The sequence below is a fragment of the Trichococcus paludicola genome (genome assembly GCF_003052295.1).
Taxonomy (GTDB): domain Bacteria; phylum Bacillota; class Bacilli; order Lactobacillales; family Aerococcaceae; genus Trichococcus; species Trichococcus paludicola.
In genome coordinates this window covers 173,014-230,684 of record NZ_QBLC01000004.1, presented here as the reverse complement: position 1 = coordinate 230,684, position 57,671 = coordinate 173,014, and the positions used below count along the sequence as shown (strand labels likewise).

Here is a 57,671-nt window from a genome sequence, read left to right as displayed (position 1 = left end):
GCGGTTTATGATACGTTGCTCCAGGTAGTCAATGAGCACCTGCCTTTGCTGCATCGCTATGTGGACTTGCGCAAGGAGTTGTTGGGTGTAGAGGAGTTGCATATGTACGATATGTATACGCCTCTGACAGGGGAAGCCCCGATCAAATACAGCATCGAGGCGGCGACGGAAGAAACCTTGAAAGGACTTCAGCCGCTTGGAGCTGAGTATCTGACTATCCTCCAGGAAGCATTCGGTAATCGATGGATCGACTGGCTTGAGAATGAAGGCAAACGTAGCGGGGCTTATTCTTCAGGCGCATACGACACGAATCCGTATATCCTGATGAATTGGCAAGATTCATTAAATCAACTGTATACCTTGGTCCATGAATTGGGTCATAGTGTGCACAGCTATCTGACAAGAAAGAATCAGCCATATGTATACGGCGATTATTCGATCTTCCTGGCCGAAATCGCTTCGACAACGAACGAAAATATTTTGACTGATTATTTGCTGAAGACCCAGACTGATCCAAAGGTCCGTATCTATATTTTGAATCATTACCTGGATGGCTTCAAAGGAACGATTTTCCGCCAAACCCAATTTGCTGAATTCGAGCACTACATCCACCAGCAAGCTTTGGCAGGTGTGCCGTTGACGCAAGATTTCATGACTTCTTATTATGCAGAGCTGAATGCCAAATATTATGGTCCGACCGTCGAGAAGGACCCTGAGATCGGCATCGAATGGACCCGCATTCCGCATTTCTACTATAATTATTACGTTTACCAATACGCTACCGGCTTTTCGGCTGCAACGGCGTTGGCAAAACGCATCGTTGAGGGAGAAGAAGGCGCGTTGGAGAAGTACCTTTCCTATCTGAAATCAGGGAACAGCGACTATCCGATTGAAGTGATGAAAAAAGCTGGCGTGGATATGACCCAGTCCGCTTACATCGAGGATGCCATGAAAGTGTTCGAGGAACGTCTGGATGAACTGGAACAATTGATTGCAGCGCAACAAGCGTAATAAACAATAAAAGCTTCGCGGTCCGTTGAGGACCACGAAGCTTTTTGCTTATCAGTGGGTGATGCGTTGGTAGTTTTTTCCGATTGTCGTGATGTTCGTTTTTTTCAGGTTGGCATGCTTTTGTCCACACTCGACCGAGCAGTCCTTGATCACTTCATGGAGTACTTCGGCAGTGATGTTGTCCTCCAACAAAAGGCCGTATTGATAATTAAGATTGTCAAAGATGACAAGTGACGGATTCGTTTTGATGTTCATCTCCTGGGCGATGTGCTGATCTGCTTCGTAGCTGCTTTTTACGAAAGGCGATTCTTTATCCTCAAAGAACATGTCGACGTCCAGATTGGCTTTGGCAGCCACCACCGCCAATAATTCTTTGGAGTAGGTGGTCTTGCCGTCCGCAAGTGATTTCTGCAGATGAAGCAAAAAGTTGCGGCCGCGTTTTTTTCCTTGCATCAAGGCAGCTTTATATGCCAATGAGGCATCATAGATTGAACTGTATATTTGGTTGCGTAAGGTTAGGTCTTTTTCCGGCAAATTTAATCTCTTCATATACTGTGTGACGGTATTGAAATTATGGAACGTGATGAAGCGGAAGTGGACTTTAGGTCCATCCAACGAACTCATGAATTTCAGGACTTCTTGTTCCGTACGGTAGCATTTGTGGCCGATCGGATTCACGAATAGATAAAGTTCAAAAATCTGTTGAGGAGAAGAGATAGAATCAGCGGTATTCTGTTTTGACCTATACATTTTATCCCTCCCTCTTTCCTATTTTGCTTACTTTAAGTTTACCAAAAAAAAGCCTAAACAAGTAGCAATAAGGCTTTTCGAAGGGCTGCCTTTGGAGATAGGCTCTGATTCTTCCGTGAAACCTTCATTTTTTCTTGTTCAGTATCTTCTGTTTTATTCTCAAGGTGTATTTTACGAGACAATTAACAATTTTGCAACTAAATCGACTGATTTTTTTCATCTTGTATGGCCTAGAATCCGATTCAAATAGAAGGAATTCACGTTTTTGTCTGTTTTCTCGGAAGGTAATAAGCAAAAAGACCCATTCTCCGCTTGGATTTCCGCAGAATGGACCTGTCTGTATGGGCTGTTGCTGGCTACCGGCTATTGGTGTGTCGTCGAATTGGGATAGGCCAGCATGCGTTCAATTTTCTGTTTCGCTTTACGGACTTTGATGTCGTGAAGCTTCAGGAAATTTTGGAATGCAAGAGCTCCTTCGTCCAAAGATTCGGACTCGAATTCTAATTCGTAATCCATTTGATCTTGGTAGAAGCTTTTGTCCAAGAAGTAGGTCCCTTTGTCACCGGGAAAATCATAGCGGATGGTAGAGAGCTGGCCGATGATCCCAAGGTCTCCTGTCTCAATGCCTAACTCCTTCAGTTTTTCGGCTACATTTCCTGACGCTTTGATCTGGTGGGAATCGACCAATGCTCTTGCTTCTTCAAGGGTCAAAGCGTCGGTCGTTTCCAATTTTTCATTTTCCTGAATCGGCGTCTTCAAAGTGATTTCACCTTTATCTTCATACATGCGGATGCGCAGTCCGCTGTTCAGGCCTTTGAGTTTATAGTCAGGTGTATCGAAATAGACGTTGGTTTGTTTGATGGGGTCTGTTTCATCAAGGTTGAAGGCAGTAAGCAACGCTTCGTATTCTTCTTTATTCAATAGGTTTTTGAATTCTTTTTCGATATTTTGGCTCATCGTCATTATTTCCTTTCGGTTATGAGGTTCATTTTGATTGCAACAGCTGTTCAAAAAATCCGAACCTTCGTTACAGTCCGTTCATCAGCATATATACTAGCAGGCGATGCGAAATCTTATTCTTATTGTATCATAAGTTTTGCGGAGTTGATTATTCGGAGCTGCTAGTGCACATAGCATACCGTGTATATTTGAAGAAAAAATGAATTCGGTCCTTTTCGACAAGAATTGTATAGAATCATAAATAATTGTGATAAAATAAAGTAGCATATACTATATGATAGGGTGTCGTTCTATGGAAAATAAGGAAGTTGAAAACTGGGATTCATTTTTAGCGCCGTACGAACAAGCGGTAGAGGAATTAAAAGTTAAGCTGAAGGGGATCCGTAAGCAATACCGCGATGAGAATGCGCACGCGCCCATTGAATTCATCACGGGCCGCGTCAAAACGAAGGAAAGCATATTGGAAAAGGCGGAAGTCCGGGACATTGACTTGACCAGACTGGAACAAGATGTGCAGGATATTGCCGGCTTGCGGATCATGTGCCAATTTGTAGAGGATATACACGAAGTTGTGCGCCTTTTGCGCGCAAGAAAAGACTTTAAGATCATCATAGAACGGGATTATGTTACACATAAAAAAGAGAGCGGTTATCGCTCATACCATATGGTGATCGAATATCCGGTCCAACGCATTTTCGAAGAGAAGAAAATACTTGTCGAAATTCAGATCAGGACACTTGCCATGAATTTCTGGGCAACGATCGAACATTCATTGAACTACAAATATCGGGGCGAATATCCGGAAGAATTGCATGACCGCCTAATACGCGCGGCGGAAGCAGCCTTCCGACTTGACGAAGAGATGTCGGAAATACGCGAAGAAATCAAAGATGCACAGCGCTATTTTTCCGATAAAAAAGAATAAAGAAGACAAGGTTGGTCGAGAGGAGTTCAAATATGAAAATTGCACTGGTCCATAACCAGACGCCAGAGACTTTATCGGTCGCGGCGAAATTCAAAGAGATGTGCCTCTCTGAAAAAATCGAAATTGTCACGGACCATCCGGATCTTGTGGTGTCGATTGGGGGCGACGGTACCTTGCTGTCAGCTTTCCATAAGTACGAAGACCAATTGAGCCAAGTGCGTTTTGTGGGGATCCATACCGGGCACCTGGGCTTTTATACAGATTGGCGGACCTATGAACTGGCGGAGCTTATCGAAAGCCTAAAGCATGATAAAGGGGAAAGCGTGAGCTATCCCTTGCTCGATGTCCGCGTCAAGTATGCGGATGAGGAGGAAGAAACCCGCTATATCGCTTTGAATGAGGCGAGTCTGAAGAAAATGGATGGAACGATGGTTTGCGATATCTATGTGAAGGATGAGCTGTTCGAGACATTCCGGGGCGATGGTCTTTGTGTTTCCACGCCTACAGGTTCGACAGGTTTCAGTAAATCGCTTGGCGGAGCTGTTATCCATCCCCGAACGGAAGCTATCCAGCTGACGGAGATGGCTTCAGTGAATAACCGCATCTATCGGACGCTGAGCTCACCCATGATCATCGCGAAAGACGAATGGATCGTAATCTATCCGCACAAGGAAGACCGCTTGATTTTGTCTGTAGATCATTTGACCTTCAAGAAAAGAAGCATCGAACGACTGGTGTATCGGATTGCCCAAGAGCGTGTGCATTTTGCACGTTATCGTCACACGCATTTCTGGGATCGGGTCGAAGATGCATTCATCGGCGTAAAGAAAAACGACAGGAATGAACGGACAAAGGAGCAGTGAATATGGCGACTAAAAAGTGGCTGCTGAAGACAAGTTTGAAGGAACAGCACGTCGAAAAGCTAAAAGAACTCTATCCGGATTACGAAATGATTACCAATGACGCGGAAACCGAAGCGTTCAGTGATGTCGAGTGGACTGTCGGCTGGAACGACAGATTGACGGATCTATTGGAGGAAGGACAGTTGCCTTCATTAAGATGGGTCCAAGCGATTTCGGCGGGCGTGAACAGCCTTCCCTTGGCAACCTTTGAAAGACAGGGAATCTATTTGACGAATGCGAGCGGCATCCACAGCGAACCGATTGCTGAATATGTCATCGGCGTGCTGCTTTCGCATATGCGCGGATTGCGGACTGCGATCCTGAATCAGCCGCAACGGAAATGGGAACAGACCACGGAACTCCAGGAGCTGAAAGGCAAGACGATGATGATCGTAGGGGCAGGCCAAATCGGCAATCGCCTGGGGGAATTGGCTAAAGCGTTCGGAATGAAGGTCATCGCTGTCAATCGCAGCGGCAAGGACATACCAAGGTTGGATGTGACGGTCAAAATGGATAACATTGGCACGGTCATCGACTTTGCGGATGTTGTCGTGGACATCCTCCCCCAAACGGATGAAACCTACCGTGTTTTTGATGATGCTCTTTTCTCGCGCATGAAAAAAGGCGTTCTCTTTGTGAACGTTGGGCGCGGCGTCACAGTGGACACTGCCAGCCTCATCAAGGCATTGGACGATGGAACAGTGGCTTATGCGGCTTTGGATGTGTTCGATGAGGAACCGTTGCCTGCTGCCAGCCCTTTGTGGAATCATGAAAAGGTACTGATTACACCGCATTTTTCCGGTGTGGTTGAGCATTTCCGGGACAATCTGTTCGAAGTTGTCTTAGAAAATGCAGCGAGTTTTAAAAAAGACGGCAAACCAAGCCGCAACCTGATCGATTTTGAAAAAAAGTATTAACAAATAAAGTAGGGCTGCGCCAGCGAGTCAGATGGTGCAGCCCTTTTTGCGGACAATTTTTTTTTGCTTGATGACGGGGCATGAGTTGTAGAATACCCTCGTTTTGGTTAGAATAGGAATGTATGTTGCCGACCAGACGCCTGAAGGTCTCAAGACCATCGGGTTGATTGGGCAACCTGTTCCAAGTCTGAAATAGCTTGTAACAAACCAAGGCGGAGGGCCCGCACACAGAGATTCGGTATAGAGTAGGGGTAGTGTAAAGTGATTTTTAGCTGGATATATGAAAAAGAAGAGACGACACTGATGAAGACTTTTTTACGTTCCAAGGGCGTATCAAAAAGTCTGTTGGCCACCATCAAATTCGATGGAGGCTGTATCTGGCTGAACGGCAAGGAAAGAACGGTATTGGCGACCTTGGAAAAAGGCGATAAAGTGATGATCCGCATACCGGATGAAGGGGAACATGAAACGACTGTCGGGGTGGACATGCCATTGGATATTTTGTTTGAGGACGAGCACTTTTTGGTTGTGAACAAACCGTTTGGTGCTGCTTCCATCCCATCGAAGGTGCACCCGCGTCTTTCCATGGCGAATCGCGTGAAAGGCTACTATCAACAGCAGGGCTATGTGGACCAAGTTATTCATATTGTCACGCGTCTGGATCGTGATACGACCGGCGTCATGCTTTTTGCAAGGCATGGGTACGCGCATGCTCTGATGGACACGCTATTGCGCAACAAGGAAGTCGACAAAACCTATCGTGCGGTCTTATCCGAACCCGTGCTGGCGGAAACGCATGGATTCATCGATGCCCCCATCGGCAGGACAGAGGATTCTATCATAACGCGAATGGTGCGGGAAGACGGAAAACAAGCGTTGACGGAATATTGGTTGGATAAGTCCTATCCGGATGGGCAGACTGTTAAAATCAAGTTGCATACGGGCAGGACCCATCAAATTCGGGTACATTTCACCTCAATCGGTGCGCCTTTGCTTGGGGATGACCTTTATGGAGGGAAAGCTGACCCTGATATGTTGCGGCAAGCCCTGCATTGCGAGTCATTGGCATTTGTGCATCCGATCAGCGGAGAACCTTTAAAGATTGAAGCACCATTGCCGGATGATTTCATCAAGTGGGAAAGCAGACAGATCAATAAGGAGGCTGATATCCGTGTTGGAACCACAATATGAATTTGAACTAGACGAAGCGTTGGCGAAAATCCGCGAATCGCTCCAGGGAGAGGATATGGAAAGATTCCGTTCCGATTTTTTGGACTATCACCTCTACGATCAAGCCCAGATCTACCTGGCTTTGTCCCCTGAAGAGCGCATAACGGTGTACAATTATCTCTCCGCTAATGAGATGGCGGACATGTTCGAAATCATCGAAGAAGATGTGGAGTCGATCGAAGAGTATCTTTTGGAGATGAACAATCAATACGCAGCCGATATGTTGGCAAACATGTATGCCGATAATGCGGTGGATATGCTGAAGCAACTGAAGGATGAACGGATTTGGCTTTATCTGCGTTTGATGCCCATAGAGGCGGCGAAAGAGATTCGGGCCTTATTGAGTTATGAAGATGAGACTGCCGGGGCCATCATGACGCCTGAATTTGTCTCTATCGTAGCCAATCAGACGGTCCGATCCGCGATGGCCATCCTTAAGAGTAAGGCCCCGGATGCTGAGACAATTTACTATATCTACGTCGTCAATGTGGATAATGTGCTGGTCGGTGTCATTTCCTTGAGAGATCTGATCGTGAACGATGAAGATATGATGATCAGCGACATCATGAGTGAGCGTATCGTATCGGTGAACGTAAAAGAAGGGCAAGAAGATGTTGCCCATAAAATCAGGGACTATGACTTCCTGGCTGTGCCGGTAGTCGACGAAAACAATGTATTGCTGGGGATCATCACCGTCGATGACATCATCGACGTCATCGATGAGGAAGCTGTCAGTGACTTCTCCGGTTTGGCCGGGGTCGACGTTGAGGAGCAATCAGAAAACCCCTTTGTGGCTGCATCCAAGCGGTTGCCGTGGTTGATTACGCTATTGTTCTTGGGTATGGGTACGTCCACTTTGATCAGCCAATATGAGGGTTTGATTTCGGAAGCATCAATCCTTTCAGTGTTTGTCACCTTGATCACCGGAACATCCGGTAATGCGGGGACACAATCGCTTGCCGTTGCCGTGCGAAAGATCGGCATGCAGGATGATGAGGAGAAAAATTTGTTCCGTACCATTTTATCCGAGTTGGCGACCGGATTGATTTCCGGGTTGGTGACTGGGGTCACGATTGCGCTTGTCATCGGTGTTTGGAAACATAACTTCATCTTGGGTGGGATCATCGGCATTTCCATGTTGGTTGCCATCACGGTGGCGAATCTGGCCGGTAGCTTGATTCCGGTATTGATGGATCGTCTTGGCTTTGATCCTGCTGTCGCAAGCGGACCGTTCATCTCGACATTCAGCGATTTGACTTCCGTTTTGATCTATTTCAACATCGCGAAACATTTCATCACCACACTCATGTAGGTGCAACAAAACAGGCAATGGACAAGCAGCCGCTTCGGCTGTGTCCTTTGCCTGTTTTGTTGCGAAGAGCTGTCACGCTATACTCAAACGCGTTCTGATTCGCAGACACCACTACCGTTTCGCTTAGTGTTAGTCCTCTTAGTGCTCGATTTCTACCCGCGATTTGTTATGGCTCTTGCGATTTTAATCGCATCAGGGTGCATCATTTTGCTTGTTACACAATTTGAAGTAAGGCCCTCTGATGTCGCACTGTGACATCAGAGTACTTGGTCGTTTACGATCACAGTGCATCTTTCTACTCTATCATTTTATCCATGTCGTGGTGTTGTATTCCGGCTTCTTCGTATTCTTCGCCGCAGATGCTGTAGCCGGCTTTTTCGTAAAAACCGATGGCGTGGTTTTGGGCTCCGAGGAACAGACGCTTACCGCCGAGCTCGCGGACGTGCCTTTCGATTTCCTGCATCAGGATGCTGCCGTATTTCTTTTCCCTTACGGCTTTGCGGATGGCGACACGCTGCACCTTGTGTTTGCCGTTTTCCATCGGGTAGATGCGGGCGGTGGCGACAGGGATGGCTTCTTCGTATCCGACGAGATGCAAGGTTTTATCTTCCAAATTATCAATTTCAATGGAGACCGGGACCTGTTGCTCCTCCACGAATACTTCTTTGCGGATGGCCAAGGCATCCCGATAGGTTTTTGATTGTAAATCTTGTGTCCATTCAAAATGCAACAATACGTCTACCTCGCTTTCAAAATTTGTTGGGTTTGTAGAAACCTCTTTTCTTATTTTACCTGAATCGGCATTTTTTGTCTGAATTAATTACTTTTACCTCATTTACCCGTGTTCTTTTGCTATACTTATCTAATCAGCAAGAGGAGGAAAAGTATGCTAGACATAATTGAAACAATCCAACAATTGACAAACATCCCGTCGCCGACAGGATATACTGCGGAAATCATCGACTTTTTGGATGAAAACCTGAAACGGAAGGGGTACGAACCTGAAAGAAATCACAAAGGCAGCTTGATGGTGACTGTTATAGGCACCGAAGATCAAAGCCGGCGCTTCGTGACCGCGCATATCGATACACTTGGGGCGATGGTACGCGCAATCAAACCGGATGGGAGACTGAAAATCGACCTGATAGGCGGCTTTACCTACCATTCCATAGATGGTGAATACTGTACGGTCCATAGTGCAGCCACAGGGAAAGACTGGACGGGGACGATATTATTGCACCAAACGAGCGTTCACGTCTATAAAGATGCGCGCACGGCCGAACGAAACCAGGATAATATGGAAATCCGTCTGGATGCAGAAGTGCAAACCGCCAAAGATGTCTCTGCTCTTGGCATCGGCGTAGGGGATTTCATCAGCTTTGCGCCTCGGACAGAGATTACTCCGACAGGGTACATCAAATCAAGACATTTGGACGATAAAGCCAGCGCGGCAATCCTGCTGCAGTTCTTGCACCGTATCGTTGATGAAAACTTGACGCTGCCTTATACGACCTGCTTCTTTTTTTCGAACAATGAGGAAATCGGCTACGGCGGCAACTCGAATATGCCGGAGCATACGGTGGAATATTTGGCTGTCGATATGGGCGCGATGGGCGACGACCAGCAGACTGACGAGTATACCGTGTCCATCTGCGTGAAGGATGGATCGGGTCCTTACCACTTTGGTCTTCGGCAGCAGTTGGTCGGATTATGCGAATCCCAGGCAATTCCTTTTAAACTGGACATCTATCCGTTTTACGGCAGTGATGCATCAGCAGCCATGAAAGCGGGTTGGGATGTCCGCCATGCTTTGATCGGGCCGGGAATCGATGCAAGCCATGCCTATGAGCGTACCCATCGGAAATCCTTGGAAGCTTGCTCCAAACTTTTGGAAGCGTACCTGTCCGCTCCAATGATCGGCAAACAGCCGCGGAAACAAGGGGATATTGAATGGAAAAATTAAGGAAAACAAATCTGCTCTATTGGAGTGTGTGGCTTTTGGTGATGGCGTGCCTGATATGGGTGTCCACCAAAATTGATTTTATTTTTTATCCGATCGGTGCCTTCATCTCGACAATCTTCACGCCAGTGCTTGTGGCCGGATTTCTGTATTATATTTTCACACCGTTCATCGAAATGCTTGAGAATAGGCTGAACATCAAACGACCGATAGGCATCCTCATCGTCATGGTTCTTATGATAGGCATCGTCATTTTCTCTTTTCTGGGACTCATTCCGAATCTCGTAAGCCAAATCGGAGAGTTATTGACGAATTTGCCTAACGTAGTCCGTTCCCTGAATAAACTTTATCAACAAGTCATTGAACAGGAATGGGTGGAGCGTCTGGATATCCCTACCCAATTGTCTCAGATGAGCGGAAATGTCCAAACCAGCATCAGCGCCTTCCTGAATGATCTGACGGGCAGCATCGGTTCTGTGTTGTCGGCCGTAGCGAACGTAGCCTTGCTCGTCATCATCATTCCGCTGATTTTTTTCTACATGTTGAAGGACGGACATAAGTTTCCTGAAGCGGTCGCCCAATTGCTGCCGCATGAATATTCTTCAGATGTGCTTGCGTTGCTGAAGGAAATCAACAAAACGATCGCCAAGTACATCAGTGGGCAGGCGCTTGTCTGTTTATTCGTAGGGACATTCACCTTCATCGGCTATCTGCTGATTGGACTGCCGTATGCCTTCCTGCTTGGGGTCACAGCAGCCATCACGAACATCATTCCTTATCTTGGACCATACATCGGCTTAATTCCGGCCGCTATAATCGGGTTGACTGTCGCTCCTTCAAAGGCGCTGCTTGTCTGTGTCGTTGTGTTGGTGGTCCAGCAAGTGGAATCGAACATCATCTCCCCCAATGTCTTGGGCAAAACGCTGGATATGCATCCGCTGACGATCTTGTTTTTGCTGTTGGCTGTAGGCAAAATCTCCGGTGTACTGGGAATGATATTGGCGATTCCCACGTATGCGGTGGTGAAAACCGTTGTTCAATATGTCCACCGTTACGTTAAAAACAGAAGGGAAAAAGTGTTGCATAAACAATAATGAAAAATAATAGGGATTCCAAGGGTTATTGATTGCTTTTTACCTTTGGAATCCTTTATTATGTAAAAAGTGTTAAGGGCATAACGAATCAATTTGTGCAGTTTTTATTATGAATTATGAGAATGACAGCGATTGGTTTGTGCAAAATATATTAATGCGGAAAATTTAGGAGGAAGTACAATGAAAGTAATCGTAGTGGGATGTACACATGCCGGAACGTCAGCAGTGAAGACAATTTTGAAGGAGAATCCAGGTACTGAATTAACAGTATACGAAAGAAACGACAACGTTTCATTCTTGTCATGCGGGATTGCGCTTTACGTCGGCGGTGTCGTTAAAGATCCACAAGGATTATTCTATTCTAACCCTGAGGAGCTTGCTTCACTAGGCGCAAACGTAAATATGCAACATGATGTAACAAGCATTGATACAGCTGCAAAAACTGTTTCTGTGAAAAACTTAGTTACTGGCGTAGAATTCCAAGATACATATGATAAGTTAGTTTTAACGATTGGATCATGGCCAATTATCCCACCAATCGATGGCATCCAGAGCAAAAATGTTTTGCTTTGCAAAAACTACAACCAAGCGAAAGAAATCATCGCACGCAAGGATGACAAAAAGAAAATCGTCGTTGTCGGCGGCGGCTACATCGGTATCGAGTTGGTGGAAGCTTTTGCTAACGACGGTAAAGAAGTTACATTGGTTGATGGTTTGGATCGCATTTTGAATAAATATTTGGATTCTGAATTCACGGACATCCTTGAAAATGACTTGCGCGCACATGGCGTAAAAGTACAATTGAATGAAATGGTTAAAGGCTTCAAAGAGAACGAAGCTGGAGACATCACTACAGTAGTTACAACAGGCGGAGAATACGAAGCTGAAATGGTCATCTTATGCGTAGGGTTCCGACCGAATACGGACCTTGTCAAAGGCCAAGTGGATATGATGAAGAACGGTGCGATTATCGTGAATGATTACATGCAAACAAGCTTGCCTGACGTTTATGCAGCAGGAGACAGCTGTGCTGTAAACTACAATCCGAACGGCGGACATGCATATATTCCGTTGGCAACAAACGCTGTGCGGATGGGATTATTGGTCGGTAAAAACATCAACGGACCTAAAATGAAATACCGTGGAACACAATCCACTTCCGGATTGTATTTGAATGGCTTCACTATCGGTTCTACCGGTGTGAACGATGCAAGTGCTGAAGCTTTCGGACTTGAAACACGCTCCGTAGTTCTGGAAGACTTCTACCGTCCGGAATTCATGCCATCAAATGAAAAAGTGCTGATGAAACTTGTCTACGAAGTAGGTACCAACCGCATCGTCGGCGGACAGCTGATGTCCAAGTATGACATCACACAATCAGCCAATACTTTATCATTGGCTATTCAAAACAAAATGACGATTGAAGATCTGGCTTTGGTCGACTTCTTCTTCCAACCTCATTTTGACCGTCCTTGGAACTACTTGAACTTGTTGGCACAAAAAGCTTTGGAACAAGAAGCAGAATTAGCTGCCAAATAATTTAAACACGTTACTTTGTAACCCCTCTGTTAATCAATCCTTTGATTAACAGAGGGGTTCTTTGTGGAATAGATAGGGTTTCCGGATAAAACACTTGTATTTTTTGCTGGGTCATTAGATAATGAACGATAACGATAAACTTTCAAAGAGATAAAAAAACGAAGGAGAAACAATCTATGACCACAGACCCCAGTAATCAGACCTTGCTTTGGCAACTGCTGCTGATTGCGGTATTGACATTGGTGAACGCATTTTTTGCGGCATCCGAAATCGCATTTGTTTCATTGAACAAAAATAGGGTGGCAAATCAAGCCATCAAAGGGGATGAAAAAGCGCGTAAAATTTTGGCGCTTTTAGATCATTCTGATGATTTTTTGGCGACTATCCAAGTTGCTATTACTTTCGCGGGATTCCTTTCCAGTGCTTCGGCTGCCAATACATTCGCAGCCAGACTCGATCCCTATTTGAGCAATATACCCGGAGCGGAACAGGCTGCCATTCTGATCGTGACGTTAGCGCTCTCCTACATTTCCCTAGTCTTTGGTGAACTGTATCCGAAACAGTTGGGACTGCAACGCCCTGAAGAAGTGGCGCGGGCAGGTGCGGGCTTCATCACTGTCGTCCAAAAGCTGATGAAACCCTTCGTCTGGTTCTTATCCTTTTCCACCAGTGTTTTGGAAAAAATGACACCAATCACGTTCACGAGCGGCAACGATATGTTTTCGCGCGAAGAAGTACGGGACCTGTTGGAAAAGAGTAGCGATGAAGGGACCATCGAACGGATGGAATTCAACATGCTGAAGGGGGTGCTTTCCATGGATAACAAAATGGCCCGTGAGGTCATGGTACCGCGGACGGACACCTTCATGCTGAATGTGAACGATGATGTCGATGCTAATATAGAAGCAGCATTGGATTCCCCTTATACCCGCATACCAATCTATGAAGATGATAAGGACAATATCATAGGTGTATTGCATCTGAAAAATTTATTGAAGGAATCCAAGAATACCCCTATAAATCTGATTGATCTTCGAAAAATCATGAATGAGCCTCTGTTTGTTCCGGAAACGATCATGACCGATGAATTGATGTCCTACCTGAAGAAAAGCCATAACCAATTGGCGTTGCTCCATGACGAATATGGCGGCATGGTGGGGATTGTAACCTTGGAGGATATCCTCGAAGAAATTGTTGGCGATATCGAGGATGAATACGATGAAAGCTATGTCCTTATCGAGCGGATCGGCGATAATGTCTACGAAGCGGATGGAGCCACGCCATTGCATCGCTTCAATGATTATTTTGGCACGCAACTTGAATCGGCGGATGTCGATACGATCGCCGGTTATCTGTTGACTGAGTTGGGTGAGTTTCCGGAAGAAAATGAGGAAGCGTCCATCGAAGAGAACGGATTGATCATAAAAACGTTGGCGTTCGACAATCGCCGTCTTTTGAAAGTCGGAGTGTCTTATATGAACGAGAATGACCGACCCGCAAAAGAACGTTTTAAAGAGGACGAGGCTAAAGAAGCTGCCGATGTGAAAAAAGAAACAGAATGAATGATGAGTAGTTTTGCCTGGATCGATAATAGTCGGTCAGGGTGAAACTGCTTTTTTTGGTCCCCATACTGTTGCAAGGACAATCTTGTGGAATGCTCGGATTTCTTGTATAATAACAAAGGCATTGTCGTGGGTTAGCGTGTGCATATTGCTCATGCTATCTTTTTGTTTGGATAGCATTCACGATAGAGATATTCGAAAAAGGAGAACAATATGACTCAAACATTAGCAGATAAAGTAAAAGCAAGAAGAACATTTGCCATCATTTCCCATCCGGATGCGGGTAAAACGACCATCACGGAGCAGTTATTGTTGTTCGGGGGCGCAATCCGCCAAGCAGGAACAGTAAAAGGGAAAAAATCAGGCAGATTTGCCAAATCGGATTGGATGGATATTGAAAAACAAAGGGGTATTTCGGTAACCAGTTCGGTCATGCAGGTCGATTATGATGGCAAACAGATCAATATTTTGGATACACCCGGGCATGAGGATTTCTCGGAAGATACATACCGTACTTTGATGGCTGTGGATAGTGCAGTGATGGTCATCGACAGCGGGAAGGGGATTGAGCCTCAGACAAAGAAATTATTCAAAGTCTGCAGCATGCGAGGGATTCCGATCTTCACCTTCATCAATAAATTGGACCGTGATGGCCGCGAGCCGATGGATCTGATTGCGGAATTGGAAGAAGTTTTGGGGATCGAAGCCTATCCGATGAACTGGCCGATGGGCATGGGGAAAAATTTATTGGGTCTGTATGACATCTACAATAATCGCGTGGAATTGACTCATCCCGAAGAGAATGAAGACAACGATTTCCTGCCGCTGAATGAAGATGGCGAAATCGAAGGCGATTATCAAGTCACGCAATCAACCATCTATACCCAAGCGGTTGAAGATGTCCAGTTGCTGAAAGAGGCGGGCAACGTCTTTTCGGAAGAAGCAATCGCAGCCGGGAAATTGACGCCTGTCTTCTTCGGATCAGCTTTGACTGGCTTCGGCGTCCAGACGTTTCTTGATGCCTTTGTGGATTTTGCTCCGAGCCCAAGTGAGCATGTGACCGTAGCGGAAGAGATTGTTGAACCTACAGACGAAAACTTTACCGGCTTCATCTTCAAGATCCAAGCGAATATGAATCCGGCTCACCGAGACAGGATTGCCTTCGTGCGGGTCTGCTCTGGTGAATTCAAACCCGGAATGGACGTCTATGTTCAGCGCACCGGCAAAAAAATCAAACTGGCTCATACGACGCAGTTCATGGCCGATTCCCGTGAGCAAGTCCAAACGGCTGTTGCAGGCGACATCATCGGATTGTATGACACTGGTAACTTCCAGATCGGCGATACGATCTATGAAGGCAAAAAAGGCCTTGAGTTCGAAGCGTTGCCGCAATTTACACCGGAACTGTTCATGAAAGTCACTCCGAAAAACGTCATGAAGCAGAAATCCTTCCATAAAGGTGTGCAACAGTTGGTTCAAGAAGGGGCCATCCAGTTGTACAAAACGTACCATACAGAGGATTACATCCTGGGTGCGGTCGGCCAATTGCAGTTTGAAGTGTTCCAGTACCGTTTGCTGCACGAATACAATGCGGAAGTCGAAATGATGCCGATGGGCTCCAAGATTGCGCGATGGATCGATTCGGAAGATTTGGATCCGAACATGTCTTCAAGCCGTAACTTGTTGTGCCGCGACCGTTTCGGCAATCCCGTATTCCTTTTCGAAAACCAATTTGCTATGCGCTGGTTCGAGGATAAATATCCGGAAGTCAAATTGAAAGCTTTGCTTTAATTCAAATCAAAAAAACAAAACAAAAAACGCACATTGCCGAAAAGCAGTGTGCGTTTTGCATTAAAAAGAGTTTTTTTCGAGTGCAGAAAATGTCAATCATTTCAGATGAGATAGCTCCACGAAGTTATGACCAGGCATAACTTCCACATCGGCAACGGTAAGGTGCAACAATTTCGTCAGCACAAAGTCGATTTCGCTTTGCTTCACGCGACGGTTTTTGTTGAGGATGATGACATCCTCATGTGTTACGGCACCGGTAAAGATGACTGTAGTTTGTCCCAAAGAATACACTTTGACAAATTGCGCATCGGTGTTGGCCAATTGCTCACGTACAAGATCAGCATGGCTATTTGTAACATCGATCAATTTCATAGACGAACACCCCTAACTTAGGTTGGCTGTTTATAGAATAATTATATAACAACTGTTCATTTATTTAAAGGGTAAAGAAATAAATGAACAATTTTCATTGGCTTTCCAAAAGAAAAAGGCAAGAGAAGTCAATGACAACTCTTGCCCCCTGATGTTCAGTCTTTTGTCTCTGTGCGCTCGACTTTGCTGACGACTATCAGATTGCCTTCTTCATCTGCGTCGACAAACAAATCTTTTATTTTTGGATTATCCAAGTAGAATTCAGCTACCTGGTCCTCAATTTGATCCTGAATGACGCGGCGGAGCGGGCGTGCTCCCATGCTTGGGTCATATCCCAGATCGATAAGACGATCTTTTGCTTTCTGCGAGACGGTAACGCTGATTTCCTTATCCTTCAACAATGCGTTGACGTCGTCCAACATAAGCGTGACGATGCTGCTCAAATTTTCTTTGGACAATTGATTGAACTCGACAATCGCATCGAAGCGATTGATGAATTCAGGTTTGAAGTAATCGCTCAAACGGTTCAAGATGGAATGCGTCTTGCCTTTCATGGCTGCGCCGAATCCTACGCTTGCTTCCTGAACGCCTGAGCCGGCATTGCTGGTCATGATGATGATAGTGTCTTTGAAGCTGACAGTTCTGCCTTGGGAATCCGTCAGGCGGCCATCGTCAAGGATCTGCAGGAAGAGATGCATAACATCTGGGTGGGCTTTTTCGACTTCATCCAAAAGCAGGATGCTGTAAGGGCTGCGGCGGACACGTTCGGTCAATTGTCCGGCTTCGTCGTAGCCGATGTACCCAGGCGGCGAACCTATCAATTTGGAGACGGCATGTTTTTCCATGTACTCGCTCATGTCGAAGCGGATGATCGCATCTTCGGTCCCGAACATTTCGATTGCCAACTGTTTGGCCAACTCGGTCTTGCCGACACCGGTAGGTCCCACGAACAGGAAGGAACCGATCGGGCGGTTTTTGCGGCTTAGTCCGATCCGGTTTCTGCGGATTGCTTTTGACACTTTGTCGATAGCTTCGTCCTGTCCGATGACATTTTTCTTCAGGTCGCTGTCAAGATTCTTCAATTGTGTTTGCTCTTTTTCAAGCAATTCACCGACTGGTATATTTGTTTTGATTTCAATGATTTTTTGGATATCCTGTTCCGTTACGACGGGATCGCCATCGGCTGGTGTCGGATTTAGTTTCATCTTGTTCAGATTTGTGATCTGATCGCGATAGTAAGCAGCTTTCTCGTAATCTTCTGCATGGAGGGCAGCTTGTTTTTCTTTTTCGGCCGCTTCGATGCGCTCCTCAATTTGTTGCGGATCGATGGCTTTGATTGTCAGATTCTTTTTGGAACCGGACTCGTCAAGCAAGTCAATGGCTTTGTCGGGAAGGAAACGATCCTGGATATAGCGGTGTGACAATTTGACTGCCGCTTCCAGTGCCTTATCCGAATATTTAACGTGGTGATAATCTTCGTATTTCGGACGGATACCTTGAAGTATGATCAGCGTCTGTTCAGGTGTTGGTTCATTCACACGGACGGGCTGGAATCGGCGTTCCAGTGCGGCGTCTTTCTCGATTCTGCGGTATTCATTCAGCGTTGTGGCTCCGACCAGTTGCAGTTCGCCTCTCGCAAGGGCGGGCTTCAGGATATTGCCTGCATCCATACTTCCCTCAGCGTTTCCTGCCCCGACGATTTCATGGATTTCATCGATGAAGAGGATGATCTGTTTGTTCGCGCGAATTTCATCCATCAGTTTTTGCATCCGTTCTTCGAACTGGCCACGGATGCCGGTGCCTTGAACGAGCGAGACGACATCCAAGCGGATAACTTCTTTTTCCAACAATTTTTGAGGGACATCGCCGTCCACGATTTTTTGGGCAAGACCTTCAACTACGGCTGTTTTGCCGACACCGGCTTCCCCTGTGAGTACGGGGTTATTTTTCGTGCGACGATTCAGGATTTCGATGACGCGTGCGATTTCACTGTCTCTTCCGATTACTGGGTCGATACCACCATCACGGGCCAACTGCGTCAGGTTTATGCCGTATTCATCCAGCAAACCGCCTTTGCCACCGCCTTTTCCTCCGCGGGCAGCTTCAGGGGCAGGCGGCTGTTGGTAATTCTGTTCTTGGTTTTGCTGCATTTTTTTGAAGAAGGAATCCAGATTACCGAAAGAAAAAGGGTCTACTGGGCCTTGGGATCTTGGATTCGGATTGTTTTGTTGCGATTGAGCGGCTTTGAATTCTTGATAGCAGCTCTGGCATAAGTCGATTTGGCGTCTTTGTCCATTCACACTGGCATACAGATGAATGGAAGCTTGGTTCTTTTCGCAATTTTGACAAAGCATGGCAATCTTCCTTTCTATTATGGATCATAGCTACATGTATATTATAGTAGTAACGGCTAAGGAATTCTCGTGAGAAGGTTTCCTGACCAACTCTGACCTTATGAGCCCATTATACATTGACCTATTTTGACTTTCAAGTGGTTTGACCTGTACAAAGCAAAATTTTTCTTCGCGGGACGGCTTTCAGCCAAATAGGAAGGTTGTATTAAATTAGTGACATTTCAGCAATTATGACAAAAATTTGAACGAATCTAGTTAAAACAGTTGTAGTATAAAGCGAAAGATGGTAATCTTATTCAATGAAAGGGTTATTTTTAATCCGGTTTCCCATTTTTCTGTTATAATGGAAACGTATTAAAAGTACCTTAAATAAATACATCTCAAAAGGGGTTTATGACATGGAAAGAAAAGAATATCACGTAATCGCAGAAACAGGGATTCACGCACGTCCAGCAACTTTATTGGTGCAAACTGCAAGCAAATTTAATTCAGACATCAATTTAGAATACAAAGGTAAATCAGTTAACTTAAAATCCATTATGGGTGTAATGTCATTAGGCGTAGGCCAAGGCGCTGATGTTGTCATCACTGCAGAAGGTCCGGACGAAGCAGACGCTATGGCTGGAATTACTGAAACAATGGTAAAAGAAGGGCTAGCAGAGTAATATGAAAAACCACTTACAAGGAATAGCAGCTAGTGACGGTATTGCAATTGCGAAAGCATATTTGCTTACCGAACCGGATCTATCCTTTGAGAAGCGTAAAGTGGAAGATTCAGAAGGCGAAATTGCTCGCCTTTTGCAAAGCTTTGAAACCGCTAAATCAGAGGTAAGTGCAATCAGAGACAAAGCGGCAGTGTCACTTGGCGAAGAAGAAGCACAAGTTTTTGATGCACATTTAATGGTATTATCCGATCCAGAAATGATTGGATCAATGAATTCAAACATCCGCGACAACGGTGTGAATGCTGAATCAGCACTTTCTGATGTTGCCGGTATGTTCATCGGTATGTTCGAAGCGATGGAAGACAATCCATACATGCAAGAACGTGCAGCGGATATCCGCGACGTTACCGAGCGTGTATTGAGCCACTTGTTGGGTGTCAAAATCCCTAATCCATCGACAATCACAGAAGAAGTGATCGTCGTTGCCAAAGATTTGACTCCTAGTGATACGGCTCAATTGAACCGTGATTATGTTAAAGGATTCGTTACCGATATCGGTGGACGCACTTCCCATAGCGCAATCATGGCCCGTTCTTTGGAAATTCCTGCAATTGTAGGTTCAAAAGAGATCACGCAAATCGTCAAAGATGGCGATATCATCATTTTGGATGGTTTGGACGGCGACGTCTACATCAATCCAGATGAAGAAACATTAGCTGCATACAAGAAGAAAGCTGAAGAGTTTTCTGCGATGCAAGCTGAATGGCACAAACTGAAGAATGCAGATACAATGACAGCAGACGGTAAACATATCGAATTGGCTGCCAATATCGGAACGCCTAAAGATTTGGAAGGCGTTGTCGCTAACGGTGCTGAAGCAATAGGTCTATACCGTACTGAATTCCTGTACATGGACTCTTCGGACTTCCCGACAGAAGATGAGCAATTCGATGCTTATAAAGCTGTTTTGGAAGGCATGGAAGGCAAACCTGTCGTTGTTCGTACAATGGACATCGGTGGGGACAAAGAATTGCCTTATTTGGAATTGCCGAAAGAAATGAACCCATTCTTGGGTTACCGTGCAATCCGTATTTGTTTGGCTGAACCAGAGATGTTCCGTACACAATTGCGTGCATTATTGCGTGCTTCCGTTTACGGTAAATTACGCATCATGTTCCCAATGATTGCAACACTGAACGAATTCAGAGCTGCAAAAGCGATGTTGGATGAAGAAAAAGCGAATCTATTGGCCGATGGCGTAGAAGTTGCTGATGATATCCAAGTAGGTATCATGATTGAAATCCCAGCGGCTGCTGTATTAGCTCATCAATTCGCTAAAGAAGTAGATTTCTTCAGTATCGGAACAAATGACTTGATCCAATACACAATGGCGGCAGATCGCATGAACCAACAAGTTTCTTACTTGTATCAACCTTACAACCCAGCTATCCTTACGCTGATCAAGCATGTTATTGATGCTTCTCATGCGGAAGGTAAATGGACTGGTATGTGTGGCGAGATGGCCGGCGACCAAACAGCGGTTCCGTTGTTGGTAGGTCTTGGTTTGGATGAGTTCTCAATGAGCGCATCCAGCGTCCTGAAAACACGCAGCTTGATGAAACGCTTGGATTCCAAAGAAATGGAAACATTAGCGGACAAAGCAATCAATGAATGTACGACTGTTGAAGAAGTCATTGCATTGGTTGAAGAAATGAAAGCTAAATTAGACTAAGCCGATTCAGGTTAAAAAGGCCAGGCATGCTTGCATGCCTGGCCTTTTTGTGTGCCTGCGAGTTGAAACCGATCAAGGATGCAGCCTCTGTTATTTGGGCATTCCGTTTCGGGCGAATATATTTTAAAAAGTAGGTCTGACGGATGAGTGACAAATATCAAAATGTTCTATATACTGAACATATTGAGTCATAATAAATTTGATGGGATTTTTTCGAGGTGAAATCATGAGAATAGGCATGTTTACAGATTCGTATTTTCCTCAAGTGAGCGGGGTTTCCACTTCAATCCGCACCTTGAAAGAGGAATTGGAGGCAGAAGGTCATGAGGTCATCATTTTTACCACAACCGACCCGAAAGCTGACGAATCTGAAAAAAATATAATCCGTTTGACCAGCATCCCGTTCTTATCTTTCAAAGATCGTAGGGTTGCGGTCAAAGGGATGAACAAAGCGTTGAAGGAAGCGAAGAGGCAGAGAATAGATATCGTGCACACGCATACGGAGTTCAGCTTGGGCTTGACGGGTAAATTTGTCGGGTACATGCTGGAGATTCCGACGGTGCATACTTATCACACCATGTACGAAAAATATCTGCACTACATCGCTAAAGGGAAAGTTGTGAAACCCCGTGCGGTTAAGATAGCCTCCCGTTATTTCTGCAACAGTACGATGGGCATCATTGCTCCAAGCGAGCAAATGAAGGAGAAATTGGCATCCTACAATATTTATAAGGAAATTCGCGTCATTCCAACGGGTGTCAAGATACCCGCACAGATTGTCGGAATCAAATCCCGTAAGCGCGAAGAGTTGGGCATTTCGGATTCCGAATTGGTGCTCCTCTCCCTCAGCAGGTTGTCTTCAGAAAAAAATTTGGACAAGCTTGTCCATGCCTTTCCTGAAGTTGTCGAAGCCTGCCCGTCCGCAAAACTTGTGTTCGTCGGGGATGGACCGATGCGCCATGAGTTAGAGATGCTGGTATCGGAAATGAATTTGACCCCTAACGTGATCTTCGTGGGCGAAGTCAGAAATGAAGATGTGAGCGAATATTACCAAATGGCGGACATTTATATCAATGCTTCCGAATCAGAAACGCAAGGCTTGACCTACTTGGAATCGATCGTAAACGGGTGTCCGGTCATCGCTAAACGGAACGACTACTTATCCGGTCTGATAACAGAGGATAGCCTAGGGATGTTGTTCGACGAAGATGACAAAATTGGTAAGACCATCATCGCTTATGCGGATTTTTATCACAGCTCCGATGTTGCGACAAACCAAGAAGTGTGGGATGAGCTGATGCAGAAAATTTCTTCAAAAGCATTTGCGGAGGCCGTATTGAGCTATTATCAAACAAGTATCGACATTTATGACTCGCAGCCGCGCGAAGAAGTGAAATTAAGAGTGAATCTCTTGGAAAAAATCAAACGTTGAGCCGGAACGCCGGGAAACAGATTGCTTGGATAATCTGTTTCTCGGCGCTTTTTTATTTTTATCTGCGCAGAGCGTAGGGTATACTGTTAACATAGCTTTTAGAAGGGGCGGATTTATAAATGGAAAATATTGGATTTATCGGAACGGGTGTCATGGGCTCGTCCATGATCAGGCATCTCTTGAATGCGGGTTATCCTGTCCGTGTTTTTAATCGGACGAAAAGCAAGGCGGATGCGGTTATCGCTGAAGGTGCAAAATGGTGCGATACGCCTGCTGATGTGACGGCGCAATCAGATATCGTCATCACGATAGTAGGCTATCCGAAAGACGTTGAAGAGACCTATTTTGGGGAGAACGGCATCTTTTCGAAAGCGGATAACCACCATATTCTCATTGATATGACCACTAGTACCCCAACTCTGGCAGAAAAAATAGATGATTTCGGGAAATCAAAAGGGATCCGGACTCTGGATGCCCCGGTATCAGGGGGAGACAAGGGTGCGCAAAACGGAACGCTCACAACGATGGTCGGTGGAGATGAAGGAACATTTGAGGCCGCAAAAGAAGTCTTGTCCGTTTTTTCCAGCAAGGTGATGTTGCAAGGGCCAGCCGGCAGTGGTCAGCACACAAAAATGGCCAACCAGATCATGGTGGCCGGTACGATGACCGGTATGACCGAGTTGCTTGTTTATTCGAAAGCTGCCGGATTGGATTTGCAACGCGTAGTCGAACAAGTCGGTTCCGGTAGTGCCGCGAACTGGTCTTTGACGAACTATGCCCCTCGAATCCTGAAGCAAGATTACACAGCTGGATTCTTCGTCAAACATTTTGTAAAAGATCTTAAGATCGCACTGGATGAAGCAGATAAGATGGGCATCGACTTGCCGGCCACAAGACAGGCAGCGGTGCTTTACGAACAATTAGCGGGCAAAGGTTTCGCTGATGATGGTACGCAAGCATTGGTGAAGCTTTGGTGGGGCGAATAAGGCGCAATACTCAAATATTGATTTTCTTGGATAAATTACAGTAAATTGATGCGTAGTCAGAAAAAAAATGCTAGAATAAATAAGAAGTTAGTCTTGAAAGGGGAAATATCATGAAACCTTCACAGCTCTCAGCGATCCTTCGTCGCCTAGAAGTAATGATGGAAGACAATGGTGATGTCGAAATCCGTCGTTTTGAAAAAGCAGGCGTAGAACGTTGCGTCGTTAAATACAATCGCGATACGGAAAGTTTTGAATTGGAAGAACACGATTCAAACCAAACTTATCAATTTGATGATCTTGATTTAGTTGCCATCGAAATTTACGAATTATTACAAGATTAATTCATCCATCCTTGCATGAACTAAGGCAGCGGGAAAATGAGTAGGCCTCATTTTCCCGCTGCCTTTTTTTGCCCATTCCATTTTCATGGGAATAAAGTGGCAATCATTAAAATTTTTTAATTTTTATGTAGAGTAATTCCGCAACATTCAGTATACTGTGTAATAAGGAAATAATTGAAGAGGTGGAATAATGGCAAACAAGATTTACGTAGGTTTATTAGGACTAGGAACGATAGGGACTGGCGTTGCCCGCATCATCAGTGGCCACCAGAATAAAATCAATCAAGTGGTCGGACAGGAAGTAGTCATCAAAACGGTTTTGGACCGCGATATTGATAAATGCAAAACTTTCTTTAGTGAGGCTGTTCATTGCACAGATAATTTTGATGAAATTTTGAATGACGAAGAAATTTCGATTATTGTAGAATTAATTGGATATGTTCCGGTAGCAAAAGATTACATTTCAAAAGCTTTGGCGGCTGGAAAGCATGTCGTTTCAGCAAATAAAGATCTTGTGGCTTTGCATGGGAAAGAATTGGTCACTCTGGCGAAAGCAAACAAATGCGATTTCTTGTATGAAGCAGCTGTTGCTGGAGGTGTTCCGATCTTACGTGCGATCACAGAAAGTTTCGCTTCAGACAATATTCAAAAAGTCATGGGGATCGTGAACGGTACGACAAACTTCATGATGACGAAAATGGACAAAGAAGGCTACTCTTACGATGAAGCCTTGGCATTGGCACAGGAATTGGGCTTTGCCGAAAAAAATCCGACAAGCGATGTCGATGGGTTGGATGCAGCGCGCAAAATGGTCATTTTGGCTCGTCTTGCCTTCGGAACGAATGATGTGACTTTGGATGATGTTGCAGTGACGGGTATCCGCAATGTTTCCATCAACGACATCAAGTTGGCGAATCGTTTAGGCTATAAAATCAAGTTGATTGGTACTGCCGAAAAAATCGACGACAGCGTCAACGTGGAAGTCGGACCGGTATTTGTTCCGGAATCGCATCCTTTGGCAAGCGTCAACAATGAAATGAATGCTGTCTTTGTGGCGGGGGAAGCTCTTGGGGAAACGATGTTCTACGGCGCCGGAGCAGGAGAATTGCCTACTGCAACAGCCGTCGTCAGTGATGTGATGAATATCGCTAAAAATATCCTTTTGGGAACAACTGGAAACATCTTTAACGAGTATGAAGTAGAGACCTTGATTGCGAAACCTGAGCAGGTCATCAATCCTGTATTCATGCGTTTGGAAGTTACCGATCGTGCAGGACAATTTTTGGAATTGGCGAAAATCTTCGCTACTGCAGAAGTAAGCTTTGATAAGATCATCCAAGAGCCATTGGCAAACGGTAAAGCGATCATTGTCATCGTTACGCATCCGATGTCGAAAGCGCAAGAAAATGAAATCATCCAAGCGATGGAAGATAATGATGATATGAAATTGAAAGTCCATTTCAAAGTGTTGGAACACTGATCGGATTTCTTTCGTATTTCGAACACAGTAAAGATTAAGAATTGATGGACCATCGTTCTTTGGAAAGGGTTGATTAGTAGGATGTTTGATATCCGTGTACCGGCAACTTCCGCCAATTTGGGACCAGGCTTTGATTCCCTTGGATTGGCTGTATCATTATATTTGACGTTAACTGTAAAAGAAGAGGCCGACGAGTGGGAAATTCTCCATGATTTGGGAGCGGGGATTCCGACTGATAAAACAAATCTGATAATTGAGACGGCGTTGTCTTTGGCGCCGAACATGGTACCACGGAAAATCACGATGACGAGTGAAGTGCCTGCTGCCAGAGGTTTGGGCAGTAGTTCCGCTGCCATCGTTGCAGGAATCGAGTTGGCTAATCAATGTGCAAATCTGCGATTGAGCATTGATGATAAAATTCAAATCGCGACACGCATCGAAGGCCATCCTGACAATGTGACGCCTGCCATCACGGGGGATTTCACTGTTGGAACCGTTCTGGATTCAAAAGTATATTGGACAAAAGCAAGTTTCCCTGAGGTTGCCTTGGTAGTGACGATTCCGGAAAAGGAATTGTTGACGAAGGCAAGCAGGGCCGTTTTGCCGGATTCGCTTCCGTTTAAGGAAGCCGTCAAAGGCAGCAGCATCTCGAATATGTTGGTGGCGGCTGTTTTTTCGGGTGACATTGAAAAAGCGGGCGCATTGATGGAACAGGATGTTTTCCATGAGCCTTATCGGGGCGCATTGGTTCCGGAGTTGAGTCAAGTCCGGGAATTGGGACATGAGATGGGAGCGTACGGTACTTACCTAAGTGGTGCAGGCACGACGATCCTCACGATGATCCATCCTGAAAAGGCAGCAGCATTCGTAGCTGCGGCTAGAGCCGCCGTTAAAAACAGTGAAGTCAAGTTGCTGCATGTTGAAAAAAATGGCGTGCAAGTAATCAAATGATAGTCAAATAACAATCAAATAACAACGGGCCCGAGGAGCAATCCTTGGGTTTTTTGTTTTTTTGGCTAGTGAAAGCAATCTTAGCAGTGAACGCAGGCAGAAAAGATGAATAAGAGAAAGTTATCCATATTTCCAGGCCCGAGCGCAGCGTCCGGGTGTCTGAGCGCAAATCATCGCGCTCCTCTTAGACGCGCTCTGGCCTGCAGGGGGTTCCGCTTAAGCTGACAAGCTGCCTAGGGACATAGCGCCATATCAAACGTGTTCTGAATCCCAGAAATCTGTGCCTAAGCTGACTACCACACACGGACAAAAAGCGTCCGTTTAGTGTTAGTCCTCTTAGTGCTCGATTTCTACCCGGGATCCATCACACTCTCCCGCATAGCATCGCGCCTTCTTAAACGCGCTCTGATTCGCAGACACCACTCCCGTTTCGCAAGTGGCTGTCGTCCACAAAAGAAGTGAACGTCATCCGCTTGCTCCAACGTCCGGATGTCTAAGCGCGAATCATCGCGCTCTTGTATTTTTTGGTTTATGCTTTATAATGTTACTGGAATGGGGTTATAATATACAATTGGATAGTAGTGAGGCTGGGTCAAAACTTTTTTGTGGGGTACAGGATGCTTGTTTCGGATTGTGTGCCGTGCAGTTTTTTGGTTTTGGGGCGCGACTTGGGGAAGTTCTCTCGGGTTCTGCTTGAAAAGTGACATTGTTGCTTTTTCCCGTCCTCTTATTTTTTTGATGAGGAGACATTATGTTAAATAAATTCAAACCGACATGGATGGTGGAGTCCATCTATCACATCACTCCGGAACAACTTGAAAAGAACAACATCAAAGGTGTATTGACCGATCTGGACAATACCTTGATCGCCTGGAACAATCCGGAAGGAACACAGGAATTGAAGGATTGGATCGCCTTGATGAAAGAAAATGCGATACCCGTCGTCATCATTTCCAACAATAGCGATAAGCGCGTCAAGATAATCGCGGATAAGTTGCAATTGTCTTATGTGCCAAGGTCGATGAAGCCTTCTCGCCGTGGGTACATCAAGGCAGCTGAACAGCTGCAGCTTCCGTTGGACCAATGCCTGATGGTTGGGGACCAATTGCTTACGGATGTTTTTGGCGCGACTCGAGCGGGAGTCAAGAGTGTGTGGGTAATGCCAATCATCAATTCGGACGGATGGAATACGCGCATAAACCGATTCTTTGAAAGAAAACTGCTGAAACGTTTGTTGAAAAATGATCCAGGAATGATATGGAGGAAATCACTTGACTAAAGAAGAATTAACAGAAGATCTCTATTGCATCGGCTGTGGGGCGAAAATCCAGACCGATGATCCGACCGAACGAGGGTATACCCCGGCGGCCGCTCTGCAAAAGGGATTGGATTCCGGGCAATTATACTGCCAACGCTGTTTCCGTCTGCGACACTACAATCAGATGGAAAAAGTGTCCGTCACGGATGATGAATTTTTGGCGATGCTGAACACCATCTCGATGGAAGATGCCTTGATCGTCAACGTCATCGACCTGTTCGACGTATACGGCAGCATGATCCCTGGATTGCATCGCTTTGCGGGCAATAATAAAGTGTTGGTGGTCGGAAATAAAGTGGATGTTTTGCCCAAGTCGGTCAAACTGTCCCGTGTGAAGCAATGGTTGACGGAGCAGGTGCAGTCAGTAGGTTTGCGTCCGGTTGACGTCATGCTGGTAAGCGGCAAGAAAGCGACGTCCATCGATGATCTGTTGGAAACCATCGAAGAACATCGGGATGGCAAAGATGTTTATGTCGTGGGCGTCACGAACGTAGGTAAATCCACTGTCATGAACCAGATCATCCGTGCGGCTACAGGCAACAAGGAAGATGTCATCACGACTTCCCAATTCCCTGGCACAACGTTGGATCAGATCCGTATTCCTTTGGACGATGGGCATTTCCTAATCGATACGCCAGGGATCATCCATCACCACCAAATGGCGCATGTGTTGAGCCCGAAAGAATTGAAGCTCGTAGCGCCGCAACACGAAATCAAACCGATTACTTATCAATTGAACCCGGAACAGACGTTGTTCTTGGGTGGCGCATCGCGTTTTGATTTCATCAGTGGGGAAAAATCATCCTTCACTTGCTATTTCGCGAATGATTTAAAAATTCACCGAACCAAATTGGAAAAAGCGGATGAATTCTATGCAAAACATCTGGGGACCCTTCTTCAGCCGCCGTCTGCGGAAGACGCGGAAAATTTTCCGCCGTTGGTCAGACGTGAATTCAATGTCAAAGTACCGTCCGATATCGTATTTTCCGGATTGGGATGGATAACTGTCCGCAAACCAGGCAAAGTCGCAGCATGGGTCCCACAAGGCGTGGACACAGTAATGCGCAAACCGATCATTTAATAATAAAAGACTGAGGTGTCAAATGGAATTAAGAGGCAAACAAAAACAATATTTAAAAAAAGAAGCACACCATATGAATCCGCTCTTCCAAGTGGGTAAAGGTGGATTGAACGAAGAGATGCTTTACCAAATTGGGGAAGCGTTGGAGAAAAGAGAATTGCTGAAGATCGCTCTTCTGCAGAACACGGATGAAGAAACAGAAGATGTCGCTGCAGTTATCGAAGAAAAACTGCAAGCGAAAGTCGTACAACAGATCGGACGCACGCTTGTGTTGTTCAAACCATCAACCAAAGAAAAGAATCGTCGTTATTCGACTGTCGTTGAAAAAATCTAAAGGCAGGCCAATCCATATTTTATTGAGGTGAGAAAAAATTGATCACAACTTTAAATTTGATCGGACAAACGGATTATATGATCATCGAAGAAACCGAGGTCGAGACGCAGATCGCTTTCCAGGACCGGAAACGCATCGGCATTATGGGAGGGACATTCAGTCCGCCCCATTTAGGCCATCTGATCGTAGCGCAACAGGTTGGGGAACAACTTGGCTTGGATAAGATTTATTTCATGCCCGATGCCGAGCCCCCACATGTTGATGAAAAAGAATCAATTCCAGCGAATCATCGCGAATCGATGGTGCGGTTGTCCATTGCGGGCAATCCGTTGTTCGATATCGAAACAATCGAGTTGGAGCGGGGCGGTAAGAGCTTTACGATCGATACGATGAAATTGTTGACTTCCATGCATCCGGACACTGATTATTATTTCATCATCGGCGGAGACATGGTGGAATACTTGCCGAAGTGGGAACGCATCGATGAACTGGTACAACTTGTGCAGTTCGTCGGCGTCGCCAGGCTGGGATATGGAAGGGAAAGCATCTATCCAATCATCTGGGTCGATGCGCCATTGATCGACATCAGTTCGACGGAAATCCGCAAGATGGTCAAAACCGGCCGCTCGATCCGTTATTTGGTGAAAGAGGACGTCAAAGATTACATTTTGAAAGAAGGACTCTATCTCGATGACGAAGACTGAGCTTGCATACACAGGAATCTATACGGATTGGACGCGGGAAGCCGTTTTGGCGGAAGTGGAAAAACAGATGAAGCCATCGCGTTTCCAGCATGTACTGCGGGTTGAAGCCTGTTCCATCCAATTGGCGGAAAAATACGGCACATCCATGGAAGCCTGCTCGTTGGCCGCTCTCCTGCATGACTTTGCGAAAGAACATGACGCGGAAAGCATGAAGGAAATCGTCCTATCCGAAGGGATGGACAGCGAAATGACCGGTTACGGCAGCGAAATCATGCATGGACCTGTCGGCGCTTATTATGCCGAAATGGTATTCGGAATCACGGATGAGGCTATCCTTGACGCAATCCGCCAGCATACAATCGGTGGCGAGACAATGACCCTGATCGGGAAAGTCCTCTTCGTTGCCGATTACATCGAATCGGGACGCGCATTCAAGGGCGTAGACGAAGCCAGAAGACTGGCTGAAATCAGCCTGGATGAGGCAGCTTATTTTAAAATAGAAAAAACAATCATCCATCTGGTGAAGAAAGAACTGCCGATTTATCCCGGCACAATCTATGTCTACAACAGTTGGATCCAAAGAAAAGTGGGGAAATCATAATGAAATTAACAAGTGAAGAATTATTGGAATTAGTGGTTAAAGCAGCAGATGACAAATTGGCTCAGGATATCATGGCATTGGATGTACGCGGTTTGACATCGATCGGTGATTACTTTGTTGTCATGAACGGCCGTAACGAAAAGCAAGTCGCTGCAATCGTGGAAGCGATCGTGGAGAGCGTGCACAAAAACAAAGGCGAAGTCAAAAATGTTGAAGGCAAAGATTCGGGCAAATGGACATTGATCGATCTGAACGACCTTATCGTGCACGTATTCAACCATGAGGAACGCGGCTACTACAACATCGAAAAATTATGGAGTGATGCGCCTATGGTCGACATCTCGGGGATGGTCACTGAGCAATGAGTTACGACATCTTTGCCCATTACTATGATGAAATAATGGACCAGTCTGTCTACGACAGCTGGCTTCTTTATGTTGAAAAATATACAGCCGGGAAATCCGGTCTGGACATCATGGAATTGGCATGCGGGACAGGGAAGATTGCAGTGGAATTGGCGAAAAAAGGCCATCGGGTAACAGGGGTCGACCTCTCCGACGAAATGCTTTCGCTTGCCTATAATCGGATGCAGGAAGAAGGCGTTACGCTTTCGTTGGCAGTGGGAGACATGCGTTCGCTGGAGCCGATGGGGGATTTTGACGTCGTGACGTGCTTCTCTGATTCACTTTGCTACATGACGGATGAAGCTGAAGTGGCGGAAGTCTTTCAGAGCGTCATCCGCAATCTCGGACCTGGCGGTGTTTTTTTGTTCGACGTCCACTCGATGCATCAAGTGAATAACGTTTTTCCGGGATATCAATACATCTATCAGGATGAAGCGGGAGCCTTCCTTTGGGAAAGTTTTACCGGCGATGCTGCGAATAGTGTCGAGCATGATTTGACTTTCTTCATGGGATCCCAGAAGAATCCGGAATTGTTTGAGCGCCATTCGGAATATCATCGCGAACGCACGTATCCGCTGGAAGTCTATAAGCGGATCCTTAAAGAAGCCGGCTTCACCGATGTTGCGGCTACAGCCGAATTCGGTGAAACTGATGTGCGTGATGACAGTCCGCGCTGGTTTTTTGCCTGCAAAAAAGCTTAAGCAACCATACAATGAAACCAAAGGGGGGCGCTTCGATGAAAGCTTGTGGTGTAATCGCAGAATATAATCCTTTTCACAACGGACACCGCTATCAACTGTCGGAAGCACGTCAGATGACCAAGAGCGATGTCATGATTGTCGCCATGAGCGGCAATTTTGTCCAAAGGGGCGCGCCCGCTTTGTTGGATAAATGGACGCGTGCGGAAATCGCGTTGCGGAACGGTGCTGATATAGTCGTGGAGATGCCCGTGTTGGGAAGTGTCCAGGCCGCGGATCTGTTCGCAAGTGCAGGCATCCGTTTGCTGCAGGCGATGCAGTGCGATGCCTTTGCATTCGGTGCTGAAGAAGGCACAGCGGAAGATTTCATTTCGCACAGCCGCTTCTTGCGCGAACACGAATCGGAAATCAATCGGATTTTTCAGACTTACCGAAATGATGGCAGAACCTATGCTGCGCAACTGGAAACGGCCATTGCCGACATCTTGCGCCCACGAGGTTCTGCTATTTCCTTTTCAACGCCCAATAATCAGCTCGGATTGGCGTATGTCAAAGAAAATGAACAATTCCCTGAACCGATGGAAACGGCCATCGTGCTTAGGCGCGGTGCCGGACACAACGACAGTGACGCTTTCGGACAAGAATTTGCAAGTGGGACCGCCATTCGCGAATGGTCACTCCACCACGGGAAAGAAACCGAAAGGAAGGACATTGGCAGGTTTGTGCCGCAAGAGACGTTAGAGGCGCTGGAGAGGCGTCCTCTGCTTGATTGGGCCCCTTACTGGGGAATGTTGCAATATCAGCTCCTGTTGCTCTCGCATACGGAACTCCAGAACATCTATCAGGTTGAAGAAGGTATCGAATACAGGCTGAAAAAGGAAGCCGAGGACGCAGCTGATTTTACGGCCTTCATTCGGCGTGTGAAGACCAAGCGCTGGACATGGGCGAGGCTTCAGCGGGTCTGCACCTATATTTTGTTGGGGATAACCAAAGCAGAAGCGCATTCTTTCCGGGAAAAAGCGGATTCCATCCGGTTGCTCGGATTTACGGAGGCAGGAAGACGCTATCTGAACACTTTGAAAAAAAACACGGAAACCCCGATCGTCACGAAATTGCGTGAGCCACATACCTCGGACTTGCAGCTGGAAATCCGGAGCGATCGCATCTATCGGTTGGGAGCCATTCCAGTTTTGGAGGAGCAGAATTTCACCCGGTCGCCCATTTATATCCGTAACGAGCCAAGGAATCAGAGCTAAGTTTTTTAAGGAAATTTATGAAAACTTTAATGAAAAAATGCAAGAAGCGTTTGACTGACCACAACCAAAGAAATATAATGGATAGGTTAATAGATGCTAGAGCCTTTAATATTCGGTTTTAGGCACTAAGGAGGACAATCAAATGAGCGAAGAAGCCAACTCCGTCAGTTTCGTTCCCGTAATCGTGGGGGGGAACAGAGGAGCCTATAGTTTGGCGAGAGCTTTCTATGAAGCGTATCAAGTTAAAACGAATCTCATCAGCCCGATGATCATAGGTCCTATCGGCAATTCCCGCATCATCAAGCATTACATCCAACCGGGAATCGATGACCTGGATCATTTTTTTGAGACTATTCAACAAATCGGCCGTGACTATCCGAATATGAAAAAAATCATCTTTGGGGCAGACGATCGCTATGCAGAACTGTTGATCCGAACGAAGGACCGCTTCAGTGATGATTGGATCATTCCGTACGTGGATGAAGATGTATTCCTGCGGGCGACAAATAAGGAAAGTTTTTACGCCATCTGTGAAAAAGCAGGGGTTCCTTATCCGAAGACTGTAGTTATGGATGAATTTTCACTGAACTTGCCGTTTGAATTTCCGATTATCATCAAGCCTTCGAATGCCATCATGTATCAGGGACTGCATTTTGAAGGGAAAGAAAAAGTCTTCATAGGACGGGATGAAAAAGATCTTGAACGCATCTATCATTTAGTGCGCGACAATGGCTATACAGACAACCTGATCCTGCAGGAGTATGTGCCCGGCGATGACACTTACCTCGGTGTCGTAACGGTCTACACATCGCCTAGGGACAAGGAAATCAAGCTGATCGCGTTCGGCCACATCCTTTTGGAAGACCATACGCCATCCGCCATCGGAAACCACCTGACGATTTGGGCAAGAGAAGAGCAGAAGATTGTTGCTTCCGTCCAAAAACTGGTTGCGGAAACCGAGTTTTATGGTTTCTCCAATTTTGACGTGAAGTATGATGAGCGCAAAGATGACTATGTTTTCTTTGAATTGAACGGGCGTCTTGGCGTCAGTAACTATTATGTCACTGCCAGCGGCAACAATGTCGCGAAATACTATGTTGAAGATTTCATAGCCAAGAAAAAACTTGGTGTTACGATCAATACGAATGAAACCTTGTTCACTATGACACCAAAGAGCCTTTTGCTGAAGTACGTCAAGTCCGACGTGTTGCGGAAAAAAGTAAAAGAGCTGTACAAGGATGGCAAAGTAGTGCACCCGTTGGATGCGCCTTTTGAAGTCAGCCCGAAAAGGAAATTCTATGTGTTGGCTTCCAAATTCAATTATTACAAAAAATTCAGAGAGTATCCGCCAGAGGAATAAGCTGAATCAAGAAACAAACGGGAAACGAGGGATGAGAAAGTATGAAAAAATTTTTTGGTATTCTTGGGGGAATGGGAACGCTGGCGACGACCAACTTTCTTGTTGAAATGAATAAACGTCATTTCCCCGAAAACGACCAGGATTATTTCAATTACGTTCTGATGAACCACGCTGATATTCCGGATCGTACGGAATATATTTTGGATCCGACCAAACCGAATCCGGTGGACGCAGTGATAGAAGATGTTCATATGTTGAATCTTCTTCAGCCAGAATTCATCATCATGCCCTGCAATACTATCCATTATTTCTTCGATGATATTCAAAAGGAAACGGATATTCCGATTTTGAATATGATCGATCTTACGGTCGACTATATTGCGGAACATTATGAGGGCGCAGAAAAAGTCGGATTATTTGCCACAGAGGGAACGCATCAGAGCCGCATCTACGAAAATCGGCTTGTTGAGAAAGGTTACCAAGTTGTATTGCCGGACAGAGAATTACAAAACAAGATCAATAAAATGATTTATTATTACATCAAAGAGAGATCGCATTTATTTTTCCCTTTGTATTACGAAATTTTGGAAGACTTCAAAAATTGCGGTGCGGATATTGTGCTGTTGGGTTGCACGGAAGTTTCCTTGATGAACAGTGAGGATGAAGAGCAACGCTATCCGATCGTCGACGCGGAAAAGGTGCTTTTGGACAAAACAATCGCGTTGGCCAAAGAATTAAAAGCATAAAAAAACGTTTTCCTTTTTAGATGTAAAGGAAAATACATTGACAAAGTTTTTTTTCACTAGTATAATTCAATTTGTTATTTTAGGGGTGATGGAAATGCAATGGCCATTAAAAGAATTACAAGAACATCGTGGTGAACCGTACTATTTCTCTCGGATGATAGACCGGGAAAGTTCATTGATGCAAAGAAATAATGAAATCAAAGCAGTGTCGCCGATTAAGGCGGAAGGTTTCTTATTATACGAAAATCATTCTGTGCTTGCCAATTTCCGAATCGATTTAACGATTACCCTGCCTTCGTCAAGGTCGTTGGAATTAGTTGATGTACCCTTGCAATTAGCAATCGAAGAAGTGTACACTGAGAGTGAATCGCTCTACCTCGAGCAGGACAATCCTGCGGAAGTCGTGTTGCCGCTTGAAGGTGATGAAGTGAATCTGGTCCCCGCTATCGAGGACAACATTCTGCTGAATCTACCTCTACAAGTCTTCACGCCGGAAGAGATGGAGTCCGAGGACATGCCTAGTGGCGCTGAATGGGAAGTTGTTTCCGAAGAATCTTTCGCAAGAAAGAGACAAGAAGAAAAAACCGACCAGATTGATCCGCGATTAGCTGGTCTGAAGGCCCTGTTAGAAGACGAAGAAAAAACAGAGTGAAATTTTTGACGCTGATCTTTTTAAATAAATACAGCGATTAATACAGGGAGGTGTAAGGAAATGGCAGTACCTAAAAGAAGAACATCTAAAGCAAGAAAAGCAAAAAGACGTACGCACTTCAAGTTATCAATTCCAGGCTTGAACGCATGCCCTAATTGTGGCGAATTGAAAAAGAGCCACCACGTTTGTGCATCATGCGGTCACTATGATGGAGAAGTAGTTATCGAAAAACAAAGCTAATCCTGAAATGCCATCCGCAATTCCAGCCAGCAGAATGAATTTTCTGCTGGCTTTTTTTGTTCCCTTTTTTCAAGGAAGCATAATTTTCCAGAATGAGGTAAAATGTATCTATGCGGCATGGACGCCATATTTTCGCAAAGGAGCGTTGGGATGCAAAACTTCCACTATTTTGAAATTCTGTTGTATGTTTTTCCGATTTTAGAAATCATTCTGATCAACAAATTTTTTAGGCCGTATCTCAGGTACAAACAAATTATCCAATTGACGGTTGCGGACGTTGTGTTGCCGTTTTTGTTCGTAGGCATTCATCTGCTGAGTGTCTACAGTTTGACTTATTCGCTCTTGCCGCACTTTCTGCTTGCGTCTTGCGTCGTCGGCCTGCTCCAGACGCTGTATTTCGACAAACGCAAAAAGATCCATCATCCGAAGCGGTTTTATCGTTATTTCATAAAAATACTGTTTTTGATGGCACTGCTTTTTTATTACATGTTGGTGCTGTTGCGCATTTATTTCCTTGTAAGAGGATAGCCGAAAATTAAAGAATGAGGTGGCACGAAATCATGAAAGTATTATTGTACTCTGAAGGTATGAAATACATCGGGAAATCCGGTTTGGGAAGAGCGATCGAGCATCAGAAAAAAGCTCTCACACTGGAAGGGATATCTTTTACGACAGACTACAGAGACGATTTTGATCTGATGCACATCAATACCTACTTCGGACAATCCTATCGTCTGTTGCATAAAGTCAAAAAACAAGGGAAACCAATCGTTTATCATGCCCACTCCACAAAGGAGGACTTCCGGAATTCTTTTATATTCTCCAATGCGGCTGCGCCTTTGTTCAGTAAATGGATTCTGCACTGCTACAGCCATGGCGATGTGGTCTTGACGCCTACCCCCTATTCCAAAAAATTGCTGCTGCAGGCGGGGTTGCAACAACCGATCATCCCGATTTCGAACGGAATCGATTTGTCGTTTTACCAAGCGACTGCGGAAATGGGTGCGTCCTTCCGCCAGAAATATGGGTATACTGCAACAGACAAGGTTATTATGTCTGTTGGCCTTTACATCAAGCGGAAAGGGATCCTTGATTTTGTCGCTTTAGCCAAAGCGATGCCTGCTTACCAGTTCATCTGGTTTGGATACTTGAACCTCCACCAAGTTCCACGGGAAATCCGCGAAGCGGTAGAGACAAAATTGCCCAATCTGCAATTTGCCGGTTATGTGGCTCCTGATGAGCTCCGGAATGCATACTGTGGTGCTGATTTGTTTTTCTTTCCAACTTACGAAGAAACGGAAGGAATCGTCCTTCTGGAGGCACTCGCCATGGGACAGGAGGTCCTGATCCGGGATATACCGATTTATGAGGACGATTTCGTCGATGGCAAACACGTCTACAAAGGCAAAACGAATGATGATTTCCGAAGGTTGATCAGCGGCATATTGGAAGGGGACCTGCCTTCTTTGAAGGCTGCAGGCCAAGATCATATACGCCAGAAAGACCTCAGCTACATCGGTTCGGAATTGAGAAGTGCTTACGAAACTGCGATCCAGTTGAATAAGTCCGACAAAAGCCCAATCTCGGTCCCGCAAACAAAATGATTTTTTGTGGGAAAAATCCCCACATTCGATAAATTTTTCGGAAACCGCTAGTCTGAGCCAAGCTTTATCTGCGTGGCACTGGTGGTGTCCCATCCTTGCGCCGAGCAAAATGATAGATGATAACTGAAAACAAATTGATTTCGATTATTTGTCGAAATCAATTTGTTTTTTTTATGAATTGTTCGGGAAAATGTGGTAGAAAGTGGGGGGATGTGGTAGACTGAAAACATATTTGAAGGTGGGGGCGAGTGTCTTTATGTTGATGGGCGAATTCAAACACAATATAGATGCTAAAGGCAGATTGATCATGCCCGCAAAATTCCGTGAGGAATTAGGCGATACGTTCATCATCACCCGTGGATTGGACGGCTGTTTGTTCGGCTATCCGTTAAGCCAATGGGAGCTGCTGCAAGAGAAATTGAAACAGCTGCCCCTTGCCAAAAAAGATGCGCGTGCTTTTACCCGTTTCTTCTATTCAGCCGCTATGGAAGCTGAATTGGATAAACAAGGGCGCATCAATATCCCTCAAACATTATTGGATTATGCGAAAATTGAAAAAGAATGTCGTATTGTCGGAGTAGCCGACCGTATTGAAATATGGAGCAACGAGAAGTGGGAAGAATTTGCTGATGAGGCTGCCGAAAACTTCGAAGATATTGCTGAAACGATGATCGACTTTGGATTGTAGGTGTAAAAATGGAAAAATTTGAACATTATAGCGTGTTGTTAAATGAGTCCATCGATGGTTTGAACATCAAACCAGATGGCATTTATGTCGATTGCACTTTGGGTGGTGCCGGACACAGCAGCGTGATTTTATCAAAATTGAATGAAAATGGGCATCTGTATGCCTTTGACCAAGACCGTATCGCTATCGAAAATGCAGAAGCAACGTTGGCGAGTTATATCGAAAAAGGCATGGTGACACTCATCAAGGCCAATTTTCGGAATATCAAAGAAGAACTGGAAGACCGTGATGTGTTTGGCGTGGATGGCATCCTGTATGATTTGGGAGTGTCTTCCCCACAATTGGACCAAGCAGAACGAGGGTTCAGTTACCGCTATGATGCGCCGCTCGACATGCGCATGGACCAAGAACAGGAATTGACGGCCCGCGTCATTGTGAATGAGTGGTCTTTTGCTGAGTTAGTGAAGATTTTTTATCGTTATGGCGAAGAAAAATTTTCAAAGCAGATTGCCCGTAAAATCGAAAAAATCAGAGAAACCCAACCGATTGAGACGACTGGCGAATTGGTTGAAATCATCAAGGACTGCATCCCTGCACCTGCCAGAAGAAAAGGTGGACACCCGGCTAAGCGTATTTTCCAAGCTTTGCGCATCGCCGTCAACGACGAATTATCCGCTATTGAAGATTCGATAGAAGATGGCTTGAAGATGCTGAACGTCGGAGGGCGCATGAGCGTGATTTCCTTCCAATCATTGGAGGACCGGATCGTTAAAGTTCTTTTCAAAGAAGCCAGCTCGAAAGAGGACACCTTGCCGCTTTTGCCTATTCTTCCCGTGGAGTATGAAGCGGACTACAAACTGATCAGCCGAAAACCAATCATGCCCAACGAGGCGGAATTAAGTGAAAATTCGCGTTCTCAAAGTGCAAAATTGCGTGTCATCGAAAGAGTCAAGATATAACAGGAGCACAGCAGCTCTGTAACTAAAGATCATCAGTCAGAAACAATGAAGCGTGCCTGAGCTGCACGATTCATTGCGGGGGAGGAGAGGATTAAGTGGCATTACCTGAATATAGAGCGGCAATAGCACCACAACCGAAGCTGCCTAAAGAACAGACAGAACCCATAAAAGGCCAACCTGAACCGAAAGGCTACAAGGCCGTTAGAGATAAATATGTCAAACTTGAAAAATTTGCCATCACCATCACGCTGTTAAGTGCATTGGTCGTATTGCTGTTATCACTGGCTACACAAGTGACCCTCTCCAATCAGAACAGAGCGTTGCAGGACTTACAAAATGATAGCGTTGCAATCGGTTTAGAAAATCAAAACTTGGAGCAAGAAGTCCAAGAACTTTCAAGATACGACCGCATCATCGAGATAGCAAAAGAACTTGGTCTGGAAATGAATGAAGCAAACGTTAGGAATGTTACGCGATGAAAAAAACAGCTAATCCTCAAAAAAACCGAAAAAAAATGACTCGCATCATGGTTGGTTTAACAGGTTTACTATTTCTTGTATTTATTTTTCGTTTTTCTATGATCATGATCACCAAGAAGGTAAATGGCGAGAATTTAAGCGAGCATGTTAATAACTTATATACCAGAAGTAGTATCCTTGCCGCAAAAAGAGGTACCATCTATGACATAGGTGGTAATCCCATTGCCTTGGATGCTACTTCTTATTCGTTGGTTGCCGTTTTGACCGATGAATGGAGCGAAGATAAAGAAGCTCCGAATCATATCGTCGACAAGGAAAAAACTGCTGAAGCTCTGGCACAATATATCAGCATGAGCAAAGAAGAGATTCTGACCACTCTGAACCAAGAGGGTTTGAAGCAAGTCGAATTCGGAAGCGCAGGAACCAACCTGAATTATGCGACCAAATCCAGCATTGAAGCAGAAGAACTTCCGGGGATTACGTTCGAGGAAACACCTTCAAGACTTTATCCAAACGGGATTTTTGCGTCTCATCTTGTCGGCTTTGCGCAAAGTTCAGCCAGCGAAGAAGAAGCAGACACAAACGAAGAGAAGAAATTGGTCGGCATGATGGGAATAGAATCCCTGTACGATAATGAGTTGGATGGCAGTGATGGTGAAGTTACCTATCAAGAAGATTCCAATGGTTACCTGATTCCCGGAACGCAGATTCAGGAAAAGGAGCCAGTTGAAGGGAATAATCTTTATCTGACGCTCGACAGTCGCCTGCAGATCTATCTGGAAAGCCTGATGTCGCAAGTGTATGCAGAGGCTGAACCGGAATCGATGACAGCTATGTTGGTTGATCCGGATACCGGTGCGATTCTTGCGGCTTCCCAGCGTCCCACCTTCAACGCCACGACCAAAGATGGCATTGATGCGCAATGGCAGAATCTGTTGGTGGAGGATACCTACGAACCGGGTTCCACTTTCAAAATTTTGACTTTGGCGGCAGCTGTGAACGAGGGGGTATTCAGCCCATTTGCAACATATACTTCCGGTAGTGTGGAAGTGGAAGGAGGAACCATCCGTGACTACAATAAGGATGGTTGGGGCAATATCACCTATCTCGAGGGATTGGCCCGCTCAAGCAACGTGGCCTTCGTGAAACTGGTGCAAACAATGGGTTACGATGTTTGGGAGTCCTATATGAAGGCATTTGGAATCGGACAATCAACCGATTCGGGACTGGAAAATGAAGCAACTGGGAATTACAGCTATACGTATCCGCTGGAAAAAGCGAATACGGCTTTCGGACAAGGGGTAACCGTTACGCCTTTCCAATTGATGCAAGCTTTTACGGCAATCGCAAATGATGGCACCATGATGAAACTGAACTATTTGGATCGCACAGAAGATCCGAATACGGGCAAGGTTACCGTTAATGAACCGGAAGAAGTCGGATCTCCGATCAAGGCTGAAACCGCCCAAACAGTCCTGACCTATCTGAAAGAAGTCGTCTACAACGAGAATGGATCCGGACAGGCTTACAAGATCGAAGGGACAGAGATCGCTGCTAAAACGGGTACGGCGGAAGTGGTGAATTCCACAACTGGCGCATATTACACTGGCTATTCCAATTATCTTTACTCGGTGGTCGGATTCGCGCCAGCGGATGATCCCAGCTATATCCTGTATTTGACAATGAAACGACCTGCAAACTTGGACAGCCTGAATGGCTCCAAGTATCTGTCGGAAATATTCAATCCATTCATGACAAGAGCAATCGAGTACGACAACCTGAATACGGAAGTGACGGGGGACGTCAACCAGGCTTCGATGCCGGAAGTGACAACATTATCCAAAGATGAAGCTTTGGCGGCACTGACTGCTGTCGGATATAATGATACAGCAATCATCGGCAGCGGTAGCCGAATCGTGCAACAATACCCATACGCCGGGACACAAACTATCACGAACCAGAAGGCGATCCTTATGACAGAAGGGGCGATGACGATGCCTGATGTTTACGGTTGGTCAAAAGACGATGTCTTGAAAGTATCAGAAATCGCTGGCATAAACTTTACTTTTGAAGGGGAAGGCTATGTGGTTTTCCAGAGTCTGGAGACGGGATCCATCTTGAACGCTGCCACGGAAGTCAAGATCATTTTGGAATAAGCGTTCAGAAGCAACACTCATAAAATTAATCAATCAAAAAATGTAAAACACCTATTAGGAGGAAATCATATGCATTGGACAGAAATGCTGTTGCCATTATCGATCAGCTTTGCCCTTACAATCAGCATGATGCCAATTTTCATCGGCTATTTTAAATTGAAACAATTCGGACAGATCACAAGGGAAGAAGGTCCGAAATGGCATCAAGTGAAAAGTGGCACACCGACGATGGGCGGAGTCGTATTCATCATTGCTGCAATCCTTACCGTTATCGGGACAGCAATCTGGAAAGATGTCCTCACCGTAAAATTGGCTATGTTGCTGTTTGTTCTGTTGTTTTTTGCAGCTATCGGTTTTTTGGATGATTTCCTGAAAATATTCAAAAAACAAAATGAAGGGCTGACTTCCAAACAAAAGTTCATTTCGCAATTGGTCGGGTCTTTCGTCTTCGTCGCGCTGTTCTTCTTGTCGGGTTCAGATCCTCTGATCACCATTCCCTTCTTGGGACAGATCCATAACTGGTTCGTGTTCGCTGCATTCACGATTATCTGGATCACAGGTTTTTCGAATGCTGTGAATCTGACCGATGGATTGGACGGATTGGTTGCCGGCACAGCAGGCATCGCCTATACTGCATACGGCATATTGGCATACCGCCAAGGACAATTGGAAGTACTACTGTTTTGTATCGCGATTGTAGGCGGCCTGATCGGTTTCTTCTTTTTCAACAAAAAACCAGCTAAGATTTTTATGGGCGACGTCGGCTCGTTGGCATTGGGTGCCGGACTCGCTGTTGTTTCCTTGGCGTTGCATCTGGAATGGTCCTTGTTGCTGATTGGCCTTGTTTTCGTCATTGAAACGGCCAGCGTCATGCTGCAGGTAGGCTCCTTCAAATTGCGCGGCAAACGCATCTTCAAGATGTCTCCGATCCATCATCATTTCGAAATGAGTGGGTGGAGCGAATGGCGCGTCGTCTTGACTTTCTGGGCGGTCGGTCTAGTTTCTGCAATCTTAGCCTTGTGGCTGCTTGTCTAAGCGAAAGGAGAAAAAGACATGAAAACAAATAATCGATTTGAAAACAAAAAAGTATTGGTGCTGGGCTTGGCGCTCAGCGGGATGAATGCGGCCAAACTGCTCTTGGAACTGGGTGCAATGGTCACAGTCAATGACGCAAAGGAATTGAACGACAATCCGGATGCGAAGGAGTTGATTTCATCCGGAATCAAAGTCATCGCTGGATCCCATCCAATCGAGTTATTGGATGAATCTTTCTCGTTCATGGTCAAGAATCCGGGCATCCCTTACAACAATCCGATGGTCAAACGTGCTATTGAATTGGGAATCCCAGTGTTGACAGAGGTCGAGTTGGCAGCAGAAATTCTCGAAGGCCGCCTGATCGGTGTGACAGGCACGAACGGAAAGACCACTACCACGACGATGATCACTGACCTCTTGAATGCAGGCAGAAAAATAGGGAAAGCCTATAAAGCCGGCAATATCGGCGTGCCTGCATCCGCAGTGGCGCGTGTGGCGACTGCAGACGACGATGTCGTGATGGAACTGTCCAGCTTCCAATTGATGGGTATCGAAGCGATGCGTCCTGCCATCGCCGTCATCACCAATATCACGGAAGCCCATCTGGATTATCATGGGGACCGCAAAGAATACGTCAAAGCGAAGTGGCGCATAACCGAGAACCAAACCGCGGATGATTATCTTGTTTTGAATTGGGATCAAGCGGAATTGCGTGAAATGTCTCAGCTTTCAAAAGCGCAAATCGTTCCTTTTTCACGCACGCAGGTTCTGAATGATGGCGCCTATGCATCAGAAGGTTCACTGTATTTCAAGGGCGAAAAAGTGATGGATATTTCCGATTTGAGGGTTCCTGGCGAACACAATGTCGAAAATGCACTTGCTGCGATCGCTGTAGCGAAACTGTCGGGTGTGGCCAATGTCGCTATCGTATCAGCCTTCCACCTCTTTTATGGCGTAGAGCACCGGATCCAATTCGTAGCCGAGCTCAACGGAAGAAAATTCTACAATGACTCGAAAGCGACCAACATCCTCGCAACCAAAACGGCTCTGAGCAGTTTCCGGGCACCAATCATCCTGTTGGCGGGAGGATTGGACCGTGGGAATACCTTCGATGAGCTCGTTCCCTTTCTTGAAAACGTGAAAACGCTGATCGTCTTCGGGGAAACTGCCGAGAAACTCAAGGATGCGGGAGAAAAAGCCGGAATCAAAGAAATCGTCGTGACGGATCATGTCGCCAGTGCGGTTCCGATCAGTTACCAGTACAGTGAAGAAGGCGAAACGATTCTGTTGTCTCCGGCCTGCGCGAGTTGGGATCAGTACAAAAATTTTGAAGTGCGCGGCAAAACATTCACAGATGCTGTCCATTCCTTGGTCAAAGCCACGAGTGAGGAGGATGGTTCTTTCTAAAGAACCTATGTGCTTATGAAAATAGTATTATCCGGTGGGGGAACAGGCGGGCACATCTACCCGGCTTTAGCCCTGATGAACCGAATCAAAGAAAAATATCCGGACAGCGAGTTCCTTTACGTGGGAACAGACCGCGGTTTGGAAAGCACAATCGTACCGAAGGCGGGCGTTGCCTTCAAATCGGTCAAAATCCAAGGTCTGCGCCGAAGTTTATCGCTTCAGAACCTGAAGACAGTCTACTTGATGATCAAGAGCATTTCGGACTCAAAGAAAATTATTAAGGATTTCCAGCCGGATGTCGTTATCGGGACGGGTGGTTATGTTTGCGCCCCCGTCCTGTATGCCGCATCCAAACTGAGCGTGCCAACCATCATTCATGAGCAAAATTCAGTAGCAGGCGTCACCAATAAATTTTTGAGCCGAGTTGTGGATCGCATCTGCATTTGTTTTGAGGATGCCCGCGGAGACTTCTCCGCCTATCCAGAGAAGATTGTTTTCACCGGGAATCCCCGGGCGCAGGAAGTAGCCTCCTTGAAAGAAAGTGCTGATCTGAAGGTCTACGGATTGAAGGAAGAGTTGCCGACTGTTTTGATATTTGGCGGCAGCCGCGGAGCCAGAAAACTGAATGACTCTTTCGTAGCCGCCTACCCGCTCTTCAAAAACAGGCCGTATCAAGTTCTGTTGGCAACCGGAGAAATCCACTACAATGCGGTGGAGCAAGAAATCAATACGTTGACGGACCGTTTGGATAACATCCGTATTGTGCCGTACATCCATGATATGCCGAAATTGTTTAAGCGTACCGACTTAATCGTATCGCGTAGCGGAGCGACCACATTGACGGAAGTGATGGCTTTGGGCTTGCCGAGTATCCTGATCCCCAGTCCCTATGTCACAAACAACCATCAGCAAAAAAATGCGGAAAGCCTAGTGAAAAATGGGGCAGCCGAAATGATTCTCGAGAAAGACCTGCAGGCACAATCATTATTTGAAGCCATCGATAATCTGATGACTAATGTAACAGCACGCAAAGAAATGGCATTCCAAGCCAAGCAGATGGGTATAACCGATGCATCAGACAGGATCATCGATGTCATCTTGACTTTGAAGAAATGAGAAAGGGAGGGGGCCAGATGATTTTTGGAAAAATCCGTCAGAAGCTGAACAGTAAGCGTTCGTCGGAAGTGACTCCCTGGCAGCGCGCAACTGCTGAATCGGAAAAGCAAAATAAGACGCAGTTAAAGCAGAAAATCACCATAAACGGCCGCATGCATCGTTTTCTGGAAGAGAAAAAAGAAAAGTTCAAATCAAGAAAACACCTTCCCGAAACCACAAAAACAGACAAGCGGCCAGGGTATCTTGGATGGTACAGCATTTTCTTGGTTGGGGCCATCGGCAGCAGTTTTCTGATTTCTCCTTACGGTAAAGTCAAGGACATCTATGTGGAAGGGGCCGAAGATGTTCCGGAACAAAGTATCATCGATGCCAGCCACATTACGGGGAAGCTGACCGCCTTGGGTGTCGTCTGGAATGACGAAAAAATCGATGCTTACATCACTAATACTTTGCCCGTGATCAAAACAGCGGAAGTGACGTTGCGCGGCATGAACGATGTCACGATCCATGTTACGGAACACGAAACCATTGCCTACGTTTATTCGGGCGGCAGCTACTATAATGTTCTGGAGAATGGCACTGTGGCGGACACGGAATTAAAGGTTCCGATCGGGAATAACCCAATCATAACAAGCTTTGAAATGAACCAGAATCTGGAGGACCTGCTCGAACAATATACGCAATTGACGGACAGTGTCCAGAACAGCATCTCTGAAATCAAATATACCGGAACGGAAGAAAATCCATATGCAATCACGGTATATATGAATGACGGCAATGAAGTGAAGGCGATCTTGCCATCTTTTGCCGAGAAGATCTTATACTACCCTGACATCGTGAGCCAATTAGGCGAGGCGAAAGGGACCATCGATCTTGAAGTGGGTGTCTACTTTACGCCCTTTGCGCAAACGACGGAAGAGGAAGCGGCGGCTTCGGCAGATTCCGCCACTCCAATCGAATGAGCTGAAAGAGATTAGGATTGACTTGCAGTCAATCCTTGAACAATGATCGATATCATTGTTGAGGGATTGAAGAACTTTTGTCAGACTTCCTTCTGATAGAATTATTTGTAAAAATCTTCGTAAATGAAGAATTATTATGATAAAATGATAAGGTATAGCTTTCTGGCATCACGTATCAGTAACCGATAATTTTTTTCGGAACAATGCGGATGTTTACACAAGCCATTATGTCAAACGGAGGTTTCAATAAAACCATGAAGAATTCAGGAATATACGTCAGTCTAGATATTGGAACCACTTCAATAAAAGTTGTAGTCGCAGAATATGTGAAAGATCAAATGAACATTATTGGAGTCGGTAATGAAATTTCCAAAGGTCTCAGCCGTGGCGTCATCGTTGATATCGATGAAACGGTCGAATCGATCCGCAGTGCAGTCAGTCAAGCTGAAAGAAAAGCGAATATTCAGATATCAAACGTCATCGTAGGCATACCAAGCAATCAAATCAGCATCGAACCTTGCCATGGGATGTATGCAGTCGCAAGCGAAAACAAGGAAATCACTGACAAGGACGTCCAGAACGTTTTTGCTGCGGCAAAAGTCCGTTCCGTTCCGCCAGAAAGAGAAATCATTTCCGTCATCCCGGAAGAGTTCATCGTAGATGGGTTCGATGGCATCAGAGACCCAAGAGGCATGATCGGCGTACGTCTTGAATTGTACGCAAGCATGATCACTGGTCCGAAAACAATCATCCATAACATCAAACGTTGTGTAGAAAAAGCAGGTCTTCAAATCGAAGATATGGTTGTACAACCATTGGCCATTTCAAGCGTAGCCATGAATAAGGGCGAGCGGGATTTCGGGACCATCCTTATCGACATGGGTGGCGGCCAAACAAGCGCCTCTGTCATGCACGACGATCAATTGAAATTTTCATTTGTTGATCCTGAGGGCGGCGATCTTGTTACCAAAGACATTTCCATCATCTTGAACACGACCTTGGAAAACGCGGAGCGCGCAAAACGTGAATATGGCTATGCCATTTCCGAAGATACCTCCGATGAGGAATTTTTCCCTGTCGAAACGATTGGTAAAGAAGAACCAGTAAAAGTGGATGAGAAATATCTGTCCGAAATCATCGAAGCGCGTCTTGCGCAGATTTTCGAAAACATCAAACGTGCCTTGGATAAAGTTGAAGCTCGCGACCTCCCTGGCGGTATCGTTCTGACTGGAGGCGCAGCGGCATTGCCGGGCGTCGTCGATTTGGCAAAAGAAATCTTCGAAATCAATGTCAAATTGTACATTCCGGAGCAGATGGGGATGCGCAACCCCATCTATGCAACGAGCATCGGCCTAATTAAGTATGTGGCGGGTCTGGATGACATTTACCGTGTTGCCAAAGGAAAAGTGCAGGTGACAGGTAAAGTGATCCCTTTGCAATCCAAAACTGCGAAACAACCGACAGTCATCGAAGAACCTGTCTATGAAAATGAGACATATGCCGATGAGGATCATTACGAAGAAAGCTTAGTCGGGAAATTAAAACGTTGGTTCAATAATCTATTTGAATAATCACGCTGAACATAAAAAGAATGTTATGAAATAGGAGGAAATGAAATGGAATTGGAATTCGATTCAAGCATGAGTGATGGAGCAAAAATTAAAGTTATCGGTGTCGGTGGGGCAGGTAGCAACGCCGTTAACCGTATGATCGAAGAAGGCGTTAAAGGTGTTGAATTCATCGTGGCCAATACGGACACACAAGCCTTGAATGCATCAAGTGCGGAGACAAGAATTCAACTCGGGCCTAAATTGACGAAAGGATTGGGCGCAGGCTCAGTTCCTGAAGTCGGCCGCAAAGCTGCAGAAGAGAGTGAACAACAAATCTCTGAAGCCTTGGCTGGTGCAGATATGATCTTTGTCACATGCGGAATGGGCGGCGGTACCGGTACTGGTGCAGCCCCTATCGTAGCCAGAATCGCTAAAGATCTTGGCGCATTGACTGTCGGTGTGGTGACGCGTCCGTTCACTTTTGAAGGACCTAAAAGAGGACGTTATGCTGCAGAGGGTATCGCTGATTTAAAAGCAAACGTTGATACATTGGTCATCATCTCAAATAACCGTCTGTTGGAAATCGTCGACAAAAAGACGCCTATGCTGGAAGCCTTCCGTGAAGCCGATAATGTATTGCGTCAAGGCGTTCAAGGGATCTCAGACTTGATCACTGCTCCAGGATATGTCAACTTGGACTTTGCTGATGTGAAGACCGTCATGAAAGATCAAGGTTCTGCTTTGATGGGTATCGGTATCGCTTCAGGTGAAAACCGTACGGCAGAAGCAACCAAAAAAGCTATCTCTTCCCCATTGTTGGAAGTTTCCATCGATGGCGCCGAGCAGATTTTGTTGAACATCACGGGTGGTTCAGACTTGACGTTGTTCGAAGCACAAGATGCAAGTGATATCGTAGCACAAGCTTCATCATCCGAAGTGAACATCATCTTCGGTACTTCCATCAATGAAAACTTGGGCGACGAAGTTATCGTTACAGTAATCGCTACAGGGATCGACGACAAAAAAAAAGATGAAAAAAAAACCGCTAATCGCGGCGGTAGTGCTTTCAAGGGACGTAAAGAAGTAGGGAACGCACCTGCTGCATACCCGGAGAAACAAGTTCCGACTGAAAGAGCAGAAGAAAAACCAGCCAAAGACCTATTCGGCGACTGGGATATCCGCAGAGACACAAACGTAAGGGAACAGGCGCCCCAATCGGTTCAACCTGAGCCAGAAGAATATCCTGTCAAACAAACAGAAAATAATTATCCACGTTATCACGAAAATAAAGAAGATAAAAACGGTGGAGAGGATTCATTGGATACACCACCTTTCTTCCGCAAGAGACGCAGATAAGAATGAATATTGAGCAAAATTGCCGGAAAGTGGAGTCAACTGTGGAAGCAGCCTGCTTGAAAGCCGGACGCAAACGCGAAGATGTGACGGTGGTCGCCGTCACGAAGACGAAACCTGTGGAGCAAGTGGAAGAATTGTACCGATTGGGCTACCGCCACTTTGCAGAAAATCGCCTCGAAGGTCTGCTCGAAAAGCAAGAAGCTCTTCCGCAAGAAGATATCAGCTGGCATTACATCGGTACTTTACAGACAAGGAAAGTGAAGCAGGTGATCAATCGCATCGCCTACTTCCACGCACTGGATCGTCCGTCATTGGCAAAGGAAATCAATGAGCGGGCGGAAAAACCTGTTTCTTGCTTCGTGCAGGTCAATGTTACAGGTGAAAGTTCGAAGCATGGGCTTTCCGCATCCGAGGCAGTGCCTTTCATCCAGAGTCTGGAAAGTTTTCCGAACATCATCGTTGTCGGATTGATGACGATGGCACCCATTGATGCGACAGACGTGGAGTTGCGTCAATGCTTTAAAGATCTGAAAATAATGCAAGAGCAAGTAGCGGCGTTGAACTTGGCTTATGCCCCATGCACGGAGACGAGCATGGGCATGAGCCAAGATTATCCGGTAGCGATTGCCGAAGGTGCGACCTTCGTACGCGTCGGCTCGGCGTTCTTTGCTGAAACAGAAGCATAGACGAAGAAGAAGCGAGGGGTCTTATGGGTCTGAAAGATTTATTCCGAAAGTACTTTGTCATTGAAGACGAGGAAGACGGATTTGAGGAAGTCGAGGAACCATCGACAGTCGTTCCAGTCCGCAGGTCCGAGCGCAATGAAGAAGGTGCTCCATCTCAACGGAGCACCCAAAAAAGATCGACGAAAGCAAAGGTAATTCCTATGAACCAACAAGCAATGACCGAAAAAGCCAGCATCCATGTCGTGGAGCCGAGAGTCTATTCCGAGGTGGAGAAGATTGCCGATAATCTGCTGAAGAACCAAGCAGTCCTCCTTAATTTCAAAAGGATAGATGCGGAACAAGCAAAACGGATCGTGGATTTTCTGACCGGAACGGTATATGCGATTGGGGGAGAAATCCAACGCGTTGGCGATGAAATCTTTTTATGCACCCCCGCTTCAGTCGGAGTCGAAGGCGCACTGGACGAAACACTGGAGGAAGAGCGTTCGTTCTACTAGAAAGGAAACAAAATGACACAAATATTGATTTGGCTTTTACAGATTATCCGTTGGGGCATATCGGCCTATTCAACCGTCCTGCTGGTATACGCATTGATGAGTTGGTTGCCGGGAGCCAGAAGTTCCAAATTCGGCTATTTTATCTCCAGCATTGTGGAGCCTTACCTGGATATATTCAGAAGATTGATCCCATCTGTAGGCATGATGAGCTTCAGTGTAGTGGCGGGCATCTTGTTCCTGAATTTGGTGGAGTATGGAGCGCAGGTCGTTATCCTGTTCCTGATCAGAATGCTGAATTGACGGACATTTTTTCATCAAACGAAAAAGTGAGGGATACGTATGCAAGAAGTTTATCAACATTTTCGCAAGGAAGAGCAACCATTCATTGACAGTGCCCAATCTTGGATTACGCAAGCGGAGGAAACCTATTCACCGTATTTGACGGATTTCTTGGATCCGAGACAGCAGTACATCCTTGAGATGATGGTCGGGAAAAAAGGTGAAATCCATGTCCAATTCTATGGGGGCTACGAAGCGGCTGAACGCAAGCGGGCAATCATTTGCCCTGAGTATTTCAGTCCGACGCAAAGCGATTTTGAAATGGAGCTTACTGAAGTTGTGTACCCATCGAAATTTGCCAGTCTGACCCATGGGAAAATACTCGGGACGCTGATCGGAACCGGCATGAAAAGGGAACTTTTCGGCGATATCCTGTCTGATGGCACACGCTGGCAGTTTCTGTTGGCGTCGAATATAGCAAGCTATGTGCATTCGCAGGTCACTAAGATAGGCAAGGTCAGTGTCCGCCTGGAAAACCGGACCTACACGGATCTGATCACTCCTATCGATGATTGGACGATTGTGCATGACACGGTCAGCTCGCTGCGGTTGGATACAGTGATCGCAGCCATCTACAACATATCGAGACAACGTGCAAAAGAATTGGTGAGCAGCGGAAAAGTGAAATTGAACTGGGCCGCATTTGAACGTCCCGATTTCGAATTAGGGCTGTTGGATATCGTGTCCATCCGCGGTTATGGCCGGATTCAGATAAAGGCTATAGAAGGAAAGTCCAAGAAAGACAAATGGCGCGTCGAATTCGGCGTATTGTACAAATAAGAATGACAAGAACGAAAGGTGTGTATAAGATGAGCTTGACTCCATTAGATATTCAACACAAGGAATTCCCTGTCAAAATAAAAGGGTACGATAAAGAACAAGTCAATGACTTTTTGGATACTGTCACAAAAGAATTTGAAGAAGTCATCAAACAAAATAAAGATCTGCAAAAGCAACTGAAATTTGCCGAAGAAAAACTTCAGTATTTCAGCAACTTGCAGGATGCTTTGAACAAGTCTATCGTAGTGGCGCAGGATGCTGCCGACAGACTGAAAGAAAATTCGCGCAAAGAAGCCGAGATTATTTTGTTCGAAGCCGAAAAGAGTGCGGATCGCTTGTTGCATGAAGCAGCTGGAAAAGCGACAAAAATCAATGAAGAAACTGACGGAGTCCGCAAGGAAAGCCGCAACTTCAAACAGAAACTGCAACTTTTGGTTGAGTCGCAATTGAACCTCATCATGAATGATGAATGGAACAACTTGTTGAATGCTTCACCGGAAGGGCAAGTTTCAACCCCTACCTTGAATGAAGTATTATCCAATCGCACACGCATCATCGACGAATTGGTCGCCAATTCGGAAGATGCTGCCGAATTCGAAATCGGCGGAAGATTGGCCGAAGAAGCCAGAGCTGAAGAGAAACTTGAGGAAGCTGCAGTAGAGGCTATTGAAATTCCAGAAGAAAACAAGTAAAATCTATGTATTGAAGAATGGAACACCCGAAAAAAAGAAACTTCCAGCGAATTGGCAAATGGTGAAAGGCCAATAAGTCCCTCTATTTTAAGGATCCTCCATGAGAATCTTTTTGAACAAACACAAGTAAAAAAGGTCGCCTGAACAGCGTTAACGGTTTGAATGAGGAAGCATGACAGCCTGTTCCGGCCGTTGTCGCTTTAAATTTGGGTGGTACCACGAAGACTTCGTCCCTTTTGGAGACGGGTCTTTTTTTGTAGAAAAAATTAATGATAAGGGAGCTTCCGACAATGAAAATGAAAGAAACGCTGCACCTGGGGAAAACGTCTTTCCCTATGAAAGCCAACCTGCCTGTCCGTGAACTGGAATGGCAAAAGGATTGGGAAGAAAAAGATATTTATGCAAAACGACAAGAAAAAAATGCGCATAAACCGACATTTGTCCTTCACGATGGCCCGCCATATGCCAACGGTGCTGTCCACATGGGCCACGCCTTGAACAAAATCAGCAAGGACATCATCGTCCGCTCAAAATCCATGTCCGGCTTCCGCTCGCCATTTGTCCCGGGTTGGGATACGCATGGTCTGCCGATTGAACAAGCCTTAACGAATACAGGCGTGAACCGCAAAGCGATGAGCTTGGCCGATTTCCGTAAATTGTGTGAAGATTATGCTTGGAATCAAATCGACGGGCAACGAACCGTCTTCAAACGTTTGGGTATCGCAGGCGACTGGGAAAATCCATACGTGACTTTGTTGCCGAAATATGAAGAAGCCGAAATCCGTGTGTTCGGAAAAATGGCTGAAAAAGGCTACATCTATAAAGGCCTGAAGCCGATCTACTGGTCGCCTTCAAGCGAGTCTTCGCTGGCGGAAGCCGAAATCGAGTACAAAGATGTGAAGTCTGCTTCCATCTATGTGGCTTTCCAGGTCAAAGACGGCAAAGGCTTGTTGGATAACGATACTGCATTCGTCATCTGGACAACTACGCCGTGGACTTTACCGGCAAATTTAGGCATCTCCGCTAATGCTGATTTCGAATATGTGGTTGTTTCCGCTGACGGAAGAAAATTTGTGGTCGCAAAAGAATTGCTGGGCACAGTCAAGGAAGCCATCGGATGGGAATCGGTGGAAATCCTGAAGGAACTGAAAGGCTCGGAGTTGGAGTACATGACAGTCCAGCATCCGTTCTATGATCGCGAATCATTGATCATGGTAGGGGAGCACGTAACGCTTGAAGCAGGTACCGGGTTGGTCCATACCGCTCCAGGACACGGTGAGGATGACTACATTGTCAGCAAAAAATATGGTCTGGAAGTATTATCACCGGTCGACAACAAAGGTTGCTATACGGCTGAAGCGCCAGGTTTCGAAGGCGTGTTCTACGACAAAGCCAATAAGCTGATCACCGAATTGTTGGCTGAAAAAGGCGCATTGCTGAAACTGGACTTCTTCGTCCACAGCTATCCGCATGACTGGCGCACAAAGAAACCAGTCATCTACCGCGCAACGCCACAATGGTTCGCATCCATCGACAAATTCCGTCAGGACATCCTTGACGAAATCGAAAATGTTGAGTGGCTGCATCCATCCGGCAAAGTCCGCTTGTTCAACATGATCCGCGATCGTGGGGATTGGGTCATTTCCCGTCAACGCGTTTGGGGCGTTCCGTTGCCAATCTTCTATGCGGAAAATGGAGAACCTGTCATCACGCCGGAAACAATCGACCACGCTGCGACATTGATCGGTGAATTCGGATCGAACGTCTGGTTCGAAAGAGAAGCGAAAGACTTGCTTCCTGAAGGGTTCACGCACCCAGGCAGCCCGAACGGCACATTTACGAAGGAAATGGACATCATGGACGTTTGGTTCGATTCCGGCTCCTCACATGAAGCTGTGCTACGCGCAAGGGAAGATTTGACATTCCCTGCTGATATGTACTTGGAAGGCTCCGATCAATACCGTGGTTGGTTCAATTCAAGCATTACGACTAGCGTTGCGATCAACGGAGTAGCACCTTACAAAACAGTCCTTTCCCAAGGTTTTGTTTTGGATGGGGAAGGCCGCAAAATGAGCAAATCATTGGGTAATACTGTCCTGCCGGAAAAAGTCGTCAAAAATATGGGCGCAGACATCGTCCGTCTCTGGGTATCCAGTGTCGACTACGAATCCGATGTCAGAATCAGCGACGAAATCCTGAAACAGGTTTCCGAAACGTACCGCAAAATCCGCAACACCATGCGTTTCCTGATCGGAAATACGGAAGATTTCCAACCAAAAGAACATTCAGTGGCTTATGCTGATCTGCGCAGTGTCGATCAATACATGATGGCGCGCTTAGATCAAGTAGTTGAAACATGTGTGACAGCCTACAAAGAATATGAGTTCTCGACCATCTACCAAACGATCATGAACTTCTGTACAGTTGATTTATCGGCATTCTATCTTGATTTTGCGAAAGATGTCGTTTATATCGAAAAAGAGGATAATCTAGAAAGACGCGCCATGCAGACCGTATTTTACGAAGTATTGGTTAAGTTGGCAAAACTTTTGACGCCGATCATCCCGCACACAACCGAAGAAATTTGGAGTTTCCTGAAGGAAGAGGAACAATATGCCCAACTGGCTGAATTGCCGGAAAGCAGCGTCCGTGAAGACCAAGCAGCGATTTTAGGCCAATGGGAGAAATTCATGGATATCCGCGATGCTGCATTGAAAGCATTGGAAGTAGCGCGTAATGAAAAGACGATCGGAAAATCTTTTGAAGCGCATCTGACCTTGTTTGTTGATGAAGATACAAAAGCATTGTTCGCGTCTCTTGATGCGAACCTGGAACAATTATTCATCGTTTCACAGCTTGACATCAAAGAATTGGCAGCTGCTCCAGCTGAAGCGATGCCGTTCGATAATCTTGCCATTCTTGTGGAGCATGCACAGGGGGAAACCTGCGAAAGATGCCGTGCCATCAAAGAAGAGGTCGGAACAATCGAGGATGCAACATCCTTATGCGAACGCTGTGCAGATATTGTGAGATCTGAATTTCCAGAAGCGCTCGTGCAGGAAGAAGCATAAACTACCTCAGCTTGAAAAAAAAACATTGAAATTATGCAAACAATAAGTAAAGAGCACGCAAGCGGACGTCATTTGACGTCATTCTTGTGTGCTTCTGTTGATTTTAGGCCGAAGGAGCAGCTTTTGTCCACGGTTGATTCATTTTCCAAAGAAAGCGCATAACTTTCTCTTGAAATCGCGTAAGATATTCGTTATAATTATATTAGTAACTTGTACTAATATGATAGTAAATATTTGTATTAGCATTTTACCAATGAAAATTTTGGAGGTATTACACGATTATGGAACAAGGCAAAGTAAAATGGTTTAATGGCGAAAAAGGTTTTGGTTTTATCGAAGTTGACGGAAAAGACGATGTATTCGTGCATTTCTCAGCTATCCAAGGCGAAGGTTTCAAATCTTTAGAAGAAGGCCAAGATGTTGAATTCGAAATCGTTGATGGCAACCGTGGTCCTCAAGCAGCTAACGTTGTAAAATTATAATCGTATTCTTTTTAACATTAGCGAATTCAAAGCGTATCGGGTGTTTTATTACTCCCGGTGCGCTTTTCACATGCAAAAAAAAGCGTTGTTTCGACAATCCTTTTCAGGATCGCAAAACAACGCTTTTATCAGATAACAGACATCAGTCTGCGTATGCTCGCTAGGGAGAGGTTACTTTCTTCTCGTGCTTCTCATAACGAAGGATACGATGAAAATCAGGATGACTGCTCCGACTAATGCAGGAACGATGTAGAATCCTCCGATTTCAGGACCCCATGCTCCAAATAAAGTTGTTCCTAACCATGAACCGATGAAACCAGCAATGATATTTCCGATAATGCCGCCTGGAATATCTTTACCCATGAACGATCCTGCTAAAGCGCCTAGGATACCACCAACAATTAAAGACCAAATTAAGCCCATTTTTTTTCCTCCTCTTTCTAATTACAAGTGCGGTAACAATATAGTTATTTCCAATTAACTATACTCTTATTATATATAAAATGAGTCACATTACAAATAATATGCCCTCGAGATGAGAGGGTTTCTGAAAATAGAAGGAATAGTTTGTTAAATTTGATTTCGAAAAAGGGGAAGTTCCACCATACGAGGTTGCATTAAGGAGAAAATCAAAGGCCGCCTCAATTTTCGAGACAGCCCTGTAATATTAGTTGATTTGTTGTTCCTGTTGGTGGATATTCAACAGTTTGACTTTGAGATCGTTCTCCATCAGCGATAGTTCCTTTTCGGCTTCTCTGCGTTTGATTCGGCCTTCTTGCTGGATCTTCAGCGTCTCTTCCAAGGTTTCGATCAAATCCTGCTGTGTCTGTTTGAGCGTTTCGATATCGATCACACCCCGTTCATTTTCTTTAGCGGTTTCGATGGCTGATATTTTCAACATTTCGGAGTTCTTGCGCATCAGATCATTCGTGGTCTGAGATACCTGCCTTTGAGCCGTTACTGCATCTTTTTGGCGCAGAAGGGTAAGGGCGATGGCCACTTGGTTTTTCCATAAGGGAATGGCAGTGTGGATTGAGGACTGGATTTTTTCCGCCAATGCCTGGTTTGTATTTTGGATCAAACGGATCTGTGGCGCTTGTTGGATCGTCATCTGTCTGGTCAAGCGCAAGTCATGGGTCCGTTTTTCGAGACGGTCAAGGAATTGTTTCAAATCGTTGACGATCTGCACATCCATTTGACTTTGAGAAACCTCCGCAGTCTGGATCGCTTTCGGGATCGCTTTTTTCTGGAGGTCCTCCATTTTCACTTCACCGGCCGCGATGTAGATGTTTAGGGCCTCAAAATAATCTTTGTTTTTTTGGTAAAGCTGTTCCAGCGTAACGTTGTCGTTCAGCAGGCCATTCTTTTCTTTATCCAGTTTGATTGCGATTTTGTCGATTTGGGCGCCTATCTTCTGGTATTTTGCCGTCATTTCATAGGCGGACTGCTTTACCTTGCCGAAGATTTTGCGGAAGACATTGTTGTCCTCGGCCCGCAGGTCTTCCGGTTTGGCTTCGTTGAGCCTGTACATCAGGTCGTTCAAGGAATCGCCGATTTCACCAGTGTCCTGGTTCTGCACATGGTCCAGCATCGAATGCGAGAATTCCCCCAATTGCTTTTGAGCCGCAGCGCCATAGCTGATTATGGCTTGCATATTGTTCTCATCGATTTGGCCGGCTAATGCCATCGCTTGTTTTTGTCTTTCTTCCGGCAACCGGTCGATCAGCCGGTCCGGGTTGATCACCTCGGCCGCAACCGTAGTTTTGTCGGCAACCGCTATTGGTTGCGCAAATGGATCTGAAAAAGGATTGGCCAGCAAATCGTCCAATTCTTGATTGACATCCTTGCTGTCTGTTTGTTTGTTTAGTCCGGTAGCATCAAATTGGTCCATCAGTATTCCCCCTATATCTCTTCGTCCAAAGCATTTTCGCTGCCTTTTCCTTCATTATCCCTTTTCAAAACTTGCTTGGCAAGTTCCAACTCGATATCCATATCTTCGATATCATTGGACATGAAGCGCACGTAATCTTCAGCAATCAGACGACACATATCATCGATTGTTTTGGAGCAGTTATCCAAGGCTGTGTAGGTCTCTTTCGTCTTGGAAACGTGGCCATCGATTGCGATATATTTTTCTGTCAGCTCTTTCAGG

General features: G+C 45.7%; 57 protein-coding genes (2 of these 57 only partly in view). 49 read left to right on the top strand and 8 right to left on the bottom strand.

Annotation, left to right across the window (positions count from 1 at the left end; all coding sequences use genetic code 11):
- Positions 1 to 1,011: the 3' portion of an oligoendopeptidase F gene (pepF, locus tag C7R56_RS07715; RefSeq protein WP_107995965.1), read on the top strand. Its footprint begins 807 nt before the window's first position; the window shows 1,011 of its 1,818 coding nt (coding positions 808–1,818); the start codon falls outside the window, past its left edge; its stop codon occupies positions 1,009 to 1,011.
- Between the two features lie 51 nt (positions 1,012 to 1,062).
- Here pepF and C7R56_RS07710 read toward each other — a convergent pair whose 3' ends face one another.
- Both C7R56_RS07710 and C7R56_RS07705 read right to left on the bottom strand, forming a co-directional pair.
- Positions 1,063 to 1,761, bottom strand: a complete 699-nt coding sequence (locus C7R56_RS07710) for a DsbA family protein (RefSeq protein ID WP_107995964.1) — start codon at positions 1,759 to 1,761, stop codon at positions 1,063 to 1,065.
- Positions 1,762 to 2,124: 363 nt separating this feature from the next.
- Positions 2,125 to 2,718 (bottom strand): CYTH domain-containing protein, encoded by a 594-nt coding sequence (locus C7R56_RS07705; RefSeq protein WP_107995963.1) that lies wholly within the window; start codon positions 2,716 to 2,718, stop codon positions 2,125 to 2,127.
- A gap of 295 nt (positions 2,719 to 3,013) precedes the next feature.
- Here C7R56_RS07705 and C7R56_RS07700 point away from each other — a divergent pair, with 295 nt between their 5' ends.
- From C7R56_RS07700 to mgtE, 5 genes are all read left to right on the top strand, one after another.
- Positions 3,014 to 3,646, top strand: coding sequence for a GTP pyrophosphokinase (locus C7R56_RS07700; protein ID WP_107995962.1), 633 nt, complete (start codon positions 3,014 to 3,016; stop codon positions 3,644 to 3,646).
- A 32-nt stretch (positions 3,647 to 3,678) separates the two neighbouring features.
- Positions 3,679 to 4,509, top strand: coding sequence for an NAD kinase (locus tag C7R56_RS07695; protein ID WP_107995961.1), 831 nt, complete (start codon positions 3,679 to 3,681; stop codon positions 4,507 to 4,509).
- Between the two features lie 2 nt (positions 4,510 to 4,511).
- The gene (locus C7R56_RS07690) at positions 4,512 to 5,465 is read left to right on the top strand and encodes an NAD(P)-dependent oxidoreductase (protein ID WP_107995960.1); all 954 of its coding nucleotides are present in this window, start codon (positions 4,512 to 4,514) and stop codon (positions 5,463 to 5,465) included.
- Between the two features lie 261 nt (positions 5,466 to 5,726).
- A complete protein-coding gene (locus C7R56_RS07685; RefSeq protein ID WP_107995959.1) occupies positions 5,727 to 6,656 on the top strand; it encodes an RluA family pseudouridine synthase in 930 nt (309 codons plus the stop codon).
- Entirely contained in the window at positions 6,637 to 8,007 is a 1,371-nt protein-coding gene (mgtE, locus tag C7R56_RS07680) for a magnesium transporter (RefSeq protein WP_268811291.1), read from the top strand. Before C7R56_RS07685 ends, mgtE begins: the two co-directional genes overlap by 20 nt.
- Positions 8,008 to 8,302: 295 nt before the next feature.
- Here the strand turns inward: mgtE and C7R56_RS07675 are convergent, their stop codons facing one another.
- Positions 8,303 to 8,740 (bottom strand): GNAT family N-acetyltransferase, encoded by a 438-nt coding sequence (locus C7R56_RS07675; RefSeq protein ID WP_234402604.1) that lies wholly within the window; start codon positions 8,738 to 8,740, stop codon positions 8,303 to 8,305.
- Positions 8,741 to 8,893: 153 nt separating this feature from the next.
- On the opposite strand from C7R56_RS07675, the gene C7R56_RS07670 reads away from it, so the two are divergent.
- The 5 genes from C7R56_RS07670 to C7R56_RS07650 all read left to right on the top strand — a co-directional run bounded on the left by C7R56_RS07670 (position 8,894) and on the right by C7R56_RS07650 (position 15,953).
- Entirely contained in the window at positions 8,894 to 9,970 is a 1,077-nt protein-coding gene (locus tag C7R56_RS07670) for a M42 family metallopeptidase (RefSeq protein ID WP_107995957.1), read from the top strand.
- Positions 9,958 to 11,061 carry an AI-2E family transporter gene (locus tag C7R56_RS07665; RefSeq protein WP_107995956.1) on the top strand — a complete coding sequence of 368 codons (1,104 nt, stop codon included), beginning with the start codon at positions 9,958 to 9,960 and terminating at the stop codon, positions 11,059 to 11,061. The genes C7R56_RS07670 and C7R56_RS07665 overlap by 13 nt, the downstream gene beginning before the upstream one ends.
- Positions 11,062 to 11,241: 180 nt before the next feature.
- On the top strand, positions 11,242 to 12,600 hold the full coding sequence (locus tag C7R56_RS07660; protein ID WP_107995955.1) for an FAD-dependent oxidoreductase: 1,359 nt from the start codon (positions 11,242 to 11,244) through the stop codon (positions 12,598 to 12,600).
- Positions 12,601 to 12,776: 176 nt separating this feature from the next.
- Entirely contained in the window at positions 12,777 to 14,162 is a 1,386-nt protein-coding gene (locus tag C7R56_RS07655) for a hemolysin family protein (protein ID WP_107995954.1), read from the top strand.
- A 213-nt stretch (positions 14,163 to 14,375) separates the two neighbouring features.
- Positions 14,376 to 15,953, top strand: coding sequence for a peptide chain release factor 3 (locus C7R56_RS07650; RefSeq protein WP_107995953.1), 1,578 nt, complete (start codon positions 14,376 to 14,378; stop codon positions 15,951 to 15,953).
- Positions 15,954 to 16,049: 96 nt separating this feature from the next.
- Here C7R56_RS07650 and C7R56_RS07645 read toward each other — a convergent pair whose 3' ends face one another.
- Both C7R56_RS07645 and C7R56_RS07640 read right to left on the bottom strand, forming a co-directional pair.
- Complete coding sequence (locus tag C7R56_RS07645) at positions 16,050 to 16,325, bottom strand: DUF1827 family protein (RefSeq protein ID WP_107995952.1); 276 nt, start codon at positions 16,323 to 16,325, stop codon at positions 16,050 to 16,052.
- Between the two features lie 155 nt (positions 16,326 to 16,480).
- Complete coding sequence (locus tag C7R56_RS07640; RefSeq protein WP_107995951.1) at positions 16,481 to 18,679, bottom strand: ATP-dependent Clp protease ATP-binding subunit; 2,199 nt, start codon at positions 18,677 to 18,679, stop codon at positions 16,481 to 16,483.
- A gap of 398 nt (positions 18,680 to 19,077) precedes the next feature.
- On the opposite strand from C7R56_RS07640, the gene C7R56_RS07635 reads away from it, so the two are divergent.
- The 38 genes from C7R56_RS07635 (at position 19,078) to cspD (ending at position 55,519) form a co-directional block, all read left to right on the top strand.
- Positions 19,078 to 19,344, top strand: a complete 267-nt coding sequence (locus C7R56_RS07635; protein WP_068559983.1) for a phosphocarrier protein HPr — start codon at positions 19,078 to 19,080, stop codon at positions 19,342 to 19,344.
- 1 nt (position 19,345) lies between these two features.
- Positions 19,346 to 21,076 (top strand): phosphoenolpyruvate--protein phosphotransferase, encoded by a 1,731-nt coding sequence (ptsP, locus tag C7R56_RS07630; protein ID WP_107995950.1) that lies wholly within the window; start codon positions 19,346 to 19,348, stop codon positions 21,074 to 21,076.
- Positions 21,077 to 21,314: 238 nt separating this feature from the next.
- Positions 21,315 to 22,508, top strand: coding sequence for a glycosyltransferase (locus C7R56_RS07625; RefSeq protein ID WP_234402603.1), 1,194 nt, complete (start codon positions 21,315 to 21,317; stop codon positions 22,506 to 22,508).
- Positions 22,509 to 22,627: 119 nt separating this feature from the next.
- Positions 22,628 to 23,494 carry an NAD(P)-dependent oxidoreductase gene (locus C7R56_RS07620; protein WP_107995948.1) on the top strand — a complete coding sequence of 289 codons (867 nt, stop codon included), beginning with the start codon at positions 22,628 to 22,630 and terminating at the stop codon, positions 23,492 to 23,494.
- 110 nt (positions 23,495 to 23,604) lie between these two features.
- Complete coding sequence (locus tag C7R56_RS07615) at positions 23,605 to 23,835, top strand: YkuJ family protein (RefSeq protein ID WP_086628356.1); 231 nt, start codon at positions 23,605 to 23,607, stop codon at positions 23,833 to 23,835.
- Positions 23,836 to 24,025: 190 nt separating this feature from the next.
- Positions 24,026 to 25,315 (top strand): homoserine dehydrogenase, encoded by a 1,290-nt coding sequence (locus tag C7R56_RS07610; protein ID WP_107995947.1) that lies wholly within the window; start codon positions 24,026 to 24,028, stop codon positions 25,313 to 25,315.
- 81 nt (positions 25,316 to 25,396) lie between these two features.
- The gene (gene thrB, locus C7R56_RS07605; RefSeq protein WP_107995946.1) at positions 25,397 to 26,266 is read left to right on the top strand and encodes a homoserine kinase; all 870 of its coding nucleotides are present in this window, start codon (positions 25,397 to 25,399) and stop codon (positions 26,264 to 26,266) included.
- Between the two features lie 751 nt (positions 26,267 to 27,017).
- Positions 27,018 to 27,545, top strand: a complete 528-nt coding sequence (locus C7R56_RS07600) for a YqeG family HAD IIIA-type phosphatase (protein WP_107995945.1) — start codon at positions 27,018 to 27,020, stop codon at positions 27,543 to 27,545.
- Entirely contained in the window at positions 27,538 to 28,665 is a 1,128-nt protein-coding gene (gene yqeH / locus C7R56_RS07595; RefSeq protein ID WP_107995944.1) for a ribosome biogenesis GTPase YqeH, read from the top strand. The genes C7R56_RS07600 and yqeH overlap by 8 nt, the downstream gene beginning before the upstream one ends.
- A 22-nt stretch (positions 28,666 to 28,687) precedes the next feature.
- Complete coding sequence (yhbY, locus tag C7R56_RS07590) at positions 28,688 to 28,999, top strand: ribosome assembly RNA-binding protein YhbY (RefSeq protein WP_086628351.1); 312 nt, start codon at positions 28,688 to 28,690, stop codon at positions 28,997 to 28,999.
- Between the two features lie 77 nt (positions 29,000 to 29,076).
- Positions 29,077 to 29,703 (top strand): nicotinate-nucleotide adenylyltransferase, encoded by a 627-nt coding sequence (locus C7R56_RS07585; protein WP_107996025.1) that lies wholly within the window; start codon positions 29,077 to 29,079, stop codon positions 29,701 to 29,703.
- Positions 29,690 to 30,304, top strand: coding sequence for a bis(5'-nucleosyl)-tetraphosphatase (symmetrical) YqeK (gene yqeK, locus C7R56_RS07580; RefSeq protein ID WP_107995943.1), 615 nt, complete (start codon positions 29,690 to 29,692; stop codon positions 30,302 to 30,304). The genes C7R56_RS07585 and yqeK overlap by 14 nt, the downstream gene beginning before the upstream one ends.
- Entirely contained in the window at positions 30,304 to 30,669 is a 366-nt protein-coding gene (gene rsfS, locus C7R56_RS07575) for a ribosome silencing factor (RefSeq protein ID WP_107995942.1), read from the top strand. Before yqeK ends, rsfS begins: the two co-directional genes overlap by 1 nt.
- The gene (locus C7R56_RS07570) at positions 30,666 to 31,409 is read left to right on the top strand and encodes a class I SAM-dependent DNA methyltransferase (RefSeq protein ID WP_107995941.1); all 744 of its coding nucleotides are present in this window, start codon (positions 30,666 to 30,668) and stop codon (positions 31,407 to 31,409) included. Before rsfS ends, C7R56_RS07570 begins: the two co-directional genes overlap by 4 nt.
- A 35-nt stretch (positions 31,410 to 31,444) precedes the next feature.
- Positions 31,445 to 32,662 (top strand): nucleotidyltransferase, encoded by a 1,218-nt coding sequence (locus C7R56_RS07565; protein WP_159072196.1) that lies wholly within the window; start codon positions 31,445 to 31,447, stop codon positions 32,660 to 32,662.
- Positions 32,663 to 32,804: 142 nt separating this feature from the next.
- The gene (locus tag C7R56_RS07560) at positions 32,805 to 34,022 is read left to right on the top strand and encodes a carboxylate--amine ligase (RefSeq protein WP_107995939.1); all 1,218 of its coding nucleotides are present in this window, start codon (positions 32,805 to 32,807) and stop codon (positions 34,020 to 34,022) included.
- Positions 34,023 to 34,063: 41 nt separating this feature from the next.
- The gene (locus C7R56_RS07555; RefSeq protein ID WP_107995938.1) at positions 34,064 to 34,768 is read left to right on the top strand and encodes an aspartate/glutamate racemase family protein; all 705 of its coding nucleotides are present in this window, start codon (positions 34,064 to 34,066) and stop codon (positions 34,766 to 34,768) included.
- 94 nt (positions 34,769 to 34,862) lie between these two features.
- Positions 34,863 to 35,420 (top strand): YceD family protein, encoded by a 558-nt coding sequence (locus C7R56_RS07550; RefSeq protein ID WP_159072195.1) that lies wholly within the window; start codon positions 34,863 to 34,865, stop codon positions 35,418 to 35,420.
- Positions 35,421 to 35,480: 60 nt separating this feature from the next.
- On the top strand, positions 35,481 to 35,660 hold the full coding sequence (rpmF, locus tag C7R56_RS07545) for a 50S ribosomal protein L32 (protein WP_086628343.1): 180 nt from the start codon (positions 35,481 to 35,483) through the stop codon (positions 35,658 to 35,660).
- A 150-nt stretch (positions 35,661 to 35,810) separates the two neighbouring features.
- On the top strand, positions 35,811 to 36,188 hold the full coding sequence (locus C7R56_RS07540; RefSeq protein ID WP_159072194.1) for a DUF3397 family protein: 378 nt from the start codon (positions 35,811 to 35,813) through the stop codon (positions 36,186 to 36,188).
- 32 nt (positions 36,189 to 36,220) lie between these two features.
- Positions 36,221 to 37,264 (top strand): glycosyltransferase, encoded by a 1,044-nt coding sequence (locus C7R56_RS07535; RefSeq protein WP_107995936.1) that lies wholly within the window; start codon positions 36,221 to 36,223, stop codon positions 37,262 to 37,264.
- Positions 37,265 to 37,520: 256 nt separating this feature from the next.
- Positions 37,521 to 37,952, top strand: coding sequence for a division/cell wall cluster transcriptional repressor MraZ (mraZ, locus tag C7R56_RS07530; RefSeq protein ID WP_086943378.1), 432 nt, complete (start codon positions 37,521 to 37,523; stop codon positions 37,950 to 37,952).
- An 8-nt stretch (positions 37,953 to 37,960) separates the two neighbouring features.
- Entirely contained in the window at positions 37,961 to 38,911 is a 951-nt protein-coding gene (gene rsmH, locus C7R56_RS07525; RefSeq protein ID WP_107995935.1) for a 16S rRNA (cytosine(1402)-N(4))-methyltransferase RsmH, read from the top strand.
- 95 nt (positions 38,912 to 39,006) lie between these two features.
- Positions 39,007 to 39,390, top strand: coding sequence for a septum formation initiator family protein (locus C7R56_RS07520; protein ID WP_107995934.1), 384 nt, complete (start codon positions 39,007 to 39,009; stop codon positions 39,388 to 39,390).
- Entirely contained in the window at positions 39,387 to 41,546 is a 2,160-nt protein-coding gene (locus tag C7R56_RS07515; protein ID WP_107995933.1) for a penicillin-binding protein, read from the top strand. The genes C7R56_RS07520 and C7R56_RS07515 overlap by 4 nt, the downstream gene beginning before the upstream one ends.
- Before the next feature lie 69 nt (positions 41,547 to 41,615).
- A complete protein-coding gene (gene mraY, locus C7R56_RS07510) occupies positions 41,616 to 42,581 on the top strand; it encodes a phospho-N-acetylmuramoyl-pentapeptide-transferase (protein WP_107995932.1) in 966 nt (321 codons plus the stop codon).
- 18 nt (positions 42,582 to 42,599) lie between these two features.
- On the top strand, positions 42,600 to 43,988 hold the full coding sequence (gene murD, locus C7R56_RS07505) for a UDP-N-acetylmuramoyl-L-alanine--D-glutamate ligase (RefSeq protein WP_107995931.1): 1,389 nt from the start codon (positions 42,600 to 42,602) through the stop codon (positions 43,986 to 43,988).
- Positions 43,989 to 44,003: 15 nt separating this feature from the next.
- Positions 44,004 to 45,104, top strand: a complete 1,101-nt coding sequence (gene murG / locus C7R56_RS07500) for an undecaprenyldiphospho-muramoylpentapeptide beta-N-acetylglucosaminyltransferase (RefSeq protein WP_107995930.1) — start codon at positions 44,004 to 44,006, stop codon at positions 45,102 to 45,104.
- A 17-nt stretch (positions 45,105 to 45,121) separates the two neighbouring features.
- A complete protein-coding gene (locus C7R56_RS07495) occupies positions 45,122 to 46,066 on the top strand; it encodes a cell division protein FtsQ/DivIB (protein ID WP_159072193.1) in 945 nt (314 codons plus the stop codon).
- A gap of 254 nt (positions 46,067 to 46,320) precedes the next feature.
- Positions 46,321 to 47,637, top strand: coding sequence for a cell division protein FtsA (gene ftsA, locus C7R56_RS07490; protein ID WP_107995928.1), 1,317 nt, complete (start codon positions 46,321 to 46,323; stop codon positions 47,635 to 47,637).
- Between the two features lie 45 nt (positions 47,638 to 47,682).
- Positions 47,683 to 48,972 carry a cell division protein FtsZ gene (gene ftsZ / locus C7R56_RS07485; RefSeq protein WP_107995927.1) on the top strand — a complete coding sequence of 430 codons (1,290 nt, stop codon included), beginning with the start codon at positions 47,683 to 47,685 and terminating at the stop codon, positions 48,970 to 48,972.
- Positions 48,973 to 48,974: 2 nt separating this feature from the next.
- Entirely contained in the window at positions 48,975 to 49,658 is a 684-nt protein-coding gene (locus C7R56_RS07480) for a YggS family pyridoxal phosphate-dependent enzyme (protein WP_107995926.1), read from the top strand.
- A gap of 23 nt (positions 49,659 to 49,681) precedes the next feature.
- A complete protein-coding gene (locus tag C7R56_RS07475) occupies positions 49,682 to 50,155 on the top strand; it encodes a cell division protein SepF (protein ID WP_107995925.1) in 474 nt (157 codons plus the stop codon).
- A 12-nt stretch (positions 50,156 to 50,167) separates the two neighbouring features.
- On the top strand, positions 50,168 to 50,455 hold the full coding sequence (locus C7R56_RS07470) for a YggT family protein (protein WP_086985419.1): 288 nt from the start codon (positions 50,168 to 50,170) through the stop codon (positions 50,453 to 50,455).
- A 39-nt stretch (positions 50,456 to 50,494) separates the two neighbouring features.
- Positions 50,495 to 51,274: a YlmH family RNA-binding protein gene (locus tag C7R56_RS07465; RefSeq protein WP_107995924.1), complete on the top strand. Its 780-nt coding sequence runs from the start codon at positions 50,495 to 50,497 to the stop codon at positions 51,272 to 51,274.
- Between the two features lie 29 nt (positions 51,275 to 51,303).
- Positions 51,304 to 51,966 (top strand): DivIVA domain-containing protein, encoded by a 663-nt coding sequence (locus tag C7R56_RS07460; protein WP_107995923.1) that lies wholly within the window; start codon positions 51,304 to 51,306, stop codon positions 51,964 to 51,966.
- A 290-nt stretch (positions 51,967 to 52,256) separates the two neighbouring features.
- Positions 52,257 to 55,037: an isoleucine--tRNA ligase gene (ileS, locus tag C7R56_RS07455; protein WP_107995922.1), complete on the top strand. Its 2,781-nt coding sequence runs from the start codon at positions 52,257 to 52,259 to the stop codon at positions 55,035 to 55,037.
- A gap of 281 nt (positions 55,038 to 55,318) precedes the next feature.
- On the top strand, positions 55,319 to 55,519 hold the full coding sequence (gene cspD / locus C7R56_RS07450; protein ID WP_107995921.1) for a cold-shock protein CspD: 201 nt from the start codon (positions 55,319 to 55,321) through the stop codon (positions 55,517 to 55,519).
- A gap of 171 nt (positions 55,520 to 55,690) precedes the next feature.
- Here cspD and C7R56_RS07445 read toward each other — a convergent pair whose 3' ends face one another.
- The 3 genes from C7R56_RS07445 to C7R56_RS07435 all read right to left on the bottom strand — a co-directional run.
- Positions 55,691 to 55,942: a GlsB/YeaQ/YmgE family stress response membrane protein gene (locus C7R56_RS07445; protein ID WP_107995920.1), complete on the bottom strand. Its 252-nt coding sequence runs from the start codon at positions 55,940 to 55,942 to the stop codon at positions 55,691 to 55,693.
- A 244-nt stretch (positions 55,943 to 56,186) separates the two neighbouring features.
- On the bottom strand, positions 56,187 to 57,410 hold the full coding sequence (locus C7R56_RS07440; protein WP_107995919.1) for a toxic anion resistance protein: 1,224 nt from the start codon (positions 57,408 to 57,410) through the stop codon (positions 56,187 to 56,189).
- An 11-nt stretch (positions 57,411 to 57,421) separates the two neighbouring features.
- Positions 57,422 to 57,671 carry the 3' portion of a 5-bromo-4-chloroindolyl phosphate hydrolysis family protein gene (locus C7R56_RS07435; protein ID WP_107995918.1) on the bottom strand. The gene runs 470 nt beyond the window's last position, so the window shows 250 of its 720 coding nt (coding positions 471–720); its start codon lies beyond the right edge, outside the window; the stop codon is at positions 57,422 to 57,424.

Bases quoted from the DNA above. Each gene is read 5' to 3' on its own strand.
- C7R56_RS07710 (WP_107995964.1), bottom strand. From the start codon at position 1,761: ATGTATAGGTCAAAACAGAATACCGCTGATTCTATCTCTTCTCCTCAA.
- C7R56_RS07705 (WP_107995963.1), bottom strand. From the start codon at position 2,718: ATGAGCCAAAATATCGAAAAAGAATTCAAAAACCTATTGAATAAAGAA.
- C7R56_RS07700 (WP_107995962.1), top strand. From the start codon at position 3,014: ATGGAAAATAAGGAAGTTGAAAACTGGGATTCATTTTTAGCGCCGTAC.
- C7R56_RS07695 (WP_107995961.1), top strand. From the start codon at position 3,679: ATGAAAATTGCACTGGTCCATAACCAGACGCCAGAGACTTTATCGGTC.
- C7R56_RS07690 (WP_107995960.1), top strand. From the start codon at position 4,512: ATGGCGACTAAAAAGTGGCTGCTGAAGACAAGTTTGAAGGAACAGCAC.
- C7R56_RS07670 (WP_107995957.1), top strand. From the start codon at position 8,894: ATGCTAGACATAATTGAAACAATCCAACAATTGACAAACATCCCGTCG.
- C7R56_RS07665 (WP_107995956.1), top strand. From the start codon at position 9,958: ATGGAAAAATTAAGGAAAACAAATCTGCTCTATTGGAGTGTGTGGCTT.
- C7R56_RS07660 (WP_107995955.1), top strand. From the start codon at position 11,242: ATGAAAGTAATCGTAGTGGGATGTACACATGCCGGAACGTCAGCAGTG.
- C7R56_RS07655 (WP_107995954.1), top strand. From the start codon at position 12,777: ATGACCACAGACCCCAGTAATCAGACCTTGCTTTGGCAACTGCTGCTG.
- C7R56_RS07650 (WP_107995953.1), top strand. From the start codon at position 14,376: ATGACTCAAACATTAGCAGATAAAGTAAAAGCAAGAAGAACATTTGCC.
- C7R56_RS07645 (WP_107995952.1), bottom strand. From the start codon at position 16,325: ATGAAATTGATCGATGTTACAAATAGCCATGCTGATCTTGTACGTGAG.
- C7R56_RS07640 (WP_107995951.1), bottom strand. From the start codon at position 18,679: ATGCTTTGTCAAAATTGCGAAAAGAACCAAGCTTCCATTCATCTGTAT.
- C7R56_RS07635 (WP_068559983.1), top strand. From the start codon at position 19,078: ATGGAAAGAAAAGAATATCACGTAATCGCAGAAACAGGGATTCACGCA.
- ptsP (WP_107995950.1), top strand. From the start codon at position 19,346: ATGAAAAACCACTTACAAGGAATAGCAGCTAGTGACGGTATTGCAATT.
- C7R56_RS07625 (WP_234402603.1), top strand. From the start codon at position 21,315: ATGTTTACAGATTCGTATTTTCCTCAAGTGAGCGGGGTTTCCACTTCA.
- C7R56_RS07620 (WP_107995948.1), top strand. From the start codon at position 22,628: ATGGAAAATATTGGATTTATCGGAACGGGTGTCATGGGCTCGTCCATG.
- C7R56_RS07615 (WP_086628356.1), top strand. From the start codon at position 23,605: ATGAAACCTTCACAGCTCTCAGCGATCCTTCGTCGCCTAGAAGTAATG.
- C7R56_RS07610 (WP_107995947.1), top strand. From the start codon at position 24,026: ATGGCAAACAAGATTTACGTAGGTTTATTAGGACTAGGAACGATAGGG.
- thrB (WP_107995946.1), top strand. From the start codon at position 25,397: ATGTTTGATATCCGTGTACCGGCAACTTCCGCCAATTTGGGACCAGGC.
- C7R56_RS07600 (WP_107995945.1), top strand. From the start codon at position 27,018: ATGTTAAATAAATTCAAACCGACATGGATGGTGGAGTCCATCTATCAC.
- yhbY (WP_086628351.1), top strand. From the start codon at position 28,688: ATGGAATTAAGAGGCAAACAAAAACAATATTTAAAAAAAGAAGCACAC.
- C7R56_RS07585 (WP_107996025.1), top strand. From the start codon at position 29,077: ATGATCATCGAAGAAACCGAGGTCGAGACGCAGATCGCTTTCCAGGAC.
- yqeK (WP_107995943.1), top strand. From the start codon at position 29,690: ATGACGAAGACTGAGCTTGCATACACAGGAATCTATACGGATTGGACG.
- rsfS (WP_107995942.1), top strand. From the start codon at position 30,304: ATGAAATTAACAAGTGAAGAATTATTGGAATTAGTGGTTAAAGCAGCA.
- C7R56_RS07570 (WP_107995941.1), top strand. From the start codon at position 30,666: ATGAGTTACGACATCTTTGCCCATTACTATGATGAAATAATGGACCAG.
- C7R56_RS07565 (WP_159072196.1), top strand. From the start codon at position 31,445: ATGAAAGCTTGTGGTGTAATCGCAGAATATAATCCTTTTCACAACGGA.
- C7R56_RS07560 (WP_107995939.1), top strand. From the start codon at position 32,805: ATGAGCGAAGAAGCCAACTCCGTCAGTTTCGTTCCCGTAATCGTGGGG.
- C7R56_RS07555 (WP_107995938.1), top strand. From the start codon at position 34,064: ATGAAAAAATTTTTTGGTATTCTTGGGGGAATGGGAACGCTGGCGACG.
- C7R56_RS07550 (WP_159072195.1), top strand. From the start codon at position 34,863: ATGCAATGGCCATTAAAAGAATTACAAGAACATCGTGGTGAACCGTAC.
- rpmF (WP_086628343.1), top strand. From the start codon at position 35,481: ATGGCAGTACCTAAAAGAAGAACATCTAAAGCAAGAAAAGCAAAAAGA.
- C7R56_RS07540 (WP_159072194.1), top strand. From the start codon at position 35,811: ATGCAAAACTTCCACTATTTTGAAATTCTGTTGTATGTTTTTCCGATT.
- C7R56_RS07535 (WP_107995936.1), top strand. From the start codon at position 36,221: ATGAAAGTATTATTGTACTCTGAAGGTATGAAATACATCGGGAAATCC.
- mraZ (WP_086943378.1), top strand. From the start codon at position 37,521: ATGTTGATGGGCGAATTCAAACACAATATAGATGCTAAAGGCAGATTG.
- rsmH (WP_107995935.1), top strand. From the start codon at position 37,961: ATGGAAAAATTTGAACATTATAGCGTGTTGTTAAATGAGTCCATCGAT.
- C7R56_RS07515 (WP_107995933.1), top strand. From the start codon at position 39,387: ATGAAAAAAACAGCTAATCCTCAAAAAAACCGAAAAAAAATGACTCGC.
- mraY (WP_107995932.1), top strand. From the start codon at position 41,616: ATGCATTGGACAGAAATGCTGTTGCCATTATCGATCAGCTTTGCCCTT.
- murD (WP_107995931.1), top strand. From the start codon at position 42,600: ATGAAAACAAATAATCGATTTGAAAACAAAAAAGTATTGGTGCTGGGC.
- murG (WP_107995930.1), top strand. From the start codon at position 44,004: ATGAAAATAGTATTATCCGGTGGGGGAACAGGCGGGCACATCTACCCG.
- C7R56_RS07495 (WP_159072193.1), top strand. From the start codon at position 45,122: ATGATTTTTGGAAAAATCCGTCAGAAGCTGAACAGTAAGCGTTCGTCG.
- ftsA (WP_107995928.1), top strand. From the start codon at position 46,321: ATGAAGAATTCAGGAATATACGTCAGTCTAGATATTGGAACCACTTCA.
- ftsZ (WP_107995927.1), top strand. From the start codon at position 47,683: ATGGAATTGGAATTCGATTCAAGCATGAGTGATGGAGCAAAAATTAAA.
- C7R56_RS07480 (WP_107995926.1), top strand. From the start codon at position 48,975: ATGAATATTGAGCAAAATTGCCGGAAAGTGGAGTCAACTGTGGAAGCA.
- C7R56_RS07475 (WP_107995925.1), top strand. From the start codon at position 49,682: ATGGGTCTGAAAGATTTATTCCGAAAGTACTTTGTCATTGAAGACGAG.
- C7R56_RS07470 (WP_086985419.1), top strand. From the start codon at position 50,168: ATGACACAAATATTGATTTGGCTTTTACAGATTATCCGTTGGGGCATA.
- C7R56_RS07465 (WP_107995924.1), top strand. From the start codon at position 50,495: ATGCAAGAAGTTTATCAACATTTTCGCAAGGAAGAGCAACCATTCATT.
- C7R56_RS07460 (WP_107995923.1), top strand. From the start codon at position 51,304: ATGAGCTTGACTCCATTAGATATTCAACACAAGGAATTCCCTGTCAAA.
- ileS (WP_107995922.1), top strand. From the start codon at position 52,257: ATGAAAATGAAAGAAACGCTGCACCTGGGGAAAACGTCTTTCCCTATG.
- cspD (WP_107995921.1), top strand. From the start codon at position 55,319: ATGGAACAAGGCAAAGTAAAATGGTTTAATGGCGAAAAAGGTTTTGGT.
- C7R56_RS07445 (WP_107995920.1), bottom strand. From the start codon at position 55,942: ATGGGCTTAATTTGGTCTTTAATTGTTGGTGGTATCCTAGGCGCTTTA.
- C7R56_RS07440 (WP_107995919.1), bottom strand. From the start codon at position 57,410: ATGGACCAATTTGATGCTACCGGACTAAACAAACAAACAGACAGCAAG.